We start from the raw sequence: 54,290 nt of genomic DNA on the forward strand, positions 1-54,290 counted from the left end.
TTCTCCTTGGCCATTCTCTACCTCCGACTTTGAGGTAAAAAAATATTATATATCACAAAAAATTTTTTTGTCAAAATCTTCTTTATGAAGCTCCTTAAATACCTGCGTCTGAAAGATACAAGGGGAGTTGGAGAAACTACTATCAAGAAAATTATAAACGCTTTCGGTTCGATAGAAAATATTGAGGAGAGTCAGCTTGAAAAGCTCTTAGGAAGAGTGAAAGCGGAAAGGATTCTCCTTTCCCTATCATCAGAAAGGAGGTATGAGGAAAACCTTCTTAAGAGCTTGGAAAAGGGATTGAGATTTATAACTATTGAGGATAAAGATTATCCTGAACTTCTCAGGGAGATTAAGGACCCTCCTCCAGTTATCTTCTACACGGGGGCGAAACCTTTTATCGGCGTTGGAATCGTGGGAACGCGAAAGCCCTCGGAAATCTCCCTTAGGTTTGTTGAGAAAGTTGTAAAAGAGGAAGGAAAACCAGTTATTTCGGGCGGAGCGAGGGGAATAGATATGAAGGCTCACGAGAGTGCCTTGAACCTGGGAATTCCTACTACGGTCGTTCTGGGATACGGCATGCTCAAAAGGGAAAGGAGAATAGAAAAGCTCCTTGATAGGGGAAGGGTTTCTCTTGTGTCAGAGTTTCTACCCTGGGAAGAGGGAAGTAAATACACATTCCCTAAGAGGAACAGGATTATTGCTGGACTTTCGGAGAGGTTATACGTTGCGGAAGCAGGAAGGAGAAGCGGTGCACTCATAACGGCGGAATACGCATATAAATACGGAAGGGAAATCCTTGTATTTGTGGGTGATGAGCGTTCGGAAAGGTGGGAGGGGTGTCTTGAGCTTGTAAGAGAAGGGAAAGCTCATATATACGATGATGTGAGGAAAGAAAAAATACTTGATTTTCTAAAGGTTCCCAGAACTTTCGATGAGATAAAGGAGTTCCTGGAAAGAGATGTTAAATCCGTGAGCTCCCTAATAGCGAAGCTTATAATTAACGGGAAGGTTGTTCAGGAAGGAGCTTATTACAGAGCTATTTAGATTTCCTTGTGAAGCCTGTTTATGTATATACGCTCAAGTATCTTTCTCGCTATAGGTGCTGCTGTCCTTCCTCCGCTTTCTCCGTGTTCAACGAATACACCTATTATGAATTTGGGGTCCCTGTAAGGGGCAAAGCCAACAAACCAGGCGTGATTTCTATACTTCCAAGGGAGCTTCTTTTTTCTTTTTTTGTAATACTCCTTTATCTTTCTCTTATTTTTGAAAAAGACTTCCGCTGTCCCCGTCTTTCCCGCTATATCAACGATTCTTGACATGGCCTCCTTTGCGGTTCCCCTCCTTACCGCTTCCCTCAGCCCTCTCTTTATAATCGCGAAGTGCTCAAGCTTCCCGTAAATGGCCTTAAGGACCTTCCTCTCGTTCCTCCAGATGACGTTACCTTTATCGTCAAGGATTTCTTTAAGAAGGGTTGGTTTGTATATAACTCCGTTGTTGGCTATTCCCATCATCATTAAGGTTTGTTCCATCAGATTGCTGAGTAAGAATCCCTGTCCTATGCTCATATTAACGGTGTCCCCGTCATACCATGGCTCTTTAAAGCGTCTCAGTTTCCACGAGGGCGTAGGTATAAAGCCCCTTCTTACGGGAAGCTCAAAGGGAATGGACATACCATAGGTAAACTGCTTTGCGTAATACCTTATTTTTGTGGGTCCGAGTTCGTAACCTACGGTGTAGTAATAAACATCGCAGGAATCCCTGAGGCTCTTTATAAGGTTTACCTTTCCGTGCCCCCACCTTCTCCAGCAGTAAAACCTCCTGTCCCCCAGCTTAAAGGAACCACCACAATAAACTATATCCCAAGGTGATTTTGTTTTAGTCTCAAGAACCGCGTAAGCTATGGGAACCTTAAAAACGGACGCCGGAGGATACAAGCCCCTTACAGCCCTGTTGAAGAAAGGTTTTAAGGGGTTTTTGCTGAGCTTTTCCCAGTCCTTATAAACGCTGTTCGGGTCAAATCCCGGAAAGCTCGCAAGGGCGAGAACCTCCCCCGTTGAGGCCTTAAGGAGTATAACGGCTCCCGCGGGATTCCCGCTTTCCCTGAAAACATCCTCAACAATCTTTTGAAACCTAGCGTCTATGGTGAGCTTTATTGACCTTCCCTTTTTCGGCTCTCTCCTTTCAAGGACCCTAACTATTCTCCCCACCGCGTTAACCATAACCTTCTCTTCTCCGAGTTTTCCCGTTAGAACCTCATCAAGGGAACGCTCAATTCCCATTTTTCCGACAAAGCTGAGGGGCCCTATCTTTTCCTTTAGGCGTTTAAAATCTCTTTCTGAGGGTTTCCCGACGTATCCAACCACGTGGGAGGCGAGCTCTCCCTTTGGGTAAACTCTTTTAGGCATAACCTCAATAAACACACCGGGAAGTTTATACCTGTTCCTGTAGAAGGTGTTTATCTCTTCGGGAGCAAGTTCTTCCTTTACAACAATGGGTTCAAAAGAGGTCCTTACAACCTTTTCTTTTTTTAGGCTTACACCAAAAAGCCTTTCAATCTCCTTAAGAACCTTCTCAAGCTCTCTTTTTCTCAGCCTGTTCGCATCAAGAACTAAAACATAATTGGGAACGTCGTAAGCGAGAAGCTCTCCGTTTCTGTCGTATATATCACCACGAGGAGGATAAAGATACCTTTTTCTTACGTAATTTCTCTCCGAAAGCTCCCTGTACTTTTCACCTTCAAGAACCTGAAGTCTGAACAGATTAAAAACGACTCCGATAAAACTTCCCAAAGCCGATAAGAGCATTATAATGAAGCTACGTCTCTTCATCTATCCACTTAGAAAAAAGTTTATACAAAATCATTAAAAATATAATTTCCATAAAAAAGGAAAAAATTATGGATTTTAAAGAGTAATCTATTAAAAATTTCTTCCCTACAATACTTATTATCACGATTTTTCTTAAGATTAATACAAAAGGTGGAAGAATTAAGAAATCAAAAAGCCTGTTTTTAACGAATATGAATTCCGTTATAAGGAGATATATGTATAGGAAAACAATGTTTATAAGCGTCATTAGTCCCAAACTATCCGTTATAGTATCAAAAAATAGACCTGTTATGAATGCAAGTATTAGGCTTTTTTCTTTTAAAATACGGGAAGATAGAAGTATGAATACAAACGATAGTGATGGAGTTAAGAAGAGGTTACCGAATATCGGTGTAAACAAAGAAGCCTGAAAGACCGCTATCGCGAGGGACAGAAGAAGGAAAAGAAACACCATCCTTTAAATTGTATATTAAGTTATATGAGGTTCTTGTCTTACATACTGATAAGCCTTGGATTCCTACTTCCTGAACCTTATCAAAGTGATGCGGATAAGTTAGTTAGAATTTACAAGCAAATTGTTGAGATAGAAAAAAAATTGGAAGAAAAGAAGGAAGTGGATTTTAAGCTCGTTGATGAGTTGAACAGGTTAGGCTATCCCATTTACGTTATCTATAAGAAGTACGAGTATTACAGAGAAAAGGACGAGAGAAGTTTGAAGCTTTACGCCAAAGCGAAAAAGGTTTACGAGGAGTATATGCTAATCAAGAGAAAACTCTTCCCGAAATTCATCAAGATGGATGCAAAGAGAAATGGGATTCCCCTGTGTGATATTGAACTGAAGGGAGAGGAAAAAAGAAAACTCGTTATCAGGATTAAACACCCGGATAGCGACGAAGAGATAAGAAAACTGCTCAACTCTACTCAGCTTATGTATGCGGACAGAATAGGATTTGATGTAATAGACTTTCGCCCCTGTAAGGAGTAAATTAATCAGTAAGGTGGAGGGGATGGAAAAATTACAGCTATTTCCGTTCTTGGGGAACATAAATCAAACAATAAACTCTAAAGGAGTAAAGGGGGATTTCTTCTCTGTTCTCCTTTCCCTTATTGAAAGTTTCAACCAGAAGGGGGAAATAAAAGAGGAGCCAAAGGAAATTTTGAACTTTTTTGATTTAGGGAAAAAGTTTAAACAAATTTCGGGAGAAAAGGAGGAAGTAGAGAAAAATCTGAATGTAAATCCCAAAATGCCTGTTGTTTCTCCCTTAATATTTCCTGTAGATAACATTATAAAAGAGAAAAACACTAAAATTGATAATGAAAGGATTCACACAGAAAAAGAAATAAATATGGAAGGGAGCTTTAAACAAAAAAAGGCAAATGCTGTTGTTATTGTTGAGAAAATTTTTGTTACAAAGGCTGTAAAGGCAGAGGAACACAACAAGCGGGAAGAAATTTCTAAGTTTTCGTCTAATAGAATACCAAACAAAATTACTTACGGGAAGTTAGAATTCCTTGAAATTTATAATTTTAAGGAAGAAAAACCTATACCCAAGGAAAGCGTTTTAAAGAGGTATGAAATTGTAAAAGATGAAAAAAATCCCATTCAACAATTTCAAAAGAATGATACAGATACTCTTATAAATATAAAGAACTTAATTAAAATTAAAAAGAATTATAAACCTGAAGAAACTTTTGTAGATTTTCCCATAAAAGAGCTAAAAAATTCTAAAAAGGAAGAAAAGAGCGATTACGACCTTAAGAAAAAACCACCGGTAATTGTAGAAATAAAAGAGCTTCCGAGGGAAAATATTGAGACAAAAAGAGTTGAAATAAAGAAAATTGTAAAGGATTTCACGGTAATTGAAGAAAAAAATGTAAAGAAGGTTAAGGTTGAGATAAAAGATATGGGAATAGAGATGAGATTTTTAAAGGAAAACGCCACACTCTTTTTAAGATTTAAGGACTTTAATAATTCCTTTATAACGAATTACGACGCTGTCAGAATTTCCCAGATATTCCAGAGTGCCGGTTTCAGGCTTGAGAGCTTAAACGTTAACGGAAGTGAGATTTACAGGGATAGAGAAAAGGAAAGGGAAAGGAGTAATATAGGTGTAAATGAGACCGACGAGAATACTGATAATACTACTTCTTCTAATTTCAGCATTCTCCTTTAACAAAAACGAAGAAGCTTCTAAGACTTACTACGAAAACGGAATAAGGGCTTTAAGCGTAAACGACTACGTTGATGCCCTTTTATACTTCTCAAGGGCTTACACACTTTCCCCAAAGAGCGAATACGGAGAGCTTTCATACCTTTACTATGGCCTTTCCTATGCCCTTTATTCCTACAATCTCGGGAATAAGGAGGGGATTTTTTCAGCCATAGGATTCTTGAACTTATACACATTCCATTATAAGTCCCCCAGGTATCTCACTCTTCAAAGGGAGTTCGTAGGCGATTCCTATTTTCTTCTCGGCTGGTATGACAGGGCTATGGATATATATGCGTCCCTTTACGGGGATACGAGGGATGAGAGGTTCATAATAAAGTTTGCCCTTGCTTCCGCACTCTTTGGAGACTATACGGGGTACACATACGTTAAAAGACTCGGTAAAATACCGCGGGAATATGCCTATCTTTATTACCTCGCCCTCGGCGTATACGAAGTCGGGCTAGGTAAGTATGAGAGCGGGATTGAGAACTTAAGAAAAGCCCTTGAACTCAATAGCTTTCTCAAGTATGATGTCCACTTTAATTACTACACAGCGTTTTCCCATTACAGACTCGGAAATTTACGAAAAGCCCTCTTTTACTTCACAAGGGCTAAGGAGCTCGACAAATTCGGATTTTACAGGATTATGCTCAATTACTACCTGACTGAACTGAATCTTAAGCTTAACAACTTCTCCGAGGCTTACTCTATATACGAAGAGATAAAAAAGGAACTTTTTTATAACTCCGTATACAGGATTCTTTACTTAAAGTACTGGAAGAATAAGGAATTTTTGAAAAGGTTTAGAGAATTTAGGTTTTATTATGACGTAGTCCTCCAGATAGGTTGGTTATCAACGGGAAAACCTTACGAAAACTTTGTACTTTTTGCCCTCTACAATAAAGCAATTGAGGAAAAGAAAATAGGAAATGAGGAGAAAGAATTTCTAAGGATTGTAAAGTTCCGAAGAAATCCTTTTGTCCTTTTAGGAGAAATTTTTGGATACGATGAAGAAATTGAGATTTTAAATAAAAAGATTTTAAAATTAAAACCTTACGTATACGGGGATTTAATAACGGAGCTATACAGATTGAATCGAAAAAACTTCTTAAGTGTGTTTAATAAACCTTCATCCATTGAGGTATTGGCGAGAGCTCTTTTATACAGGGGTGACAACGAGTTTTTAAAAGTTGTCGAGCTTCTTCCGAGAACACCAAAAAGAAAGTTTCTGAGAGGATTATTCTGGTTCTCTAAAGGGAGAAAGGAAGTAGCTGAACGTCTCTTGAAGGAATCCGTTGAAAAGCTTGAAGGTGTTGATAAACTTGAGGCTTTACTTATACTATCCTACCTTGAAGAAAATAATTACATAGATGAAGTAGTAAAGCTTGCAAGGGAATACGAAAGATTAAAGGGATACTTTCCCCATATATACAAGCTTGCGGGAGATATATACTACGGGAAAGGAATGTACAGAAAGGCTATAGAAATGTACAGGGCATTTCTGAAGGAGTATAAAAGGAAAAATGACGTTTACGGGGCTGTCCTCATTAAGCTCGGCTACAGCGCGGAAAAGCTCCACAGAAAAGATATACTTTCAGAGGTTTTAAAGGAAGCGGAAGACTTTAAAAAACCTTGGAGGGAGGTTATATTAAGTTTGTGGGGTGGGTAAATGGATATATTTAAAGGGGCTGATGAGTTAAAGCCTTTCCTTAACTACACTTGGAAAAGGCATAAGGTAATCCTCGGAAATATAGCCAATGCGGACACGCCAAATTACAGAAGAAGGGACCTTATTTTTAAGGTTGAGAGGCCTGCTTTACCTATGAAGATAACGCGGGAGAAACATATAACGAACTACAGGAGGTTTGAAACAAAACTTATTGAAATAAGGAGCGGTCTTACGGGAAACGACAGGAATAACGTTAGCATTGAGAGGGAGCTCTCTGAACTCGTGAAAAACAGGCTCGCTTACGAGACATACCTTAAGTTCGCAACGGGAAGCCTTAATGGTCTCAACAGAGTTATAAAAGGGAGGGCTGAATGATGGACATATTTAAGGCTTTTGATATCAGTGCCTCGGGCATGTATGCCCAGAGGATAAGGATGAACACCATAGCCTCTAACCTCGCAAACTATGAATCCTTCAAAAGGGACGGGACACCCTTCCAGAGGCTCGTTCCGGTCTTTGAAGCGGTTGAGGGAAGCTCGACAGAAGTTTACGTAAGGGTTAAGGAGATAAGGGAACTTCTGGGGTTTAAGCTCATTTATGACCCCGACAATCCAAATGCGGATGAGAGGGGATACGTGAGGCTTCCCGATATAGAACCCGTTAAAGAAATGGTTGATATGATTACCGCTGTAAGGAGCTACGAGGCAAACCTTAAAGCTTTTACAATCACAAGGGAAATCTTTGAGAGGACTTTTGAGTCATGGAAGTAAGTAAGCTTGGCTTAATACCAAAGATTTTTAAGGAAGCTCAAACTGAAAGGAGCGATGTAATCCAGGATTTTAAGAACTTCGTTGAGTGGGTAAACGAGAAACAGATTAGGTATCAAAAGTTAAAGAAGCGCGCCCTTGAAGGAAAAGACATTCCCCTGCACGAGATAGTGATTGAGGCGGAAAAGGCAAAGGTTGCCCTGAACTTACTCATAGAGGTGAGGAACAAGCTCCTTGAAGCCTACAGGGACCTAATAAACATGCAGGTCTAGAATGGAAAAGTTAAGGGAGTATCTGAACCTTCTAAAGGAGAAGTTTGATGCCCTTTCACCCGTTCAGAAAGCTCTGGCGGTTGGTATTCCATTGCTGATTGTATCGCTTGGAGCCCTTGCTCTTATTTATCTTTCTCAGGAAAACTACACGGTTTTATACACGGGGCTTTCTTCGGAGGATTTGAACAGCATTATAACGGAACTTGATAAACAAGGAATAAAGTATAAAGTTTCCCCCGACGGCAGAACGATTTACGTTCCCGAAAGCATAGCGAGAGAGCTCAGGCTGAAGCTTGCAGCGAAGGGCATTCCGAAAAGGGGAATAGTGGGATACGAGGTTTTTGATAAAAGCGGTATAACCCTCTCCCGATTTCAACAGCTAGTTAACTTCAAAAGGGCGATAGAGGGGGAGCTTGCAAAAACGATAATGAGCCTTGAGTGTATTGATTACGCAAGGGTTCACATAGTCCTTCCCGAAAGGAGTCTTTTTATAAGGGAAGAGGGAGAGGCTAAGGCTTCGGTGTTTGTTGAGCTGAGGCCGGGGTGCGAGCTATCCCCTGAACAGGTAAAGGCAATAAGAAACCTCGTTGCTGGAAGTGTTGAGAACCTAAAGCCCTCACAGGTTGTCGTTATAGACGATAAGGGGAGAGACTTGACCGCTTTCCTTGAGGAGGAAAACGGGAGGATACAAACCCTTCAGTTGAAGATAAAGAGGGAGTTTGAGAAAAACCTTGAGAGGAAGATACAGAGAACCCTGGAAAGCGTTCTCGGATACGGAAAGGCTAAAGTAAATGTATCCGCGGAGCTTGATTTTTCCTCTATGAAGAAGAGGGAGGAGCTCTACGACCCCGACCTCGTTGCGGTTGTTAGTGAGCAAAAGAAAAAGGAACGTTCCGTGAGAAGACAGCCCGAGGGCATACCGGGAACCCAGGCAAACGTTCCACCCGCAAGGGGTGCGGGAACTCAGGAGGAAGTTTTAACCGAGAGGAAGGAAAGCATAACCAATTACGAGGTAAGCAAGAGGGAGATATACTATGAGGACAACACAATAAAGGTCAAAAGGATAAGCGTGGGCGTTATAGTGGATAAAGACCTTGAGGTTAACGTTGAAGAGCTAAAGAAGCTGATAATGGCATCTGCCGGACTTGACCCAAAACGTGGAGACGTAATTTCGGTAGTTTCCCTTCCCTTTGCAAAAGCTCCCATTCCGGTGGAGAAAAGGCCCGAAGTTCCACTTTACGTTTATCTCCTCGTCGGCGGTGTAGCTTTAGTAACCCTCCTCTTGATAGCTTACGGATTGTTCAGACTTCTCAGGAGAAGGGCTCCCGCACCAGTTCCAACGCCGGCATCCGGAATACCCACGGTTGAAGAAGTGAGAAAGAAGAGCCCCTACGAGGAGCTACTGGAGGTTGCAAAGAGCGAACCCGAAAGGGTCGCCCTCGTTATAAGAAAATGGCTAAAGGAAAAATAGCTTACGTTCCCATCTCCCAGGAGCTTAAATACCTCTTCTGTTCCTCGGTAAGCTTGTCTATTTTTATATTGAGTGCGTTCAGTTTTAACCTCGCAACCTCTTCGTCTATCTCTCTAGGAACTCTGTAGACCTTCTTCTCAAGCCTGTTTCCGTTCTTTACTATGTATTCCGCACTGAGAGCCTGGTTTGAGAAGGACATATCCATAACCGAGGCGGGGTGTCCTTCCGCAGCAGCAAGGTTTACGAGCCTTCCCTCCGCAAGGAGGTAAATCCTCCTTCCGTCCTTCAGCTTATACTCGGTTACGTTTTTCCTTATCTCCCTTTTCTCAACCGCCATTTCCTCAAGGGAGGGAATGTCTATCTCAACGTTAAAGTGTCCGCTGTTTGCAACTATAGCCCCGTCCTTCATAACCTCAAAGTGCTCCTTCCTTATGACGTGTATATTTCCTGTAACGGTTACGAAGAAGTCGCCGAGCTTTGCAGCTTCCGACATGGGCATAACGAGAAATCCGTCCATGCGTGCCTCAAGGGCTTTTATGGGGTCAACCTCGGTTACTATGACTATTGCACCCATTCCCCTTGCCCTCTGGGCTACACCCTTACCACACCATCCGTATCCAGCAACGACGAAGTAAGAGCCGGCTATGAGCCTGTTGGTTGCCCTCAGTATTCCGTCTATCGTGGATTGTCCCGTTCCGTATCTGTTGTCAAACATGTGTTTTGTGTATGCGTCGTTAACCGCTATTACGGGGAATTTTAGAACCCCCTGCTGGGCCATAGCCCTCAGCCTTATAACGCCCGTTGTCGTTTCCTCCATACCCCCTATTACCTTTTCCGCAAGCGCGGGATACTCCTTGTGGAGGGTTGAAATGAGGTCCGCTCCGTCGTCTATAACGATATCGGGTTCCTTCTCTATAACAGCCTTCAGGTGTTTGTAATAGGTCTCCCTGTCTTCTCCTCTTATGGCGAACACGGGAATATCAAAGTATTTAACGAGGGCTGCCGCAACGTCGTCCTGAGTTGAGAGAGGGTTGGATGCGGTTAGGTAAACCTCAGCTCCCCCTTCCTTCAGGGTTCTTACGAGATTTGCTGTCTCGGTCGTTACGTGCAAACAGGCCGAGATTTTTTTCCCCTCAAGGGGTTTTTCCCTTGAAAATCTCTGCCTTATCTGCTTCAAGACGGGCATATCCATTTCCGCCCACTCAATACGCTTTAAGCCTTCCTCCGCAAGGGATAAATCCTTAACATCAAATTCCATTTTCCACCTCCTTCCTCAGCTCCTCGTTCATTCTATCAACTTTTTCCTTCAAGGCTTTCTCGTAATCTTCAAGCTTTCTGGCGTATTCTGAATACTTTATTGAGAGTATTCTCACAGCAAGAAGGGCCGCGTTTCTTGCATTTCCTATGGCGACCGTTGCAACGGGTATGCCCGCAGGCATCTGAACGATGGAGTAAAGGGAGTCAACACCTCCCAGGTGTTTCGTGGGTATCGGAACGCCTATCACGGGCAAGGTAGTCATGGATGCAGTCATTCCGGGAAGGTGTGCAGCTCCCCCAGCTCCAGCTATAATCACCTCTATTCCCCTTTTTCTCGCGTTCCTTGCATACTCGTACATCCTCTCGGGCGTTCTGTGGGCGGAAACCACCTTAACCTCGTGGGGAACTCCGAAATCTTTCAGAACCTCGTGAGCCCCTTTCATATACTCCCAGTCGGAGATGCTTCCCATTATTATGCCTACGAGCGGGTGCATATAAAAAGTTTAAAATAAGAGCATGATTGCGGTATCGGGAGGAGGAACGGGAGGACACTTCTTCCCAGCCCTTGCCTTCATAGAGTATGCAAAAAAGAAGGAAAATATCCTTTTTATAGGAGCTAAAAGGGGAATTGAGTACCGATTAAGGGAGATTATAGGTGTTCCCTCCCTCTTTTTTGAGATTTACCCCTTCAGGGGTGTGCGTCTAAAAGAAAGGCTGAGGGCTTTATACGGCGTTCTGAAAGCTCAAAGGGAACTTTACAAAAAGCTGAAAGGGGATTTCTCCTCACTCGTTTTCGGAGGATACGCGTCCCTTCCTCTTGGAATTCATACTATTTTAAGAAGGAAGAAACTCTTCATCCACGAGCAGAACTCCGTTCCGAGCAGGACAAACAAGCTCCTCTCAAGAAAAGCGGAGGGGATATTTATAACCTTTGAGCATACGCGAAAATACTTTAAGGACGCCTTAAAAACGGGAATTCCTCTCAGAGAAAAGGTAAAGAAAAGGTATAAAGATGCGAAAAGGAAGCTTGGCTTAAATCCTGAGAAGAAAACGCTCCTTATATTCGGCGGTTCTCAGGGGGCTTTATTTCTGAACGAATTGACGGAAAGGCTTATAGACCTCCTTCCGGAGGAAGTTCAGGTAATTTTAATTTCGGGAGAAAAGCATTACGAAAGGTTTAAGGACCTGAAGGGTGTAAAGGTTCTTCCCTTCTCCCTTGATATGGCTCTCATATACTCTGCAAGCGACCTTGCCATAACCCGTGCGGGAGCGGGAACGATAACGGAGCTCTCCTACCACGGCATTCCTTCCCTTTTCATTCCCTATCCCTATGCGGCGGACGACCACCAGTTCTTTAACGCAAAGGAGATAGAGGAAATCGGAGGGGGACTCGTTATAAGACAGGAGGAGGCAAACGAGAAGGTTGTTTTAAAGCTCCTTGAGAGAATACTCTCGGATTACGAGAGGTTTAAAAAGGGGATAAAGGGTTTTTACAAAGAGGGAGCGGAGAAGAAGATACTTGACGTGTTAACCGGGTAGGGGTATTGCGGGTTTCACCCTTAGTATGTACTTCGTTCCATCCTTGTCAATTATCTCAAGGGATGTCATCTTTCCGTCTTCTTCTATTACGTAAATCTCCTGAGGGTGATGGATTAAGTGGTCGTGGGTTTCCCTGAACTGAATCTCAAATACGTCGTCCTTAGGGTCGTAGGCAAGTCCCATGAGTGGAGAATACTCAACCTCCATCTGGTCTCCTATCTCTTTGTTAACAACCTCAAGCTGTGCCTCAACAGCGGGAAGGTTCTTTGAAACGTTGTCAAAGTATCTTTCCCATTCTTCTTTTGGTAGCTTTATAGAGCCCATCTTTCCCACCTCCTTAATGGTTTCTCAATATTAATTATACATTTTTTTAGTGAAATGTCATCAATCTTACTTTCTCGGTTTCCCCTATAATTATGCTTAATGAAGTTCGGAGTTTGCGTGTTTCCCGGTTCTAACTGCGATTACGATACCTATTACGTCATAAGGGACGTTCTTGAGCAAGAGGTTGAGTTCGTTTACTGGGAAGAAAAGGACCTCTCGCGGTTTGACTGCGTTATCCTTCCCGGAGGCTTTTCCTTTGGTGATTACCTGAGGCCCGGGGCTCTGGCTTCAAAAACACCACTTGCGGAAGCGGTTTACGAGTTTGCCCAGAAGGGGAAGTTCGTTCTCGGTATATGCAACGGCTTTCAGATTCTTACGGAGCTTCATCTTCTTCCGGGTGCCCTCCTTCCCAACCTGAACATGCGTTTCGTATGCAAGTGGGTTTACCTTAGGGTTGAGAACAACAATACACCTTTTACGAAAGCCCTTGACAAGGGTGACGTTCTAAAGATTCCCATAGCTCACCACGACGGGAGGTATTACGTTCCCGAAAAAGAGCTTAAAGAAATGGAGGAAAGGGGACAGATTCTGCTTAGGTATTCGGACGAGAAGGGAAACGTAACCCCCGATGCAAACCCGAACGGCTCTGTATCAAACATAGCAGGAGTTATGAACAGGGAAGGTAACGTTTTCGGGCTCATGCCACACCCCGAGAGGGCTTCCGAGGATATACTCGGTTCCCACGACGGCCTTATGCTTTGGTATTCCCTAATAAGGTCCTGATTGTGCTATCCTAAATTAAGGTGATAGACTCTAAGACCGTAAAGGAAGCGTTAAAGAAGAAAAGGGTAAGAAGCGAAGAGGCTTTCGGGCTTGAGTATCTGAGGTTTAACGACGACCACAAAGATATTCCGAGGGGAACGGTTATATTCAAGGACTTTATCGTGTGGGGATACCCCCATATCGGAAGAATATTCATGCTTGAGACGGGACTGAAGGAGCAGTTTGAATACCCCTTCTGGGTTGAGGAGAAAGTTGACGGTTATAACACGAGGATTTTTAAATACGGGGATAAATATTACGCTCTTTCACGGGGCGGTTTTATATGTCCCTTTACAACGGACAGGCTTCCGGACCTCATAGACCTCCGTATCCTTGACGAGAACCCCGACCTCGTTATATGTGCGGAAGTTGCAGGCCCCGAAAATCCCTATATAGAGGAGAGTCCGCCTTTCGTTAAGGAAGATGTCCAGCTTTTCGTGTTTGACTTTATGAAAAAAAACGAATTAAAGTTTCTTTCTCACGAGGAGAAGATGGAGCTCATAGAGCGATACAACCTCCCTCACGTTCAGGTTCTCGGAAGGTTTACTTCCTCCGAGGAGGATATAAGGAAGATTAAAGAAATTCTGAGGAGGTTTAACGAGGAAGGAAGGGAAGGCGTTGTTTTCAAGGAAGACAGCGAGCGGAACAAGAGGGCGAAGTATATAACGAGTTACGCAAACCTTATGGATATAAAGTTCAACGCAAAGAATATGCTCCAGCTCCCCCCAGAGTATTACACCAACAGGATACTGAGGCTTGTTTTATTCATGCTTGAGGAGGGGCTTGAGAGAACGGAGCACCTTTACGAAGAGCTCGGAAGGGCGTTTATAGACGGCCTCTTTGAAGCTATAGACCAGTTCCAGAGGGAGCACAAAGTTTATAAGACCTTTAGTTGCAGGTTCAGGAAGAAGGAGAACGCGCTTGCACTTCTTGAGCTTCTTTCAAAAACCTCAAAGCACATACAGGTTAAGGAGAAAAGGCTTGAGAAGGAAGGGGATTACTGGAGGCTTGAGTTTGACAAGGTTTACCTGAACATGACGGGCCTCCTCGGGCATCTCTTGAGCGGTGGAATAGTTTACGACTGAAGGTTATACTAAATTTTTCCCATGGTTGAGTTAAGATACTTCTCAATCCTGAGGGAGAAGCTCGGAAAGAGCTCGGAAGAGCTTGAGTTTGAGGGAAGCGTAAAGGAGCTTAAAGAACTTCTGAAGGAAAGGTATCCGGAGATTAAAAACATACTTGAGAGCGTAAGGTTTGCGGTAAACGAGGAATACGTTAGCGACGACTTTAAGATAAAAAGAGGTGATAGAGTGGCCTTAATTCCTCCCGTAAGCGGTGGATAATTATTATGGAGGTGAAGGGATGGAAGAGATATTCGTTGATAACTACCTCGTTAAGGGAGACAGATACTATACAAAGGAGCACGAGTGGGTGAGAATAAAGAACGGATTGGCGGAGGTGGGCATAACCGATTACGCTCAGAAACAGCTGGGGGATATAGTTTACGTTGACCTTCCCGAGAAGGGAACGGAGGTTGACGCGGGAGACACGCTTGCGAACATAGAGTCCGTTAAGAACGTTGCGCCCGTTTACGCACCCGTAACGGGAACGGTTGTTGAGGTTAACGATGACCTAAAAGACGAGCCGAGCATAATAAACGACGACCCCTACGAGGCGGGATGGATAGCTGTTGTTGAGATGAAGGACCCGAGCGAGGTTGAGGATTTAATGACAGCGGAAGACTATGCGGAATACCTGAAAGAGATAGTGGAGGAGGAGAAGGAGGAAGAAGCTGAAATAAGGGAGGAGGAAGAGGAAAACCCAGAGGAAATCATTGAAAGCCTTGAGAACGTGGAAGAAGAGAATCTGGGATACGAGGAGGAGAGGTGAGCTACATCCCCCACTCCGAGGAGGAAGTAAAGAGAATCCTTGAGAAACTAAAGTTAAGGAGCTTAAGGGAGCTCTTTTCCCACATTCCCGAGGAGCTTTTCTCCGAAGGATTTAACCTTCCCGAACCGCACTCGGAGGAAGAACTGAGAAGATTATTTGACGAGGCTTGTGAGGATACGGAGGTTCCCCTTTACTTTATCGGAGCAGGATCCTACGACAGGATTATACCCTCGGTTATATGGCAAATCCTGAACAGGGGAGAGTTTTTAACCCCATACACCCCTTACCAGGCGGAAGCCTCACAGGGAACGCTCCAGGCGATATTTGAGTATCAATCCCTTATATGCGAGCTTACGGGAATGGATGTTGCAAACGCGTCCATGTACGACGGTGCTTCCGCAACCGCGGAAGCGGTTCTGATGGCGAGGGCTATAAGGGGAAAAGGAAACACGGTTGTCCTTTCAAAAACAATAAATCCTTTATACAGGCAAGTGGTAAAGACCTATCTGAGGGGATACAGGGACAAGATAATTGAAGTGGGCTTTACGGAAGAGGGGACAACGGACCTAAACGAGCTTGAGAGAGTGCTAAAAGAGAACGAGGTTCACGCACTCGTGGTTCAGTATCCCAATTTCTTCGGTTATATAGAACCTTTAAAGGAGATAGGTGAACTTTCAAAAAAATTTGGCTCTCCCCTTGTTGTAATTGCGGACCCGATAGCCCTTGCTTTGCTTAAGCCTCCCTCATCCTTCGGGGCGGATATCGTCGTCGGGGAAGGACAACAGCTCGGAGTTCCCCTATCCTTCGGAGGACCCTACGTCGGATTTTTCGCGACAAGGAGGGAATACGTCAGAAAGATGCCCGGAAGGCTCGTTGGTATGGGCGAGGACCTTAAGGGAAAAAGGGCTTTCACCCTCGTCCTCCAGACAAGGGAACAGCACATAAGAAGGGAGAGGGCAACCTCAAACATATGCACAAACCAGAACCTAATGGCCCTTGCCAACCTCCTTTATATGGTTCTTCTCGGAAAAGAAGGCATAAAAGAAGTTGCAATTCAGAGCCTTTCAAAGGCTTACTTCTTCAAGAAGAAACTCCTTGAGAAGGGCTTTGAGGAGGTCTTTAAGGGGAAACATCTATGGGAGTTTCCCGTGAGACACGAAAACCTCCCCGTGATTTACAGAAAGCTCCTTAAGGAAAAAGTTGTCTTCGGTTTTCCTGTGGAAAGATTTTACAAAGAACTTGAAAAGACAACGCTGATAGCGGTAACCGAAAAGAGAACGAAGGAAGAAATGGAGAAGGTTTTAGCACTTCTTTAGTATCTCCTCCAGCTTTCTCTTCATCCTTTCGTAGTGGGAGCCCTTCCAGAAAACCGCTCCGCACCCGGGACATAAGGTAAAATCCTCTCCCTCTTCGTAAACCCTTTTCGGAATCTTTTCCCTTACTTCTTCTCTACTTACGCTTACAAGGGGCGATGAGCAGTATGCACAAAGGTTCAGGGAAAGCTCATGCCTTAGCTTGAAGTGTTTTACAACGCTACAAAGCTGGAGCTCAAAGTCGTGTCGGGGAACAAGGAATGCGTTTATACCGAGCTTCTTCAGTCTCTCATACCACCTCCTTGAAGTCGTTATGAATACTCCATCCGGCTTAATCTTTGAGAGATTTATCTCACCTTTGATTGTATAGGCGGGGTAGCCCAGAAACCTGAGCCACCGGGCAAGCTTCTCAAGGTTTTCCTCAAGGTAAAACTTCATTCAACGCTTACTTTCCTCCTCGCTTTTAGGTCCTCAAGGAGCTTGTAATCCTTCTTTATATCCCTTCCCGCACGCGTGAGGTATCCGCCTACCATAAGAGCATTCGTCATTAACGTCGCCATTCCGTGAAAGTCCCTTAAGTTCTGCTCCCTTCCTCCGCAAAGCCTGAGCTCCGCTTTCGGATTTGTAAACCTGAACATGGCTATAATCTTGAGGGCTTCCATCACCTCAACACCGGGAGCGTTCTGGAGAGGCGTTCCCTCTATGGGCATGAGGAAGTTCAGGGGAATTGAGTCTACTTCAAGCTCCCTGTAGGTAAGGGCAAGGTCAACCCTATCCTCGTTTGTCTCTCCCATACCGAATATTCCACCGCTACAGGTTGATAGACCGACCTTCTTTATCCTCTTTATGGTCTCGTATCTATCCTCCCAGGAGTGGGTTGTGACAATCTTTTTAAAGAAGTTCCTTGAGCTTTCAAGGTTGTGGTTAATTCTTTTTACACCGGCTTCTTTCAGCTTTCTCAGGCTCTCCTCGTCAAGGGTTCCAGCGGAGACGCACACGTTTATGGGAAGCTCCTCCTTCTTTATCTCCCTTACCGCTTCCGTAATCCTTTCTACCTCTTGGGGAGTTGCCTGCTTACCGCTCAGGACTATACAATACCTGTTTGCCCCGAACTCAACACCCCTTATGGCACCCTCAACCATCTCATCAACGGGAACGAGGTTATAAACGTTTATGGGTGTCCTGTAATACTTTGACTGGGCACAGAACTTGCAATCCTCGGAACAGGCTCCGCTCTTTGCGTTTATGATGGAACAGAATTCTACCTCGTTTTCGGGAAAGAAGTGCTTTTTAATCTTCTGGGCAAGATGAACGAGGAAAGGAACGTAAAGGTCATCAACGTTAAGTATATAAAGGGCTTCTTCCCTGTTTAAAGGCTCGTAATTTATAGCCTTCTCGTAAAGCTCGTAAAGCTTCTTCTCTACTGCGTCCATACTTACCTCCTTAAATAAGTTTTTAAAGCCTCGTTCGCAAGCCTATCCGCTTCCTTATTTTCCTCCCTCTTTACCCATTCGTAGCTTACCTTCTTAAAGCTCTTCTCAAGCTCCTTTGCCTTTCTGTATAGCTTCATTAACTTCTCGTCGTTAACTTTGAAGCTTCCCCTCATCTGGTTTATTACGAGCTTGCTGTCTCCCCTGACCGTTAGCTCCCTTACCTTTTTCCTTTTTGCGAGAAGCATTCCCGCTATCAGGGCGAGGTATTCCGCCTGGTTATTTGTCTTTTCCCCTACGGGCATCTTAAAAGTATACTTCCTGTTTCCCACGACGAGTACAGCCCCGATTCCCGACCTTCCCGGATTTCCCTTAGAAGCTCCGTCAAAGTAAAGCGTCCCCTTCATCTTAAAGTTCCAGGTCTAATTCGTTATAAACCTTCCACACGTTTTGTCTGTGGAATACGTCATACATCTTCACTTTCTCATAGGGATTTCCCTTAAAGGATTCTATAACCTCATCTATGAAGTATCCCTCGTCCTTCAGTTTCTTCACCTTATCCCTTACGAACTTTATGTAGTTGTAGGTCCAGTCAACCGCTGAAAGGTCAAGGGGGTAGTTATGTCCACCGAGGATTAACCTCGGTTTCATCTCCTTTATCCTTTCAAGAGCTTCCAGCCATCCCTTTGAGCTTGCGTTTCTGTCCCCCATGAAGGGAATCCTGTCCTTGTAAACGAGGTCTCCCGCAAACAGGATATTCTTGTTTCTCCAGAGTATTACGAGGTCCGTATTTGTGTGTGCGGGACTCATAGCGTATACGACGAACTCTTCCCCTCCTACCTTAAGAACTTTTTTATCCTTAACCGTTATGTCGGGAGGGACGAGCTTAACGTCTTTCAGAACTTCCTTAAAAATCTTCTTCTGGGCCTCAAGAACCTGGTGGGCTTCCCCGGAATCGTAAACCTCCTTAAGCTTAATGTGTCCCACAATCTTAGCCCCTTCTTCCTTAAATGCCTTTGCTCCATACCAGTGGTCAAGGTGGTAATGGGTAACGATTAGGTAAAGAATAGGCTTCTTTGAGACCTTTTTAAGCTCTCCTATAAACTCTCTTGCAAGGGAAGGATTCGTTAAAGAATCAACGACAACCCATCCTTTTTCAGTGAGAACGCCAAAAGCGTTGGATATGAAGCCTCTATTTTCCTTTGAGGGAAGGCCGTCATGTCCCCTTACCATATAGAGGTTTTCTTCAACCTTTATGAGGTTCATGGAGAAGGCGAAAATGAAGGTAAAGAAAATAAGGATTAAAACCTTTCTCATGCTTTCACCCCCTCCAAGTAATTTATTTATATTTTTAAGATTTTCATTGAGTTTAATAAATCAAGGAAGACCTTCGCGTAATAGACGTTTGATATAAAGCTCGCTATCGTTCCTATTGCAAGGGTTGTCGCAAACCCCTTAACGGGACCGCTCCCGAACTGAAAGAGTATAACAGAAGCGACGAGAAGGGTGACGTGGGTATCCCAGACAGCACTAAGCGTTCTCTTAAAACCGAGGTCTATTGCCTTTGATAGTGTGTTTCCGAGTCTCAGCTCCTCCTTTACCCTTTCAAAGATAAGGACGTTTGAATCTACCGCTATTCCCATGTTGAGAATAATTCCCGCAATTCCGGGAAGCGTTAATGTAGCTCCGAGAACGCCCATTCCCGCAAGGAGGAAGAGAACGTTAAGGAGTATGGAAAGGTTTGCGGTTACACCCGCTGTCTTATACCTGGCTACAAGTATGAGGGAGAGGAGTATTATCCCGAGTATCCCGGCTTTTATACCCTGTTCTATGGCGTCTTTACCGAGGGAAGGGCCCACAACCTTTTCCTGTAAAAACTTTAGAGGTGCGGGAAGACTTCCCGTTCTAAGAATTAAGGCAAGGTCCCTCGCTTCCTGAGCGGTGAAGTTACCCGTTATCTGTCCCCTGTCGGATATCCTGCTCCTTATTACAGGTGCGGAAACCACCTTGTTGTCAAGAACTATTGCGAGCCTCTTCCCTATATTCTTCTCGGTGAACTCCCCGAACTTCTCAGCAGCTTCGCTCTTCAGCTCAAAGTTAACGGCGGGCTGGCCAAGCTCATCAACCCCGACGTAAGCGGTTTTTAGGTCCTTCCCGGTTATCACGGGAACCTTCTCAAGTAAGAACCACTCATCCCCTTCCCTTGAGGGGAGTATCTCCGTATCCCTCGTTAACTTCTTCTCAAGATCCTTCCTTGACGGTGAGGAATCTATTACGAGCCTCAGTTCAAGGGAAGCGGTGCTCCCTATTATCTTTTTAGCCCTTTCAACGTCAAGAAAACCGGGAAGGTCAACGATTATCCTGTATTTCCCTGCCCTGCTCACTATGGGCTGAGTAACCCCGAGCTTATCGATACGGTCCCTTATTATCTCTATACTCTGACTCACTATGCTTTCTTTTAATCGGGATATATACTTTTCCGTGAACTTTACGTAGAGCTTTTCTCCTTTTTCTTCAAAAATAACGTTCGGATTTAGCTCCGAGATTTTCTTCTTTATTTTTTCAACCTCGTTTTTATCAAGAAGTTCAACGATAACAACGTTATTCTCAACGTAAACGTCAAGAACGTTAAACTCCTTAAGGGATTCCCTTATCCTCCTCGCAAGGCTTTCATACTCCCTCCTTAAGGCAACGTCAAAGTCGGGCTCAAGGACGAACTCTATTCCCCCTTTAAGGTCAAGACCGAGGTTTATCGGATACTTATAAACCGCATAAAGGGAGAGTAAAGTAAGGATAACCAGACCGAGCAGGTGAAGGTATAGGTTCTTTTTCATAAGGAACATTTTAACCTTTTTTCTCAATCCCAAGAGACCTGTAGAGGAGCTCCCTAATTTCTCTTATTTCACTCTTTACTTCCCTTAGCTCCTCTTTGATTTCCCTATGACTTAAATCATAAAATATTTTTCCAATCGGAAGATTATTAGACTGACATGTCAGTCCAGACGAGGGAGAAGCTCCTCAGGGCTGCGAAAAAGGTTTTTGCGGAAAGGGGATTTCACAATGCCCAGATATCCCACATAATAGACGAGGCGGGAGTGGCACGGGGAACTTTTTACCTCTACTTTAAAGGCAAAGAGGAGATATTTAAGGAGATACTAAACGAGGTTATAACGGAGCTTAAAAAGAGGATAAAGGTTATAGACCTGAGTAGGGACCCCGTTGAACAGCTCAAGGAGAACATAATAAACGTGATTGATTATGCCCTTCAGGAGAGGGAGCTTGCCCGAATTGTTCTGAACAAGAACTGCGACCCGGAACTCTTTTCCGTTGTTGACGAGTTCTTTGAAGAGGTGAGGAAAACGGTAAAGAGCTCCCTTGATAAGGGAGTTTCCCTCGGAATAATAAGAGAAGTGAATACAGAGATTCTCTCCTACGCTCTCGTCGGGACCTTGAAGGAGGTTATCAGGGGACTTATCGGAGGGAGGGAGATACCTCCTGAGGTCGTTGCGGAAGAAATAATAAGCATAGGTCTTAAGGGAGTTCTTATAAAAGAGGGAGGTAGAAGTCATGGAAGTGGTTCAGCATTACAGGGCCTACAGGCCGAGGCCCATAAAGAGGGAAGAGAGGGATAAGGTTACAATTGTTTTCGGTGGACTCACTTGGAAGCACGAGAGGCTAATTCAGGGAGCTCTTGAGAACGCGGGATACAGGGCAAAACCCCTTCCCCAGATAAAGCGAATAGACCTTGATATAGGAAAGGAGTATATAGATACGGGGGCATGCTGTCCCACAACGTTCACCGCGGGAAATCTTGCAAGGTTCTTAATAGAGACCGAGAAAAAGGAGGGAAGGGATAAACTTAAAGAGAGGTACGCCTTTGTAACGATAGGGGCGTGCGGGCCCTGCAGGTTCGGGCAGTATCACGAATCCTACGAGAGAGTTCTTGAAGGTCTTAACTTAAGGGAGTTCCGTATATTCCTCCTTGACCTCCTTCAGCTTGAACAGAACGAAGGAGGAATAGAGATAACCGTTCCCCTCACCCTTAACCTCGTTCACGCGATGTTCATAGGAGACCTACTCACGGATATGGAGTATGCGACAAGACCCTACGAAAAGGTTCCAGGAGAAACGGACAGGGCTATGAAAGAAAGCGTAGAGATACTTTACGAGGCTCTTAAGAAGAGACCGAACAAGGGAAAGAAGTGGGGCTCCTTCCTCTGGCATATAACGACGGATTACTACGTGAAGGCTTTAAGGGAAGTGAGGAAACTCTGGGAAGAGATTGAGGTTGACAGGTTAAGGGTAAAACCGAAGGTTAAGATAACGGGTGAGTTCTGGCTTCAGACCCATGAAGGGGACGGGAACTACAACATAAAGAGATGGCTTGAAAAGGAAGGTGCTGAGGTGATACCTCCTCCCGTAGCGGTATGGATGGATTACCTCCTTCACATGTTCCTCTGGAGACTTGAGGAAAGTAAGGAGTTCACGGATAAGTATTACCTCAAGAAGCTTGCGGTAAAAACGATAATAAAGCTCTATCACTTCGTTTACAACAGGCTGAGGAGAGCACTTAACAATATTCCGAATGAGCTTCCCCCTCAAGGAAAGCTGAGGGAACTTGCAAAGCCCTACTTCCATTATCTCCTTGCGGGAGGAGAGGGCTTTATGCTTATAGGAAAAGCCCTTTACGCACACCTAAACAGGCACGCTCACATGATTTGCGAGCTATCGCCCTACGGATGCATGCCGAACACTATGTCAATAGGGGCTATGCAGGCTGTTTTAGGAAAGCATCCCGACCTCCTTTACGCACCCATAGAGGTTAAAGGAGATTCAGAAGTTCACGCACTCTCCCGCTGTCAGATGATACTCACGGAAGCGAAGAAAAGGGCTGTAAAGGAGTTTGAGGAGGTTATGGAGAGAACGAAACTAACCGAGGAAGATATAAGGAATTACGAAGAGGAGAATCCCGAGATAAAGAAGGCTACATACAAGGTTCCCCATTACGGATACGCGGGAACCGCTGCAAACTACGTTATGCATATCGCAAAGCTGATGGGGAGGGCGTAAATATGCTTATCTTAGGTCTTGACGTGGGTTCTACAACCTGTAAATACATTCTCCTAAATGAAGAAGGAAGGATAATAGACAAAGCTTACGAGAGGCATAACACGAGGCAGGCGGAGAAGGTTCATGAGTTTTTGGAGAGACTTGAAAAGGAACACGGATTTAAGGCGGGTAGGGACCGCGTTTACATAACGGGCTCCGGAGGGGGAACGATAGGGGAGTTCATAGGTGCGAGGTTCGTTCAGGAGGTGGTTGCGGTAGCTACCGCGGTTGAGAAGCTCCACCCGGAAGTCCGCTTTGTATCCGAGATAGGCGGGGAGGATATGAAAACCATTTTCTTCAACGGGGAAGGGGATAAAAAGACGAGACAGGTCTTTATGCAGAGTGCCTGTGCGGGAGGAACGGGAAGCTTTATAGAGAAGGCTGCAAGAAAGCTCGGCATTCCCCCGGAGGAGCTCTCCCGTATGGGATACGCGGGATATCAGATACATAAGGTAAGTTCAAAGTGCGGAATTTTTGCGGAGGCGGACGTAAATACACTCGTAAAGGCGGGCGTTCCGAAGGAGGAGATAATAGCGAGCCTTTTCGAGGCTGTCGTTTACCAGAACCTTGCGGTTCTCACGAAGGGAAACACTCCGAGGCCTTACGTCCTCCTTCTCGGAGGTCCCAACCTCTTTTTCAGGGGACTTCAGGAAGCCTGGAGACATCACCTTAAGAAGCTGTGGGAAGAAAGGAATGTTCCCCTTCCCGAGGGAAAAGAGCCCGAGGAACTGATAATAGTTCCGGAAAACGCCCTTTACTACGCAGCCCTCGGGTGTGCCTTTACAGCACTTGCGGAGCCAAAGGAGAACGGATTATACAAGGGGAAGGATAAACTTAGGTGGTGGATAGAAGAGGGTCAGCACGAGCAGAAAAAGAAGGAAGGGAGAAAAGGACTCTGGAAAACAAAAGAAGAGCTTGAATCCTTCAGGAAAATTTACGAGCCTCAGGTCTTCGCATACAGGAACAGGAAACCCTATGAGGGTGAGATAAAAGAAGTAGTAATTGGTTGCGATTTCGGCTCAACGACCGCGAAAGCGGTTTGTATAAACAGGAATAAGGAGATACTCTTTTCCGTTTACACGTTGAGTAAGGGAAATCCCATAGAAGATGCTAAGTATTTATTCAGAAAGATAAAGGAAAGAATAGGTGATGCAAAGGTTCTCGGGCTCGGCGTTACTGGATACGGGAAGGACCTGCTCAAGGATATTCTCGGTGCGGATGTTGCAATCGTTGAGACGGTAGCCCACGCAACCGCGGGGCTTCACTTCTTCCCCGATGCGGACTGCATATGCGACGTTGGGGGAGTGGACGTAAAGATAATACTCATAAGAAACAGGGCGGTTGTTGATTTCAGACTAAATTCCCAGTGCTCTTCGGGAAACGGTGCATTCCTGCAGGGGGTTGCGGAGAGGTTCGGCATTCCCCTTGAAGAGATAGCGGAAAGAGCTTTTAAAGCCCAAGCTATGCCCGAACTCACGATGGGGTGCGGTGTCTTCCTCCAGAGCGATATAGTGAACCAGCAGAGGAAAGGGTGGAACGCGGACGAGATACTCGCGGCTCTCTGCTGGGTTCTTCCCCAGAACGTCTGGATATACGCGGGAAATATAACAAACTTCCAGAACGTGGGGAGGAAGATTATACTTCAAGGGGGAACGCACAGAAACCTTGCGGTTGTAAAGGCACAGGTTGACTTTTTGAGGTCAAAAATTCCAAACGCGGAAGTAGTCGTTCACCCCTACTCGGGGGAAGCGGGGGCGATTGGTGCGGCGTTAATAGCCCTTGAAAACTACGAAAGGACGGGGGAAACCTCCTTCAGGGGATTTGAAACCATAGAAAATCTTGAGTATAAGACGACAACGTCTGAGGATACGGTATGCAAGTGGTGTCCCGTTGAGTGTAAGAGAACGTTCATAGACGTCAAACTCCCCGGAGGAAAGGGAAGGCCTTGGTCAAAGGTTCCACTGCCCGAGGGATGGGTGAGAATTATCGTGAACAACGCATGCCCCAAGGGTCTTGTGGAGGATAAGAACGAACTAAAGGTCGTAAAAGAAGAGATGGAGAAGATGAAAGAGAAGTTCCCGAGCGTTGCCCAGTTCGTCCAGAGAGAGGCCTTCAATACGAGGGTGGAGGTGTAGTATGCTCCTTTTAAAGGTTTTTAAAAAAAGAACCGCCTCCGGCGGTGATAGGAGGAAACAAAGGGAAAATATAAGGGTAGGGATACCGAAGTTCTTAAATATATGGTCAACCCACAGGTTCTGGATAGGGTTCCTCAAATCCCTTGGAATAAAGCCCAAGAACATTATATTCAGCTCCGATACCTCCGAGGAGCAATACAGGGAGTTCGGAAAGGGAAGGATAGGTATGGACTCCTGCTATCCCGTTAAAGCCCTCGCGGGACACATAGGTGAACTACTCACGAAGAAGATAGATATACTCCTCGTCCCGATGATTTACTCCCTTCCCTCCTTCCTGAGGGGACACGTCGTTGACTCCCTTTCCTGCACGAGGGTTGCAATGGCACCCGAAAATATAAAGGCGGGATTTATAAAGGAGGAAAATGTATTTGAAAAACTCGGTGTTAGATACGTCTCCCCCTTTGTGAGCTTTGCGGAGCCCCATCTTCTTCCGAAACAGCTTTACGAAGCCTTCAAAGATGTTTTGAATGTTAGCTACGAAGAGGTTGAGAGAGCAGTAAAGGAAGGTCTTGAGGAGCTTGAGAGGTTTAACAAAAAGATGAGGAAGAAATCAAGGGAAATCCTTGAGTGGTGCGCAAAGGAAAACCACCCCTGCATACTCATACTCGCAAGACCATACCACATGGACCCGGGAATAGGGCACGAGATAGACGTTGAGTTCCAGAACTGCGGTTATCCCGTAGTGTGGGGTCAGTATCTACCTATAGACGAGGATATACTTGAGTGGCTTTTCGGGAGGGAAGTTGAGGAGGGGGTTATAAAGTCCCCCTTTGATATATCCGATGTTTGGGTTTCCTCTTACAGCGCGAATACGAACGAGATAATATGGGGTGCTAAGTTTGCCGCGAGATTTCCCTGGATAACGGCGGTCGTCAGGCTATCAAGTTATGAGTGCGGTATGGACCAGCCCACATACACACCCGTTCAGAAAATAGTTGAGGCCTCGGGAACCCTTTACTTCAAGTTTGGTGACCTTGACGAAACAAAGCCCTCGGGAAGCGTAAAGATAAGGGTTGAGACCATAGACTACTACGTAAAGAAATACTCAAAGGAAATAATAGAGAGAAAACTAAGAATGCTTGACCCCTCAAGAATGCCCGAAAGCTTCAGGAAAATACTTTATAATCAATTGACATGAGGTTAAGGAAACTTCCCATAAGAAGAAAGATGCCAATGGACCTTCCCTACATAGAAAAGCTCTTCAGGGAAGAGGTGGGGCTTGACATTAAGGAACACAAGGACAAAGGAGAAGTTATATCCGAAACGGTTGTTGAAATATACGAGGAGCTTCTCAGAAAGGGAATAGAAAATGCCAACTACAACGGAAGGGATTACGTCTCCTACAACGACCTTCCCATAACTGAGGACCTTGAGAGAAACATAAACAGGTTTATACAGGACAGGGGAGAAGAGGTTTTGAAGGCTTTCATAGATTACCTCGCTGAGCTTGAGGAGGAGCTTCTTAAGGTTCAGGAGGCACTCCCTCCCCTTGATGAGGAACTTCACAAGAAGAAGGGGGATATTCTCGGAGGAATAATGTTAACCTTTGCGGAAGTTGCAAAGATGATTAACGGGGAAAGGAAGCTTTACGCGGAAACAATACCTGTAACGAGGGAGGTTTTGAGGAGCATGATTTAAAAGCTCATTCTCCTCAGCTCCTCTATCCATTGCTGAAACTCTTGGGCCATTGAGGGGTGGTTATACTTCATAGCCTGTTTTATACCTTCTTCAAGAACTTCTATCGCTTTATGGAACTCTCCCAGCTCTTCGTAACACTTTGCTAGCGTTCTGTAAGCAGCTCCCTCATCTTCCTGAAGTTCCAAATACCTTGTTAAATGCTTTATAGCGTTCTCGTAATCTTTAGCCTTGTAATACTCAAGACCTAAGGAGTAATGAACCATAGGATTATCGGGACTCTTCTCAAGAAGCTGTTTAAAGTACTCTATTCTGTTCATTTGCAACCTCCTCAAGAATCTCCGAAAGGCTCACGGGTCTGTATCCGTTCCACTCAACGTTTACGTTATAACAATTTATCCCCACTTCCCTACAACCGCACTTTATACCCTCTTCATTCCAGTGAACGTGTCCGTGAATTAATAGCTCACACCCTTCCTTGAAGTATATCTCCCTCACAAGCTCCTGCCTTTCGGGATAGCGTTTGGTAAGCGGGTCAAGGGCAGGATAGTGGGAGAGGAGAATCCTTATTCCTTCGTGTTCAATAATTGTGTAAAACTCGTGAACCTCGTCAAAAAACTCCCTCAGCTTTTCCTTATTCCTATCGTGATTTCCCATCACCAAAATCTTCTTTACGGGGAGCTCCTTCCAGATTTTTAGGTATCCCTTCTCATCGTTGAAGTGCCAGGTGAAGTCCCCCAGGTGAAATAAGGTATCTTCCTCCCTTAAGGTCTGGTAAAGGTTATTCAGTATTAGGGCCTCAAATCCAACGAACCTAACCTTTGGGTTCAGGTTCACTATGTTTTCGTGGTAGAAGTGTGTGTCAGAAATGAAGTGCACCATAGGTTAATAATTTAGAAAGGGCCTCCCGGGCGGGAGGCCAAAAAAACATAGGGGGAGGGAGGGGGAGGGAGGGAGTTTGTGAACTTCTCCGCAACCCCTCGCTTTTTATTGCTAACTACATTATAGGAATATTTTTCATTTATGTCAAGTGAAATTATTTCGTATCTCCAAACTTAAGAAGCGTTCTCAGGATGTTCCATATGCCGCTTTCCCTAACGCCTGTTGAATCAACAGCTTTCAGGTCCTCAAGGGAGTTTCCTCCATTTGAAATACCGAAGGGTTTATCAAATACGTCCCTTCCAAATATGAAAGCCTGGGCCTTAACTATTCGGTAATACTGCTTATTTATTCCCAGTGCCCTTGCTTCACTCGGCAGGAACAGCTCAGGCTTTATATATCCATCTTCGTCAAGGTAATTGATGAGTTCGGGATTTGTAATTATGTTCTCTTCGGGAGAAAGGACAGGGGATATCTTACTTGTATCCTTGCTAATCCTAGAAAGTATTTCCTCATTGCTTCTGAAGTGGTCTCCTCCCGCGGTAAGGGCAAAGTAAAGCTGGTATTCTCCTTTTGCAAGTTTTACAAGCTCCTTCAGGGTTGGCCCCACGTTCGCGTTTTCAAGATACTTGTAATTCCAGTCCTTTATATTTTTCACGGTGAGGTTGTAATCCTGCTCCATCCATCCTTTCTTGCCGGGGACTTTCCTCCAGAACGTAAAGGTTCCGTCAACCGTTCCGCCTATACCTCCGTGGCAAGCTATACAGAACTTACTCTCCTGAGCTGTCTGGGGGCGCAGTTTCCCGTTTTCATCCTCTATAAATGCTCTCATTTCCCAGTATCCCGAGTCGTTAAAGAACCTTCCCTTATCCCAGAAGAAGCTTTCCTCTTCTTCCTCTTCCTCTCCGCCTCCTTCCCTCGTATCCGCATAAGCGAGTTTTTTCATATACCTCATCTCCTTTATTCTCAGGGATTTGAAGGATATGCTGTTTTCGGGGTCAAGGTAGTAAAGGGGGTGAGCAAATTCCGTTCCCGGAGGATACTGATAGGTTATAACAGGAACATCTTTCGCATCACCCTCGTAATATGCTGGAAGCTCAAAATTTCCTATTTCCGTTCCCGAACATGTCTCTCCCACCTGAACGCCCTTTACCGCACACTCAAGTATTGCGAGATTTTTCTTATAGGTTTCCTTGTCAAACTTTCCGTTTTTGGTTCTGAACTTCTCAGGAAGCCTTATAAAGGTTGAGTCTATCCTGCCGTTCGTCGGGAAAAATCCCGGGAAAGGTTTCCACTTGAATACCCTCCATCCCGTATAGTTTCCATTTTCGTCCAGAACAAAACCCTCATTATCAAGATTAACAAGCTTGTAAGAACCGTTTTCGTAAGCGTAAATCGGAGGTATATCGGGGAAGTATTCAAGTTCTCCTTTTCTGTTATTGTAAGCCTCTGTCCAGTTGTTCATTCTTATCCAGCTCCATATTTCCTCATCTGAAGGCTCCGGAATATGACCTATTGTGAGTTCCGGTTTAATAGCGTTAAGCCACGGATTTCCCATTTCCTTAATCTCTTCCGGGAAATCATAGACAAGCTGTAAATCGTAGTCCTCAACCTCGTTAGCGTAAGGAGTATTCGCGGTTGTGTGACAAACGTAACAGGGATTTGCTATCGCCCTTCCTTGCCTTGCTATGCCTGTATCCGTATAACACTCAAGGGGAATATTCGGTTCAGGATTATGATTCTGAACTTTAGTTTCAATTATTTCTTCTTTCGGAATATCTCCTCCGCAAGAGAAAAGAATTAAAGGAATTGTAGCAACAAACACTTTCTTTTTTAACATGTATCCACCTCCTTTTAAATTTAAATCTTTTAAATTTAAATAAGTATTGAAACTTAATTTCATATAGCGGTTAAATGATTTTAATCATAAAATTTAAATTTAAAATGCTGTTTTAAGGGGCTTTTCACTTGTAAATTTATTAAACAGCCTTTATATTTTAATTCACAAAACCTTTTTGGAGGAAGAGGTAATGTACTACGTTGCTCAGGTCATTCGTGATGAGTGTTCAAAATACAACTGTAAGCAGTGCACCCTCTTCTGTCCCGAGCCCAATACGTTGATGTATACAGATGAAGGGCATCACGCTTACGTTAATACATTGAGATGTAAAGGATGTGCTCTTTGTGTTTACGTCTGCTCTGACCTCTTGAAGCGTGATTCCATTGAGATGGTCTATGCGGAAAACAGGGACGTTGCGGGAGTAAGGTAAGGAGGTAAGGTATGGCAAAGTTAGGTCCTTCGGGATACTCCCCGTATCCCGTTGCTGTCACGGAAGGCGTTTTAACACCTCCTCCTGGAAAGGCTTTAATGTTCAACGAGATAGTTGACGAAGAAATAGCAATGAGGGAAGCCGCAAAGGCAATGCTGACGAGGGACAACCCGACGATATTCCCCGGACCCCAAGTTCTATACGCCTGGAACGAGGAGGCAAAGAAGAAGGCAAAACTCGTGAGGAAAATGGCTGAGGTTCTCGGAGCAAAAATCATTCCCATGTACGACTACAGACCCAAGTATCCGAAGATTGACCCCGAAAAGGAGATAAATCCGAACCATCCCAACCTTACCATATGGCACAACAAGATAAAGGCGTGCATATTCATAGGCGTTCACTGCCACTATGCCAACGTTGCACTCAAGATAATAAGGGCGGAAACGGACTGCTTCACGATAGCGATGTGCAGTATGGCGGGACACGAGGACGCGATGATAACGCTCAGGGACCAGCACTCGGAAGACCTTGAGAAGTTTATAAGGATTGCGGAAGAGGTTAAGAGAGAGCTCGGTAAATGAGGTTTAGCTCATATTTCCATCGGAGGGTAGGGATTTAAATTTAAGGAAAAGTTTTTAAAAGGAGGTGTATTATGGCACAACAAGTAAAGACCGAGAAGGTCAGATACAATAGAATGGGCCAACGCATAGTATCCCCCGATTACCTTCTCTTTGAAGCTCCCAGAACGAAACACTTCATCACGGGTTCCGAAGCGGTAAAGGAAGCGGCAAAGAGGGCAAGCGTTGACGCGTCAATCTCTTACCCCATAACACCCCAATCTGAAGCGGCACACATGCTCGGAGAGCTCTGGAGGGAAGGGTATATAGGCGTTTACTTCAGGGGTGAGTCCGAATTCGGTGTTATGTCCGAAGTAGCCGGATGTGCAATGGCGGGAGCGAGGACGATAACGACAACCTCCGGACCCGGAACGCTCAGGGCTATGGAACTCTTCCCGATGTGGGCAGGTTCAAGACTTCCCATACAGCTCGTCCTCATGGCAAGGGGAATAAACTCTCCTCTATCCATACAGCCCGATAACCTTGAGATGTACTTCCTCCTTGATACGGGATGTATGGTATGGCACGCGGAAACCGCCCAAGAGCTCTTTGATATGATAATTGCGGGATTTGTTGTAGCGGAACAACCCGACGTTCACGTTCCCGTTATAACAGCTATAGACGGATTCTTCATATCTCACACGAGGGAAGCGGTTTACCTACCTCCCGAGGATATAGCACTGCCTCCTTATGACCCCTATAAGGCACCCATGCCCCCCATAGATATGGAAATGCCTCCCGGAAGGTTCATGAGAGACCCCTTCGTAATGAAGTCAAACTACATCTCTTACGCAACTCACGCAAGCTGGCAGTTTGAAGTTAGGGCTGCAATAGAGAGGTCAAGGCCTTACGCAAAACACTACCTCAGGGGACTTGTTGAACACTTCGGAGACCCCGAAGGAGAGGTTCTCTTCATAGCGAGCGGAACCGCTGCAGCACAGGCTAAGGAAGCTACCCAGATACTCATACACGAGGAAGGCATAAAGGCAAGGGTTCTCAGGATAAAGACGATAAGACCCTTCCCCACCGAAGAGGTAAGGGAAGCGGTAAAGGGTGCGAAGTACATATTCATTCCCGAGTTCAACGTTGTCGGATGGCTTGAAAGGGAAGTCAAGAGGGCCCTTTACGGACACACGGATATTCCCATATTCGGAACACCCAGAGTTGGTGGTGGTATGACCATGCCTCCTGAGTTCATAGTTCAAGAAGTTCTTAGACTTATTGGTAAGGAGGTGAAACATGTCGGTTAAGATATTCAAGATTAACGAAGATTTAAAAGAGTTCATGCCCCAAGAAATTATTGACCTTGAAGAGAAGGCAACCTGGGGCAATCCCAAGAGGGGGGTTATGGACCTTCCCTACTCAAAGGAGCTCATAGAGGAACACTCCCTCTGTGCGGGATGCCCCGAGTCTGCAGCATTCAGATACATCCTCGCTTCTCTTCCTAACCCCGAGGATACGGTAATAGTTAACTCAACGGGATGCACATCCCTCGTATTCCCCCACATAGCACTCCATACTGTTCACCCCCTATTCGGAAACCAGAACTCTGTGGCTTCGGGAATTAAGAGGGTTCTTGAGTGGAGATTCCCCGACAAGGTTAAGGACGTTGTGGTTATAGCAGGGGACGGTGCTACCATAGACATAGGACTTGACTGCACCCTTCAGTCCTTCTTCAGACAGGAGAAGATAACGACGATATGCTTTGATAACGAGGTTTACGCGAACACGGGAGGACAGGACAGCGGTGCAACTCCCAGGGGAATGGAGTTCAAAATGGCTCCCGGTGGAAAGCAGTGGGACAAGGTTCCCATGTGGCAACTTGCAATAGACTCCGGATGCCACTACGTAGCAAGGCTAACGGTTTCCTCACCCAAGAAGGTTGAGCAGGTCGTTAAGAAGGCTATATACGTTGCGAGGGAAGTAGGACCAACATACATACACCTCTACACTCCCTGCATACTTGAGATAGGACTTAACTCCGACCAAGGTCTCTGGGAAATGAGGCAGAGGGATAAGGAAAGGTTCAAGTTCTTTGAATATATGACCGATGAGGCTAAGGAAGTTATAGAAAGGAAGAAGAAGGAGGGTCTGTTATGAGCCAACCCGTAAGGAGAAGAATTAACGTAAGAATGCCCGCAATAGGTGGGCAGGGTGCTGTTTCCGCCGCCCACATTATGGCTACCGCCGCGGACCACGCCGGTTATTACGCGGTCTCAAACCCCTTCTACGGTGCGGAAAAGAGAATGGCACCTTCGGAAAGTTACGTAAGAATAGGGATAGAGCCCATATACGACAGGGGAGAGGTTGTTTACCCCGACGTCATAATGGTTTTCCACTCCCAGGTTATAACGATGGGTAAATCCTACACGATGCCCTTCTACTCCGGTATAAAGAAGAACGGACTTATCATAATAAACGCGGAAGAAGACCTCCTTTCCGAAGAGGATAAGGCCTTCCTTGAGGAGAGGAATGTAAAGATATTTAACTTCTCCGCAACGAAGTTCGCGGTTGAAATTGCCGGAACGGAACTCGCAACAAACATGGCTATGATTGGTGCCTTCTTCGGAATTACCCAAATCGTCGGAATGGAATCCATAGAAGAGGGTATAAAGGCAAGATTCCTTAAGAAGTTCGTAGCTTCCGGTGGTACCGCATCTCTTGACTCCGCAATAGAAAGGAAGTTTAAGAAGAAGCTTGAGCTCATAGAGAAAAACATTGCTACCGCAAGGGCTGCTTACGAGTTTGCAAACCAGTGGGCTAAGGAACAGGGTATAGAGCCCTGGCTTCCCAAACCCGAGGTTGCCCTCCAGCAGGCTTAAATCCTCTTCTTTTCTTTTTTTACTCTTCTATTTCCAAGTAATAGAAAAGTTTGGGGGATTCTCCTTCTATTACCTTTCCCTTGTCCGGAATTATGTTTAAGGGAACCGCTCTGAGCCCTACAGAATCCGCAGCCTTTAAATGGTAATTAAGCTTTTCACATCTATTCGGGTTTATCTCTTTGTCGTCAAGCTTTCCGAGAAGGACCTCATCAAGGGCTTTTTGTGGATTTTCTGAACAAACTATGTAGTAGGCTTTCTTTAAGTTCTCCTCTCCCCAGCCCTTGAAGGGTATTACGAATACGTAAATCTTTAGCTTATCAAGGTGATTTCTCAACTTTTTCCACTCTTTTCTGCAGTGGGGACAATCGGGGTTAACGAATACTATCAACTCTTTACTTCCCTTCCCTACAACTACAGCCTTATCAAGGGGAAGTTCCTTTACCTGCTCTTTTATAAGCTCCTCGTAAAGGGATGCGAAGGTGAATATAAACAGAACCGTTAGGAGACCAAGGAGCCTGAGCATATCTCTTTTATTTTATCCTTAACCTCCTCTATTATCCAGTCGGGGGTTGAGGCACCTGCGGATATACCTACCCTTTTTACGCCCTTGAACCAATCGGGGGAAAGCTCATCAGCGGTTTCTATGTGGTAGGTTCTCGGGTTTATCTCCCTTGATATCTGGTATAGCCTCCTCGTGTTTCCGCTGTTTTTCCCGCCTATTATTATCATGACGTCCACTTGGGGGGCGAGCTTCTTGACGCTTTCCTGTCTCAGCGATGTTGCGTTGCAAATCGTGTTTATAACCTTTACCTCTTTAACCCAGAGTGCTATCTCGCCTACAACCTCTTTAAAGAACTCCTCGTTCTGGGTCGTTTGGGCTACTATCCCAACCTTCTCGTATTTTAAGGCTTCCCCTATATCCTCCATCGTTTCAACCACCATTCCCTTTCCGTTACATGCCCTCAGGTATCCGAGAGTTCCTATAACTTCGGGATGGTTTTTCTCGCCTACGAGAACGATAAAATAACCTTCCTTAGTGAGCTGGCAAACAGCTTCATGAACCGCTTTAACGTAGGGGCAGGTTGCATCTATCACCCTGAGGCCTTTTCTCTTTAATTCTTCTTCTTTTTCGGGGGGTATGCCGTGGGAACGGATTATGACGGTATCCCCTTCCATGAATTCCTGACCATCGCTCGGAAATACACCGAGGCTTTTTAATCTATTAACTTCCTGAGGATTGTGTATAATCGGACCAAGGGTGTAAACCTTCCCCCTCGCTTCCTTTAAGCTCTCCTCCGCAAGCTTTACGGCTCTCTTTACACCGAAGCAGAATCCCGCGTGTTCCGCTACGAGTATCTCAACCATGCTAAAAGCATATAAATATACACTGGGGATGTCAATGAGATAAGTCGTAACTAAATTTTTAAAGAGAGGGGGGTGTTTTTATGATAAAAGAGACGATAATTGAAAGAATAGTAAACAAGCTAAACGATGGATACCAGGAAAAAATAGGCGTTGAGCTTCCCGACGGAAAAAGAATACCCGAGGGAGAGGTTAAACACCTCGTTCGTTTTAAAAGCTGGGATGCCTTGAGTTATACGCTCAGGGACCCCGAGATGGGTTTCGGAGAAAGCTATATGAACGGGGATATAGACGTTGAGGGAAGCCTTGAAGAGGTTATAAAGAGGGGGATGAAGGTATTCAGGGATACGGAAAAGGAAAAGCTTTTCAGTATTCTCAGGCACATTCCTCTTTTCAGAACGTTCAGGGATGAGAAGAACGTAAAGCACCACTACGACCTCGGGAACGATTTTTATAAGCTATGGCTTGATGAGAGTATGACTTACTCCTGTGCCTTTTTTGAAAATCCCGAGATGAGCATTGAAGAGGCCCAGAGCTTAAAGAGAAGGATAATTTTTGAGAAGCTCCGTTTAAAGGAGGGGGACAGGCTTCTTGATATAGGTTGCGGGTGGGGTTCTATAATCCTTGAAGCGGGGGAGGTTTACGGCGCTAATGCGGTCGGGATAACCCTATCGGACAATCAGTATGAATACGTGAAGGAGAAAATAAGGGAAAGGGGACTTGAGGGAAAGGTCGAGGTTTATAAGCTCCATTACAAGGATTTGCCCAAGCTCGGAAAGAAGTTTAACAAGGTCGTTTCTGTGGGCATGTTTGAGCATGTTGGAAGGGAAAACTACAGACTCTTTTTTGAGACGGTTTACAAAGTGATGGAGGATAAGGGTCTTTTCCTGCTCCACACAATTGGCAAGTTCCATCCGGACACTCAGAGCAGGTGGATAAGGAAGTATATATTCCCGGGAGGGTATCTGCCCTCCATATCGGAGATTGAGGAAAGCTTAAGGGAACTTGAGTTTTACCTCATTGATTTTGACAACTGGAGAATGCATTACTACTGGACCTTACAAAAGTGGAAGGAGAGATTCCTGAAAAACGTTGATAAAGTCAGGGAGATGTTCGGTGAACGCTTCGTGAGAATGTGGGAACTTTATTTAACATCTGCCGCAGTATCCTTCCTTATAGGTTCAAATTACGTTTTCCAGATACTCCTTTCAAAAGGCGTTAAGAACGATTATCCCGTGATAGAGAGGAAGTTTATAGAAAGTCCTTTAAAAGAGCTTGTTTTTTAAGGGGGAGTAGCTCTTTCTGTGTATCTCCGTTGTTTTTCCCTTTTCAATTAACTCCATATGTTTCTTCGTTGGGTATCCTTTGTTTGAAATAAAGTCAAACTCGGGGTATATCCTGTGATAAATCTCCATAATCTTATCCCTTATGACCTTAGCAACTATTGAGGCACAGGCACAGGAGAGGCTTTTCTCATCTCCTTTTACTAAGGGTATGCAGTTCACACCTTCAAGCTTTACGTAGTCTGTAATGACTATGTCGTAATGGTGTTTTAGGTCCTCAAGGGCTCTCTTCATCGCGAGTTTCGTCGCCCTTAGTATGTTTATCCTGTCTATCACAACGCTGTCAATTACCGCGGTCCCTACCGCAAGGGCTCTTTTCTTAATCTCTTCATAGGCCTCTTCCCTCTCTTCCTTTGTGAGTTTTTTTGAATCCCCCTTTATAAAGGGCTCGGTAAACGGGGGAAGTATTACGGCGGCGGCAACAACGGGGCCAGCAAGGGGTCCCCTTCCCGCTTCATCAACTCCCGCAACGGTGAGTCCCTTTTCCCAGAGCTTTAGCTCGTAATCAAGCATTTTCCTGCTGTTCTTGTTTCTTCTTTTCCTCTTCCCTCTGCTTTCTTGCCTCTTCCTTTCTCTTCTGCATTGCCTCGTATTCCCAGGACTTAATCTCTTTAATCTTCCTTTCCGCGGTCTTACCTTTGAGCTCTCTAAGGAAGTATAGCTTAGCCCTTCTCACCTTACCTATCTTTACGACCTCTATTTTCTCTATGTTGGGGCTGTAGTAAGGGAAAGTTCTCTCTATCCCCACTCCGAAGGACTCCCTTCTAACTGTAAAGGTCTTCCCTGCACCGCTTCCTCTGATACGAATAACTACACCCTCAAAGGGTTGAATCCTTTCCCTGTCCCCTTCCTTTATCCTGTAGTAAACCCTTACGGTGTAACCAACTCTGAAGTCGGGATACTCCTTCTTGGGAAGGTATTTCTTCTCAATCTTGCGGAGTAGCTCGCTGCTCATCTTTCTCCTCCTGAGGGTTTAGACCTAAAATTATAACAAATTATATAAATAGAGGTAAATCCTTTAATCTTTCATTTCTATAAGGGTAAATAAGCTTTAAAAATAGCAGTGCGGTAATGTAAGCGTCGTCAAGGGCGTTGTGCCTTCCCTTTAGCTCTATTCCGTATTCCCTCGCTATATCGTCAAGGCTCTTCCCTCCGTAATACCCCCTCGTGTAAAGGCTAAGAACGTCAAGCTTGTAGTTAATTAAAGGATAATTAAAGTAAAGCCTTGAGTATTTCTCAACGAGGGCTGCGTCATACTTTACGTAAAAGCCGACGAGAACGCATCCCTTTATATATGTCAAAAAATCCTTAATTACCTCTTTGGGCTCTTTTCCCATCTTCTCTATGTCTTCCCTCGTTATTCCGTGTATTTCTGCGGCTTTTATCTCATTCGTCTTTACGAGCTCGTAAAAAAGGGTGGATATGTCAAGCGAGAGGTTTATTACTTTCAGTGCACCTATTGAGAGGAGCTCAGCTTTTTTTACGTTGAGGTCCGTCGCTTCGCAGTCAAAAACGACGAAAGTTGTTTCGTAAACTTTTTTATTAAGGTCAACGTTCTCGTAAAAATCCTTAAAATAGGGGGAATTTTTAGCACGCTTTAGGAGGAGCTTTTTCTTTAAAAAGTTAAGGAGTCTCATGAGGGAAGATAGGGGAGGTATCTGTTCTCAATGAAGGACTGGAACTCCTCAACTATCTTGAAGGCGTCCTTAAGGAGGTCCCTTTCAAGTTTTGTGAGTATATCGGGGTTAACGTAGTTGTCCGGCTCTTCTCCGAGCTTTAGTTTCTCCGTCTGGGATTTTAGCCTTACGTATTGGAGGTATTTAAAGGCTTCCGAGAGGTCTTCCGAGAGGTTTTCGGGGATTACATTCATCTCTTTAAGTTTATCTATTCGCTCAAGGGTGTTCGTTTCCTTTATGCCGTTTCTAACCGCGAGAACTCTTACTCCGTGGGTTATGGGGAATATACCTCCTTTCTTCAGGTCTATTCCCTTCTTTTCGGTTTTCAGTCTTCCGAAGAGTCCCAGGGGGGGTTTGAACCTTACCGCATCCTTTAGCATGTAGGCTATTGTAAGCTCGTTCTCCCTCGCGAGTTTAAAAACCGTTTCCCTCAATTCCTCCTCAAGGGTTTTATCCCCGAAGGCATTCCTGAAGTCAAGGAATATGCCGAGCTTTAAGGTGTTCTGGGGCTCGGGTCTTGAAAACCAGCTTTCAAGGGTTTTTATCCAGTCCGTTTTTCCCTTATTCCACTCGGGATTTCTCACCATAACGTTTGAGGGACAGGGGGGAAAGCCTATCTTGAGTAAAATCTCGGATACCTTCTCACCGAAGGTTTTGAAGTATTCTTTGAGGTCAACGTCAAGGGAGGGATATGTATCGTCATAAATGAGTGCGTTGTCCTGGTCCGTTCTGAGGGTCTGTTCCTTTCTCCCTTCGCTTCCGAGGACGAGAATGCTAAAGGGAACTATAGGTTCAAGTCCCACCTCCCTTATCGCAAACCTCACCGCCTTTGATATGAACTTATCGTTAAGCTCAGCTATGAGCTTGCTTATTATCTCGGGTCTAACGCCTTCCGAGAAGAGGTTTAGAACGGTATCGTCTATGAGTGAGTAGAGATAGGATAAATCCCTTATATCCCTTGATTTTTCTATTTCCTTTACGAGAACGAGGGTGTTCTGGCTCTCAAAGGCTATTATATCCCTGTCCTCAACAACGCCGAGTATTTTCCCGTTATCCTTTACGACAACACGCCTTATGTTGTGTTTAGCCATCAGGAGTATAACGTCAAAGAGGAAGTCCTCGGGGGAGACGGATATTAAAGGGGTGCTCATTATCTCCTTTGCCTTAACTTCTGAGGGGTTTTTCTCTTCCGCTACGACCTTTTTCAGGATATCCCTTTCCGTAATTATCCCTTCCCTCTCTCCCTCCACTATCACACAGCTTGCGTTCTCTTGAACCATTTTCTTTGAGAGGTTTAAGGCTGTTTCCTCCTCCTTTGCGAAGGGAACGAGTCTTATTTTTAAATCCTTTACCTGAAGGGTTAAGAACTTCTCAAAACTGCTTTCCTTCTTTACCGCTTCCTTTGCGTGGGAGAGCTTTTTTGCGAGGGAGGAGGTGAAGAAGTTTCTGAAATCGGGATACTTATCAACAAGCTTCAAAAATATCTCTTTCGGGATTAGGTAAAGTATAACGTCGGTTTCCGCAACCGCCGTTGATGTGGGCGGGTTTCCCGTAAGGAGGGATACATAACCGAAGGTGTCCCCTTCCTGAAGGAAATCTATTTCCCTTCCGTCCTTTTTGAGTGATACGTTTCCCTTCCTTATGAGGTAGAGATACTCAAGGGGCTTTGAACCTTCGGTGAATATAACGCTTCCCCTCGGATAATACTTTATCTTTATGCTCCTTGAAAGGGTTTCAAGGGAGGGGGGAGGAAGGGAGGAAAAGGGGTAGTGGGTTCTTAAGAAGTCCTCTACGTCCGTTATCATACCTCGTGAATCTTCTTGGGATACCTGATGTCCTCAACGAGCTTCTGGACTCTTTCGGAGGGAGGAGGCGTCATCATCGTAACTATGTAGGAAACTATGAGGTTTGCTATAAGGCCGAAAACTCCGGAAGCGGTGTGCTGTATTCCCGCTATTGAGAAGCCCTGTGTCTTGTTGAGGTATATGTAGATAATCGTAACGAGGAGTCCGACGACCATTCCCGCTATTGCTCCCTGTCTGTTTAGTCTCTTCCAGAATATACCGAGAACGAGTGCCGGGAAGAAGGATGCTGTAGCGAGTGAGAATGCCCAAGCAACTATCTGAACGATGAAACCTATCTTCATAGCTGCGACGAAACCGCCTATTACTCCCGCAACCGCAACCGCAGCCTTTCCGAGCATAACCACCTTCTTTTCGGGAGCGTTGGGGTTAATCATCTTAGCGTAAAGGTCGTTTGATATTGCGGCTGCTATAACGAGGAGTAGTCCGTCAGCGGTTGAGAGTGCAGCAGCCAAACCGCCTGCCATTACGAAGTATCCGACGAGTAAGCTTAAGCCCGCTATCTCGGGCGTTGCGAGAACGATTATATCCCTGTGTATGTTTAGCTCAGCCCACTGGATTATGCCGTCCCCGTTCTTGTCTATTACGTTAAAGAGTCCGACCTCCGCCCACTTCTGAGCCCATGCGGGGAGCTGGTCTATGGGTTTTCCTACAACGTCCTTAAGAATGACATACCTTGAGAAGGCGGCGTAAGCAGGGGCGGTGAGGTAGAGGATTGCTATGAAGAAGAGTGCCCATCCCGCGCTCAATCTCGCGTCCCTGACGGAGGGTGTTGTGAAGAATCTCATGAGGACGTGGGGAAGTGCTGCGGTTCCTGCCATGAGGACGAACATGAGAGCGAGGAACTGAACCATCGTGAATTTGGCGTAGGGTTCCACGTAGTGGGGCGTTATGCCGTGCTGGGTCTCAAGGTCCGTAATCCACTGGAGAACATTTCCGTATAGGAACTGGGGTAGGGGCACTCCGAACCACTGCATTGCAAGGAGTGAAACGGGGAGGAGGTATGCGGTTATGAGAACTATATACTGGGCGACCTGGGTCCACGTTATTGACTTCATTCCCCCTATTACAGTGGTCGCTATTATAACGACCATACCTATCGCTATACCTATTTCAAAAGGAACGCCGAAGAGTCTTCCCATTATGATACCAACACCTGCCACCTGTCCTACCATGTAGGTGAAGCTTATGATTATCGCTATTATTAAAGCTACGAGTCTTGCGAAGTTGCTCTCATACCTTTCCGCTATGAAGTCGGGAACGGTGAACTTACCGAACTTCCTGAGGTAAGGAGCTATAAGGAGTGCGAGTAAGACATATCCTCCGGTCCATCCCATTATGTAGGCGAGTCCGTCGTATCCGAGAGCGTATAGGGCTCCGGCCATTGAGATGAAGGACGCGGCACTCATCCAGTCCGCCGCTACCGCCATACCGTTCCAGAAAGCGGGTATTCTTCTTCCCGCAACGTAGAACTCCGCAGCTTCGGTAGCCCTGTTGTAAACAGCTATAGCCATGAAAACTATGACTATTCCGAAAACTATTACGTAACCGAGCCACTCCATGGCTTACTCCTCCACTCCGTATTTCTTGTCAAGGTTATTCATAATCCATGCGTAAACGAAAATCTCTACAACGAAGGTGATTACGGAAAGCTGGGCACTTATCCAGTAATGGGCGGGGAATCCGAAAATCGTTGCCTTTGCGCTGAAAAGTGCCTTGGCTATTAAAGCCCCTCCGTAGGAGACGAGAGCCCATATTATTAAGAGAACCGTTATAACGGTTATATTGGCCCTGTGGTAGGCTTCCAGCTTTTCTCTGTCCATAATCCACCTCCTTATAACGATGTTTCAATAAATGATAGATTTTTCCCGTTAAGAATTCAAGAAATTCCCTTTTTTAAAACGTTGTTTTATTTGGGGTAATCCCTTAAAATACGTGTATTTCAGGGGGTATGTTCTTAACAATCAATTTAAGCTATGCTTATATTCTAAAATTTTGAGATTTTGCCTTAAATTCTTAAAACAACTTTTTAATTTTATTGTAATTCCCTTCTGTAGATTTTTATTGAAAAGTTGTTAAAATTTAATTTCAAAAAGGAGGTGTTAAAATGGCGGAAGAGAAGTCCGAAGTCCTTTTAAAAGTCAAGGAGAAGTATTATCCCCCCAAGGAAATCGTAGAAAGGGCCTGGATTAAGGATTACGAGAAGGTTTACGAGGAGAGCATCAAGGACAGGGAAGGCTTCTGGGCAAAGGTTGCTGAAGAGCTTCACTGGTTCAAGAAGTGGGACAAGGTTCTTGAGTGGAACTTCCCCTATGCAAAGTGGTTCGTGGGTGCCAAGACGAACATAACCTACAACTGCCTTGACAGGCACGTAAAGAACGGAAAGAGGAATAAGGTAGCTTACATATACGTTGACGAGAACGACAACGAGAGAAAGATTACATACGGGGAACTTCTTGAGCTCGTAAACAGGATAGCAAATGGATTAAAGTCCCTCGGTGTTAAGAAGGGAGACAGGGTTTCCATATACATGCCCACGACCATAGAGGCTATAGCTACTATGCTCGCATGTGCGAGAATAGGTGCCATACACAGCGTTGTTTTTGCAGGATTCTCCGAGGGTGCCCTCAGAACGAGAATAGAGGACGCAAAGGCAAAGGTTGTCGTAACCGCAAGCTACACTCAAAGAAGGGGTAAGAAGATAGACCTCCTCTCGGTTGTTGAAAGAGCTATAGACGGGCTTGACTTCGTTGAGAAGGTAGTCGTCTGGGACAGGGACGGGGATGCCCTTGAGGAGAAGGGAGAACTCTTCGTTGACTTCAACGAAATGGTTAAGAATGCTTCCCCCGAGTGCGAGCCCGAGGTTATGGATGCGGAGGACCCCTTATTCATTCTCTACACCTCAGGAACGACGGGCAAACCGAAAGGTGTTCTTCACACCACAGGCGGTTATATGGTTCAGACCTACTACACATCAAAGATAGTTTTTGACCTTCACGAGGACGATATATACTGGTGCACCGCAGATATAGGCTGGATTACGGGACACTCATACATAGTTTACGGAATCCTCGCTAACGGTGTTACGTCGGTCATAACGGAGGGAGCTCCCGATTATCCCGACCCCGGAAGGTGGTGGAGATACATAGAGAAATACAGGGTTAACGTTTTCTACACCGCTCCCACAGCCATAAGGATGTTCATGAGATACGGGGAAGAGTGGCCGATGAAGTATGACCTCTCCTCACTCAGGATTCTCGGTTCGGTCGGAGAGCCCATAAATCCCGAGGCATGGCTCTGGTATTACAAATACATAGGAAGGGAGAAGTGCGTAATCGTTGATACCTGGTGGCAGACCGAGACGGGAGCCCATATGATAACGACTATTCCTTCTTACCCGGCAAAGCCCGGAAAGGCCGGAAAGCCCTTCTTTACGATAGAACCAGAGGTTGTTGATAAGGACGGAAATAAGGTTCCCCCGAATACGGTAGGATTCCTCGTTATAAAATCTCCCTGGCCTTCTATGCTGAGAACTTGCTGGGGAGAACCTGAAAGATACGAGAAATACTGGAACACGATTAAGGGGGTTTACTTTGCGGGAGATCTCGCTTCTTACGACGAGGAAGGATACATAATGATTCTCGGAAGGGCGGACGACGTCATAAACGTTGCAGGACACAGGATAGGAACGATGGAAGTTGAGAGCGCGCTCGTTAGCCACCCCGCGGTAGCGGAAGCGGCGGTTATAGGAAAGCCCCACGAGGTTAAAGGGGAAAGCATAAAGGCTTTCGTTGTTCTGAAGAAAGGTGTTGAGCCTTCCGAAAAGCTCGTTGAAGAGCTGAAGCTCCACGTAAGAAACGAGCTCGGTCCGATAGCGGTTCCCGACGAGATTGAGTTCAGGGAAAAGCTTCCCAAGACGAGAAGCGGAAAGATAATGAGGAGAATACTAAAGGCGGAAGAACTCGGTCTTGACGTCGGAGACGTTTCAACCCTTGAGGAGTAATCTCCTCCCTTTCTCCTTTCTTTATTTTTTTACAACCACACAATACCAGTTCTCTTCCTCAAGAACCTCGTAAAAGCCCATACCTAAAAGCTTTTCAAACTCCTTTAAGTCCTCTTCCCTATACAATCCCGAGAATATCCCAACCTTTCTGAACTTAGGTTTTATATCCTTTAGAACCCCCCTGAAAATCTTTATCTCAAGGTTTGCAACAACGAGGTCAAAGTTTTCCTTTATGTCCCTCGGTTCAGCCTTAAAGCAATTTATCTCAACTCCGTTAAGCTTTGCGTTTTCTTCGCACTCCCTTATCGCATCATCGCTAACGTCTATTCCGAGGACATAGGAAGCTCCGAGCATCTTTGAGATGATTGCGAGTATTCCGCTTCCTGTTCCAACATCAAGAACGCTCATCCCCTCGTTTAAATGTTTTTTAAGAGCTTTTATACAGAGTCTCGTTGTAGGGTGAAGTCCGGTCCCGAAGGCCATGCCGGGCTTTATGTAAACGGCTCTCTTCCACGGGGGTAGTATTACGAAATCGTTAACCTCAATGGGTTTAAACCTTTCCCTCCAACGCTCCCAGTCCTCCTTAATTTCCTGAACCTCCAGGGGTTTTAAATCCTCAATCTCCCGGTAAAGGGCGAAGATAACCTGTCCTTTTTCTCTTTTGATTACTTCAACGGGAAGGGATTTCTCGTAAACAAGGTTATAAAAATCCTCCTCCGGTAGAGCGTAGATAAATTTTTTAATCCTCATCAAGGACTTCCTTTCCCTCCGCGGTGTAGTAGGGTCTTTCGTAAGAGGAGTAGTAATAGGGAGTGTAGGCGACGAACTCACCGGCACAGGTATCAACGCCTTTGAATGAGGGCTTTATCCCGTAGGACTTCCTCAGCTCCCTTATCTCCTCTTCTTTTTTTCCTTTTATCCTTGCTATCTCGTTATCCGAGTATCCCAGCTCTTTTGCCCTTCTCAGAAGCTCGGGTGTGAGCTCTTCACTCTCAATTATTTTCTCAAACCTCACTATCTCTTCTATGTTGTATAAGAACCACCTGTCTATCTTCGTGAACTCGTAAATCTCGTCTATCGTGTATCCCCTCCTTATCGCCTCCGCAATATACCATAGCCTGTCGGGATTGGGGTTTATGAGGTTTCTCTCAAGGTCTATCTTATCAACGGAAAGTCTCGGGAAGGAAAGACCGTATCTGTCTATCTCAAGGCTTCTTATGGCTTTCAGGAGTGCCTCCTTAAAGGTTCTTCCTATGGCCATAACCTCCCCGACGGATTTCATCATCGTTGTTAGGGTTCTGTCCGCTTCGGGGAACTTCGCAAAGTCAAACCTCGGAATCTTTACAACGACGTAGTCTATTGAGGGCTCAAAGGAAGCTGGTGTGAACTTCGTTATATCGTTCTTAAGCTCGTCAAGGGTGTAGCCTACCGCGAGCTTTGCGGCTACCTTCGCTATGGGAAATCCCGTTGCCTTTGATGCTAAGGCGGAGGAGCGGGATACTCTCGGATTCATCTCTATAACGTAAAACTCACCGCTTTCGGGAGAAAGTGCGAACTGTATATTTGAGCCTCCCGTATCAACTCCCACCTCCCTTATAACAGCTATCGCAGCGTCCCTAAGCATCTGATACTCTTTATCGGTTAACGTCTGGGTAGGGGCTACCGTTATTGAATCGCCCGTATGAACGCCCATCGGGTCAAGGTTCTCTATGGCACAAACGATTATTACGTTGTCCGCTTTATCCCTAACAACTTCAAACTCTATCTCCTTCCATCCTATCAGGGATTTATCAAGAAGAACCTCGTGAATGGGAGAGGTCTCAAGGGCTACCTTCAGCTTCTCTTTAAACTCCTCAACGTTGTAGGCTATTGAACTCCCCGTTCCCCCGAGGGTAAATGCGGGCCTGAGAATAACGGGAAATCCAATTTTTTCTATGGCTTTTAGGCCTTCCTCCATTGAACGGACAATAGCGCTTTCGGGAACCTTAAGGCCTATGTTTTCCATGGCCTTTTTAAAAAGCTCCCTGTCTTCTCCCTTCTTTATGGCCTCGTAGTTTGCGCCTATCAGCTCAACTCCGTATCTCTCAAGGACACCGCTCTCGTAAAGCTCAACCGCAAGGTTTAAGCCCGTCTGTCCTCCGAGGGTCGGAAGGAGTGCATCGGGTCTCTCAACCTTTATTATCTCCTCAAGTATTTCCGCGGTGAGGGGCTCTATGTAGGTTCTGTCCGCAAGTTCCGGGTCCGTCATTATCGTCGCGGGATTGGAGTTAACGAGAACTACCTCATATCCTTCCTGTTTTAAAGCTTTACAGGCCTGAGTTCCCGAGTAGTCAAATTCCGCAGCCTGCCCTATTACAATTGGTCCCGAGCCAATTATCAGTATCTTCTTTATGTCGGTTCTTTTAGGCATTTAAAGTATATAGTATATAAAGGGGTGAGAAGAGATGGAAGTGAAGAGCTATAGGGATGATATAAAGGCTTACAAGGGAAAAAGTATATCCCTTATGGTTTACGAAGGGGATACGAGACCCGTCGGAAGGCTCTCGAAGGGTCTTGTGAACAGAGTGAAGAAGGTTCTTGAGGTTGAGGACTTCAAGGGAAAGGAAGGGGAGATTTTAAAGGTTCCAACCGTTGGTTTATCGGTTAACGCGGTTTATCTCGTCGGTATCGGAAAGAAGGAAAAGGTGAGCGAAGATACATACAGAAGGGCTTCCGCTAACCTTATAAAGAGGCTCAAAAAGGATAAAGTGGAATCAACGCTCGTTCTTACACCGAGAAGGGGAGACCTTCCCGAAGAGATAACGAAAGCCCTCACCGAGGGTGCAATACTCGGAAGCTACAGCTTTGATAAGTACAAGAGCAAGAAGGAAGACCGCTTTGAGGTGAAGGAAGTTCTCATATACAGGGGAGAGGATAAGGGGATAGAGAAGGGAAGGATATTTGCGGAAGCCCAGAACTATACGAGGAATCTTGTAAACGAACCCGGAAACGTGATAAATCCCGTAACTCTTTCGGAAGAGGCGAAAAGGCTCGCGGAGGAATACGGGCTTGAGTGCAGGATTTACGACGAGAAGGAAATCCAGGAAATGGGTATGATGGCTCTATACTCCGTCGGAAAGGGCTCAGCAACACCTCCGAGGTTCATACACCTCACCTACAGGCCTCAAGGAAAGGCGAAGGAGAGAATAGCCATTGTTGGTAAGGGGCTTACCTTTGACAGCGGAGGGCTTAACATAAAGCCCGGGGATTACATGAGGAATATGAAGATGGACAAAAGCGGAGCCTGTGCGGTTCTCGGGATAATGAAAGCGGTAGCACAGCTAAAACCACAGGTTGAGGTTCACGGAATTATTGCGGCTGCGGAAAACATGCCCGACGGAAACGCATACAGACCCGACGACGTGATAAGGGCAAAAAACGGGAAGTATATAGAGATAGATAACACGGACGCGGAGGGAAGGGTTACGATGGCGGATTCCCTATCTTACGCGAGCGAGCTAAAGCCCGACAAGATTATAGACATGGCTACGCTCACGGGTGCCTGTATGGTTGCCCTCGGTGAGTATACCGCAGGACTCTTTACGAACGCTCCCGACTTTGCGGAGGAGATAAAGGAGATAGCCAAGAGAACGGGTGAGAGGGTGTGGGAGCTTCCGATGGACGACGAGAGATTAAGGAAGAAGATTAAGAACACCGTTGCGGACGTTCTGAACACGGGCGGAAGATACGGGGGAGCTATAACCGCTGCGATGTTCCTTGAGGAGTTCGTAGGGGAAGGTATAAAGTGGGTTCACCTTGATATAGCGGGTCCCGCATGGTCTAAGGAGGATTACGCCTATTACACGAAGGGCGGAACGGGATTCGGTGTGAGAACCTGTCTTGAGTACATTATGAAGGTAGGTGGCTGATGTACAGGGTTCTAAAAAAGGAAAGGCTTACACCTTCCGCGGTTCTCATTGAGGTTGAGGACGAGAGGGCTAAACTCGTAAAGCCTGGTCAGTACGCCCTCGTTCAGTTCAAGGAGGACTCCGAGCCCATTCCCCTTTCTTTTCTTCACGTTAAGGAAAACTCCTACACCTTCCTCGTTGAGGCTGTAGGAAGGGCTACCCTTGAGATAACAGAGCTCCTTGAAGAGGGATTTAATTTCATAGAGGCCCCTTGTGGTTCTCCCTTCCCCGTTAAGGAATACGGAAGGGTTTTACTGGTTTCAAAGAACTGGGGCATTGCTCCCCTAATAAACGTGGGAAAGGCCCTTAAAGAGAAGAATAACGAGGTTTACTTCATACATGTGGGCGAGAACGAGGAAAAGGTTTTTCTTACGGAAGAGGCTTCGGAAATCTCGGAGGAGTTTCTTCTCTTTACGGAAGATGGTTCCCTTGGAGAGGAAGGAAATACGGAATGGGCACTCAGGTTTTTCCTTGAGAACTTTCCTAAACCCGACCTCGTCGTGAGTGCGGGAAGCAATATAGATTCCCAGATGGTCTGCGAAGTTGCAAAGGAAAAGGGGCTGAACCACATCGCTATGGTTAACGCCCATATACTTGATGCAAATGGGCTTTGTCTCGCCTGCAGGGTTCTCGTTGAGGGAGAGGAAAAACTCGCATGCCTTGACGGGCCCTGGTTTGATGGGAAGAAGGTTAACTGGGATTACGCAATTCAGAAGGAGTTTTTCTACAGGGATGAGGAAAAGAAAGCTCTTGAGGCCTTTATGAAGGAGCTCAGGAGAATAAAGGCTAAAAGGGGAAGCTGAGCATGTTTAAGGTTGGCATACTGGGAGGTGGCCAGCTCGGCTGGATGACAATCCTTGAGGGGAGAAAACTCGGGTATACCTTTTACGTCCTTGAGGATAAGGAGGACGCTCCCGCCTGCAGGATTGCTGACGGGTGCTTCAGGTCAAGCGAGCTTGAGGAGTTCTATAAAAGGTGCGACGTGATAACCTACGAGTTTGAACACATTAGGGACGAGATAATAGAAAGGGTCGGGGATAAACTCCTAAATTCGGAAGCCCTTTTTATAAAGAAAAGCAGGAAAAGGGAAAAGAAATTTTTGAAGGAGAAGGGTTTCCCAGTCCCGAGGTTTGAGGTCGTAAAGAGAGACGAGCTATACGAAGCTATTGAGGAGATAGGTTTACCCGCGGTTGTGAAAGCGGAAAAGTTGGGATACGACGGGAAGGGGCAGTACAGAATAGAGAAAAAGGAGGATATAAACGAGGTTATAAAGAATCACGGAAGGGATGAGTGGTTCGTCGTTGAGGAGTTTATAGAGTTTGATGCGGAGATTTCCTGCATAGGTGTAAGGAACAGGGAGGGTGATGTTCTCTTTTACCCCCAACCTTTCAATAAGCACGAAAGTGGAATCCTCCTTTACAACTACGTTCCCTTTGTATACGTAAGAGAAGCGGAAGAGATAACGAAAAGGCTTATGGAAGAATTAAACTACGTCGGTGTTTTTACCGTTGAGTTCTTTCTTTTAAAAAACGGAGTTCTCATAAACGAGTTTGCACCGAGGGTTCACAATACGGGACACTGGACTCTTGACGGGGCTTATACCTCTCAGTTTGAGAATCTCTTAAGGGCATTGACTGATTTACCTTTAGGTTCAACCGAGATGAAAACACCTTCGGGAATGGTTAATATCCTCGGAAAGGATATATCCGAGATACCCTTAAAGGAAATACTGTCGATAGAGGGAACGAAGTTATACTGGTACGGAAAGAAGGCAAGACCGAGGAGAAAGGTCGGACACATAAACGTTGTTGGTAAAGAAGAAGAAGAAGTTAAGGAGAAGATAAAAACGATTGTTGAGCTTCTCAGAGGCTCAGGAGTAAAGCTCCCAGCACCATAATAAGGCTTGCCCTGAGGGCGTTCTGAGTTCTCTCACCGAAGAAGAACTTTCCGTAAATTACATCAAGGATTATTGAGAGCCTCTCAACCGCGGAAACGTAAGAGGCGTAAGTAAACAGGTATGCGTAGGTATAGGTAACCATACCGAGGGAGAAAAGGACTCCGAGAAGGGGAAACTCATACCTTTTCAAAGTCTTTAAGGGGGGAAATTTCTTCACAAAGGGAAGGAGTGCAAAACTCATAACGAGGCAGTAATACCAGGAAAAGAAAAGGGGATTGCTGTTTACAACTGCTATCTTTCCTATAACGACGTTTATACCGAAAAGGAAAGAGGAGGCAAGGGCGTAAAGGACTCCCCTGTTTATCCTTAAAAAGGATTTCAGGTCTCCTTGTGCAAGTTTAAGGCTTCCGTAAAATATAAGGGCTATACCGAGCCATCCCTTCAGGTCAAGCTCCTCACCGAGTATAACCCAGCCTCCCACCGCGGAGAAAACGGGCATAGTAGTGAAGAAGGGCATAGCAACCGATAGGGGAGAATACTTTATAGCCCTTATGAAGAATATTGATGCGAATATCTCAAGGGGAAGCCAAAGGAAGGTTGTGAGAAGAACGGTTTTATTAAACTCCCAGTTGAGAACGCCGAGGGGAAAAAGGAGTAGAGCCCCGAGGGGAAACCTCACCCAGAGGATAAAGTTCTCGTCGTATCCCTCATCAAGGAGCCTTTTATTAAATATATCGTTCGTAGCCCAGAAGAATGCGGAAAGGAGGGCAAAGGATACACCAAGAAGGTGGTTATACATTTAGGAAAGGGGTATCTTCTCGTAGTGTTTAAACTTCTGTTCCCAGAGGTAGGAAACCCTTAGTATAGTCGTCTCGTCCCAGGGTCTTCCTATGAGCTGTCCCCCTACGGGGAGGTTGTTCTTCCACGCTATTGGCATAGATAGGGCCGGAAGGCCTGCGAGGTTTACGGGCACGGTGAGTATATCGGATAGATACATCTCTATTGGGTTTTTGGTTCTTTCCCCGAACTTGAAGGGAAGCGTCGGTGTAGTCGGTGAGGCTATTACATCAACTTTCTCAAAGGCCTTCATGAAGTCCTCGTATATAAGCCTTCTGACTTTCTGGGCTTTCAGGTAATATGCATCATAATAACCTGCGGAAAGGGCAAAAGTCCCGAGCATTATCCTTCTCTTCACTTCGGGCCCGAATCCCTCATCCCTCGTTTTTGAGTACATCTCAATTATGTCCCCGTATTCCTTAGCCCTGTGGCCGTATCTTACTCCATCATACCTCGCGAGGTTTGAGGAGGCCTCGGAGGGTGCAACTATGTAGTAGGCGGGTATAGCATACTTTACGTGGGGCAGGGAGACCTCAAGGATTTCAAAACCTTCCTTTTCAAGCTCCTTTATAAAGTCTTCAAAGGCTTCCTTTACCTCCCTTTGAAGTTCAAACTCAAAGAACTCCTTTGGTATTCCTACCTTGAGTTTTTTTACTTCCTTCTTTACCTCCTCGCTCCACCTGGGGACGGGTTTCCTTGCGGAGGTGCTGTCCATCTCATCCCATCCGCTTATCACCTCAAGGGTGATAGCAACGTCTTCAGTTCTCCTGCCGAAAACGCCTATCTGGTCAAGGGAGCTTGCAAAGGCAACGAGCCCGTATCTTGATACTCTTCCGTAGGTGGGTTTAATACCTATAACACCGCAGAAACTTGCGGGCTGTCTTATTGAGCCCCCCGTATCCGAACCGAGGGAAACGGGTGCGGATAGAACGGAAACCGCAACCGCGGAACCCCCCGAAGAACCACCGGGAACTCTCTCCGTATCCCACGGGTTTCTCGTGGGGAAGAAGGCAGAATACTCGGTTGAGGAGCCCATGGCAAACTCGTCAAGGTTAGTCTTTCCCACTATGAGGGCTCCAGCCTCCTTTAATCTCTTTATAACGGTTGCATCGTAAGGGGCTACAAAGTTCTCAAGAATCTTTGAAGCACAGGTGGTTCTTTCTCCCTCAACGAGAATGTTGTCCTTTACCGCAACCGGAATTCCGTAAAGGGGTTTTTCCTTACCTTTGAGGCTTACCGCCTCTCTTAAGGCTTTTTCGTAAAGGGGTGTTATGTATGCCCTTACCTTATCCTCGGTCTGATTGAATCTATCGTAAAAGCTCTCAATAACCTCTTTAGGGGATACCTCTCCCTTTTTCAGGAGCTCCCTCAGTTCAGTCAGGGATTTCTTCCAGAGCATAGGGAGTATTCTATCATGCCTCCCCTATGTCTTCCCTTTCCACCTGTATGTTCTCGGGATTATACATATCAATGCCGTAAGAGGGCATGTACGTTCCGCTTTCCTTCTCTACTTCTTCAGCGCACTTCGCGCAGTATCTGGTCCAGGGTATCGCACAGAGTCTGGGTTCGGGTATCTCCTCCCCGCACCTCTCGCATATCCCGTAAACGCCCTTTTCTATCTTCTCAAGGGCGTAGTCTATCTCTTTGAGGGTTGCCATCTCAACCTGTGAGAGGTTATCAAGAAGCTCTTCCGTGTAGGTTATCTGGCCTATGTCTTCCCAGTCTCTTGGCTCCCTTGACTCCTCCCCGAGCCTCTGCTGGGTTTCCTCCTTCTCAAGGTATCTCTCAAGTATCTTTGCCTTTTCCTCTAAGAGTCTCTTTTTGCATTTCTCAAGGAGTTCCTTCTCCATAGCCTCCTCCTATTAATAAGAGAAAAAATATAGCCTGAACCTTTTTTCATTTCAAAACTTTTTTCGTTTTTATGTAAAAGATGTAAAGGTCAAGCTCGCCGAGGGTAAGGCCGAGCTCCCTTGCAAAGCCCTCAAGGGCTTTCTCAGCCTCAAGGTAAACCTTCCGTGTAATGGTTTTTACCTGTCTCAGGAATCCCTTCTCCATAAGGAACCTTGATATATGCCTGTCTATTATGGCAACGTCCTTGAAGCCTATATTCCTGAGGAAGTGGGAGGCCTCCTTGTAGCCGAAACCTTTTATCTTGTATCTTGATTTTGGGTCCGCGAGAAGCTCCCTTATTACCTTCGGGTTTTTCTCTCTCCTTATCAGGGATAAAACCTCTCCGAACTTCTCCCTCGCCTCAACTATTCTCCGGGCCCTCTGCTGGGCATACCTGTGCCCGAAGGAGGAAAGAATTTGAGTAAGCTCCTCCTCCGATTTATTCATAAATCCCTCGTCTCCAAGGCTCGCCTGTATCTTTATACCGAGGGTTGCTGAGGAATTTGCGGTAAGTATGCAGAAGCAGAGCTCCGAGAATATCCCTGCATCGTAGTCTATGTCCAGAAAGGGACGGAAATCAAAGTGGGTTTTTCCTTCTCTCCCAAGCCTCTCAAACTCATTCATTCTCTGCTTTACGTATCTCTCCACTTGGGGGATTACTTTCTTTATCTCCTCAATCGCATTCATAAAGGAAATCTTAAGGCTCTCTCTTTCCAGCGTAAAGCTCGGTGAAGTATTTAATTATCGGTAGCTTTAGCCTCTGAATTGCCTCCTCAAGGGCTTTCCTCCTTGGGAGCTCTCCAAGGGCACCGGAGGGAAGGGAGTAGGGGACGCTCGTTGAGAAACTTTCGCTCCCTATCCTTATGCTTAGGCTAAAAAGGTATGTTGATACCCTTTGCTTCGGAGAAATTGCAACACTCCTTTCGGAAAAGGAAGCGCTCACAGACAGGTTAAGGGATTTTTCGGAGCAACTAAGCTCAAATCCCGACTCAAGGGCAAATCTCTCAACGTATTGGGCTATTCTTTTGTTTACATAAGAGTCCTCTGTGTCAATATTAAAATCAAGACAGAGCTCCTTTGCAAAAAGAAAGGAGAGCAGGAAGAAAACTAAGAGCATCCGAACTTCTCCCTCAGTTTTTTTATAACGAAGGGGTGGGTAAGTTCCTCAAGTTTCCCGCAGTAAGAGGCTATATCCCTTACAATCGTTGAGCTTATGTGTATATACTCCTGAGAGGGCATCATGAATATGGTTTCAACACCCGCAAGCCTGTAATTGGTAAGGGCTATCTGGAGTTCATACTCAAAGTCGGTAAAGAGTCTCACTCCCCTCACGATTACGTTTACCCCTTCTCTTTTGAGGAAATCAACAAGGAGACAGTCAAAGCTCTTAACTTTTACGTTTGGAATATCCTCAACCATCTTTTGGAACATCTCAACCCTTTCCTCTATGTCAAAGAGGAGATACTTCCTCGGCTTCTTAGCTATTGCGACTATAACCTCGTCAAAAATCTTTACACTCCTCTTTACTATGTCGAGATGCCCGAAGTGGGGAGGGTCAAAGGTTCCGGGATAAACTACTCTTTTACCCATATTGATAATACTGTATCACCGTATCTCCTCTCTTCGGGTGCGTTAAAGCTCTTTCTCTTGTCGTGCTCAAGTATGAAAACGCCACCCTCCTCAAGCCTTGAGAGGGCAAGCCTTATCAGCTCATCATACTTGTCGTAAGCGTAGGGAGGGTCCGCAAATATCACGTGAAATTTTTCCTTCGTCCTTCTCAGGAAACTGAGGGCATCTCCGACGACAACTTTACCTTTTTTCGTTTTCTTTTTTATCTCTTCCGCAAGCTTTCTGTTCTTCTCAACGAAGACAACATCTGCCCCTCTCCTTTCCGCTTCCAGACCTATCTGTCCCGTTCCCGCAAATAGGTCAAGAAACCTGAGCCCCGATATATCCCCCAGTATATTAAATATCGCATTCTTAACAATGGACTGGGTAGGTCTCAAGTAAATTAATCTTTTTTTTTCACAGTTCTTGTATTATACTGTTATTTTGCCTAAGGAGGCAATTATGCGACATGTAGCTTTTGCAAAGCTCTTTAAAAACTTCTCAAGGGAGGATATGAAATGGCAAAGACCCTCGGACTGCATA

At 45.5% G+C, this 54,290-nt stretch carries 59 protein-coding genes (1 of these 59 running past the window's edge); 30 read left to right on the plus strand and 29 right to left on the minus strand.

Annotated features, from left to right (window positions below; genetic code table 11):
- The first annotated feature begins 84 nt into the window (after window positions 1-84).
- Complete coding sequence (dprA, locus tag ACYQZ0_RS07145; protein WP_459775907.1) at window positions 85-1,044, plus strand: DNA-processing protein DprA; 960 nt, start codon at window positions 85-87, stop codon at window positions 1,042-1,044.
- On the opposite strand, the gene mrdA is transcribed toward dprA, so the two are convergent.
- Window positions 1,041-2,828, minus strand: a complete 1,788-nt coding sequence (gene mrdA / locus ACYQZ0_RS07150) for a penicillin-binding protein 2 (RefSeq protein WP_459775908.1) — start codon at window positions 2,826-2,828, stop codon at window positions 1,041-1,043. The two genes, dprA and mrdA, sit on opposite strands and share 4 nt — an antisense overlap.
- A gap of 478 nt (window positions 2,829-3,306) precedes the next feature.
- Here mrdA and ACYQZ0_RS07155 point away from each other — a divergent pair, with 478 nt between their 5' ends.
- The 7 genes from ACYQZ0_RS07155 to fliF are packed head-to-tail and all read left to right on the plus strand — an operon-like array spanning window position 3,307 to window position 9,220.
- Complete coding sequence (locus ACYQZ0_RS07155) at window positions 3,307-3,813, plus strand: hypothetical protein (protein WP_459775909.1); 507 nt, start codon at window positions 3,307-3,309, stop codon at window positions 3,811-3,813.
- Between the two features lie 22 nt (window positions 3,814-3,835).
- Window positions 3,836-5,002: a hypothetical protein gene (locus tag ACYQZ0_RS07160; protein ID WP_459775910.1), complete on the plus strand. Its 1,167-nt coding sequence runs from the start codon at window positions 3,836-3,838 to the stop codon at window positions 5,000-5,002.
- Window positions 4,944-6,710 carry a tetratricopeptide repeat protein gene (locus tag ACYQZ0_RS07165; RefSeq protein WP_459775911.1) on the plus strand — a complete coding sequence of 589 codons (1,767 nt, stop codon included), beginning with the start codon at window positions 4,944-4,946 and terminating at the stop codon, window positions 6,708-6,710. Before ACYQZ0_RS07160 ends, ACYQZ0_RS07165 begins: the two co-directional genes overlap by 59 nt.
- Window positions 6,711-7,085 carry a flagellar basal body rod protein FlgB gene (gene flgB / locus ACYQZ0_RS07170; RefSeq protein WP_459775912.1) on the plus strand — a complete coding sequence of 125 codons (375 nt, stop codon included), beginning with the start codon at window positions 6,711-6,713 and terminating at the stop codon, window positions 7,083-7,085.
- Window positions 7,082-7,480: a flagellar basal body rod protein FlgC gene (gene flgC, locus ACYQZ0_RS07175; RefSeq protein ID WP_459775913.1), complete on the plus strand. Its 399-nt coding sequence runs from the start codon at window positions 7,082-7,084 to the stop codon at window positions 7,478-7,480. Before flgB ends, flgC begins: the two co-directional genes overlap by 4 nt.
- On the plus strand, window positions 7,471-7,749 hold the full coding sequence (gene fliE / locus ACYQZ0_RS07180; RefSeq protein WP_459775914.1) for a flagellar hook-basal body complex protein FliE: 279 nt from the start codon (window positions 7,471-7,473) through the stop codon (window positions 7,747-7,749). The genes flgC and fliE overlap by 10 nt, the downstream gene beginning before the upstream one ends.
- Before the next feature lies 1 nt (window position 7,750).
- A complete protein-coding gene (gene fliF, locus ACYQZ0_RS07185; RefSeq protein WP_459775915.1) occupies window positions 7,751-9,220 on the plus strand; it encodes a flagellar basal-body MS-ring/collar protein FliF in 1,470 nt (489 codons plus the stop codon).
- Between the two features lies 1 nt (window position 9,221).
- On the opposite strand, the gene ahcY is transcribed toward fliF, so the two are convergent.
- Together ahcY and purE are read right to left on the minus strand one after the other, a co-directional pair.
- Window positions 9,222-10,478 (minus strand): adenosylhomocysteinase, encoded by a 1,257-nt coding sequence (gene ahcY / locus ACYQZ0_RS07190; RefSeq protein WP_459775916.1) that lies wholly within the window; start codon window positions 10,476-10,478, stop codon window positions 9,222-9,224.
- Window positions 10,468-10,971, minus strand: a complete 504-nt coding sequence (gene purE / locus ACYQZ0_RS07195; protein ID WP_459775917.1) for a 5-(carboxyamino)imidazole ribonucleotide mutase — start codon at window positions 10,969-10,971, stop codon at window positions 10,468-10,470. Before purE ends, ahcY begins: the two co-directional genes overlap by 11 nt.
- Window positions 10,972-10,993: 22 nt before the next feature.
- On the opposite strand from purE, the gene murG reads away from it, so the two are divergent.
- Window positions 10,994-12,016 carry an undecaprenyldiphospho-muramoylpentapeptide beta-N-acetylglucosaminyltransferase gene (gene murG, locus ACYQZ0_RS07200; RefSeq protein ID WP_459775918.1) on the plus strand — a complete coding sequence of 341 codons (1,023 nt, stop codon included), beginning with the start codon at window positions 10,994-10,996 and terminating at the stop codon, window positions 12,014-12,016.
- Here murG and ACYQZ0_RS07205 read toward each other — a convergent pair.
- Entirely contained in the window at window positions 12,005-12,340 is a 336-nt protein-coding gene (locus tag ACYQZ0_RS07205; protein ID WP_459775919.1) for a DUF5335 family protein, read from the minus strand. The two genes, murG and ACYQZ0_RS07205, sit on opposite strands and share 12 nt — an antisense overlap.
- A 99-nt stretch (window positions 12,341-12,439) precedes the next feature.
- Here ACYQZ0_RS07205 and purQ point away from each other — a divergent pair, with 99 nt between their 5' ends.
- The 5 genes from purQ to gcvPA are packed head-to-tail and all read left to right on the plus strand — an operon-like array spanning window position 12,440 to window position 16,368.
- Complete coding sequence (gene purQ / locus ACYQZ0_RS07210; RefSeq protein WP_459775920.1) at window positions 12,440-13,123, plus strand: phosphoribosylformylglycinamidine synthase I; 684 nt, start codon at window positions 12,440-12,442, stop codon at window positions 13,121-13,123.
- Between the two features lie 20 nt (window positions 13,124-13,143).
- Window positions 13,144-14,247 carry an RNA ligase gene (locus tag ACYQZ0_RS07215; RefSeq protein ID WP_459775921.1) on the plus strand — a complete coding sequence of 368 codons (1,104 nt, stop codon included), beginning with the start codon at window positions 13,144-13,146 and terminating at the stop codon, window positions 14,245-14,247.
- Between the two features lie 21 nt (window positions 14,248-14,268).
- Complete coding sequence (gene moaD, locus ACYQZ0_RS07220) at window positions 14,269-14,505, plus strand: molybdopterin converting factor subunit 1 (protein WP_459775922.1); 237 nt, start codon at window positions 14,269-14,271, stop codon at window positions 14,503-14,505.
- A 19-nt stretch (window positions 14,506-14,524) separates the two neighbouring features.
- Window positions 14,525-15,052, plus strand: coding sequence for a glycine cleavage system protein GcvH (gene gcvH / locus ACYQZ0_RS07225; protein ID WP_459775923.1), 528 nt, complete (start codon window positions 14,525-14,527; stop codon window positions 15,050-15,052).
- Window positions 15,049-16,368, plus strand: coding sequence for an aminomethyl-transferring glycine dehydrogenase subunit GcvPA (gcvPA, locus tag ACYQZ0_RS07230; protein WP_459775924.1), 1,320 nt, complete (start codon window positions 15,049-15,051; stop codon window positions 16,366-16,368). The genes gcvH and gcvPA overlap by 4 nt, the downstream gene beginning before the upstream one ends.
- On the opposite strand, the gene ACYQZ0_RS07235 is transcribed toward gcvPA, so the two are convergent.
- The 5 genes from ACYQZ0_RS07235 to secD are packed head-to-tail and all read right to left on the minus strand — an operon-like array spanning window position 16,354 to window position 20,629.
- Window positions 16,354-16,803, minus strand: a complete 450-nt coding sequence (locus ACYQZ0_RS07235) for a Mut7-C RNAse domain-containing protein (protein ID WP_459775925.1) — start codon at window positions 16,801-16,803, stop codon at window positions 16,354-16,356. The two genes, gcvPA and ACYQZ0_RS07235, sit on opposite strands and share 15 nt — an antisense overlap.
- The gene (bioB, locus tag ACYQZ0_RS07240) at window positions 16,800-17,798 is read right to left on the minus strand and encodes a biotin synthase BioB (RefSeq protein WP_459775926.1); all 999 of its coding nucleotides are present in this window, start codon (window positions 17,796-17,798) and stop codon (window positions 16,800-16,802) included. Before bioB ends, ACYQZ0_RS07235 begins: the two co-directional genes overlap by 4 nt.
- Before the next feature lie 2 nt (window positions 17,799-17,800).
- Window positions 17,801-18,202, minus strand: coding sequence for a ribonuclease HI family protein (locus tag ACYQZ0_RS07245; RefSeq protein ID WP_459775927.1), 402 nt, complete (start codon window positions 18,200-18,202; stop codon window positions 17,801-17,803).
- Between the two features lies 1 nt (window position 18,203).
- On the minus strand, window positions 18,204-19,112 hold the full coding sequence (locus ACYQZ0_RS07250; RefSeq protein WP_459775928.1) for an MBL fold metallo-hydrolase: 909 nt from the start codon (window positions 19,110-19,112) through the stop codon (window positions 18,204-18,206).
- A gap of 26 nt (window positions 19,113-19,138) precedes the next feature.
- Window positions 19,139-20,629: a protein translocase subunit SecD gene (gene secD, locus ACYQZ0_RS07255; protein WP_459775929.1), complete on the minus strand. Its 1,491-nt coding sequence runs from the start codon at window positions 20,627-20,629 to the stop codon at window positions 19,139-19,141.
- A 156-nt stretch (window positions 20,630-20,785) separates the two neighbouring features.
- On the opposite strand from secD, the gene ACYQZ0_RS07260 reads away from it, so the two are divergent.
- Genes ACYQZ0_RS07260 through ACYQZ0_RS07280 form a run of 5 tightly spaced genes read left to right on the plus strand, consistent with a single transcriptional unit; the run spans window position 20,786 to window position 26,737 of the window.
- Entirely contained in the window at window positions 20,786-21,427 is a 642-nt protein-coding gene (locus ACYQZ0_RS07260; protein ID WP_459775930.1) for a TetR/AcrR family transcriptional regulator, read from the plus strand.
- Window positions 21,363-22,865, plus strand: coding sequence for a hypothetical protein (locus ACYQZ0_RS07265; protein ID WP_459775931.1), 1,503 nt, complete (start codon window positions 21,363-21,365; stop codon window positions 22,863-22,865). The genes ACYQZ0_RS07260 and ACYQZ0_RS07265 overlap by 65 nt, the downstream gene beginning before the upstream one ends.
- 2 nt (window positions 22,866-22,867) lie before the next feature.
- Window positions 22,868-25,039 (plus strand): BadF/BadG/BcrA/BcrD ATPase family protein, encoded by a 2,172-nt coding sequence (locus ACYQZ0_RS07270; RefSeq protein ID WP_459775932.1) that lies wholly within the window; start codon window positions 22,868-22,870, stop codon window positions 25,037-25,039.
- A gap of 1 nt (window position 25,040) precedes the next feature.
- Window positions 25,041-26,237 carry an acyl-CoA dehydratase activase-related protein gene (locus ACYQZ0_RS07275; protein ID WP_459775933.1) on the plus strand — a complete coding sequence of 399 codons (1,197 nt, stop codon included), beginning with the start codon at window positions 25,041-25,043 and terminating at the stop codon, window positions 26,235-26,237.
- A complete protein-coding gene (locus tag ACYQZ0_RS07280; RefSeq protein ID WP_459775934.1) occupies window positions 26,234-26,737 on the plus strand; it encodes a DUF1931 family protein in 504 nt (167 codons plus the stop codon). The genes ACYQZ0_RS07275 and ACYQZ0_RS07280 overlap by 4 nt, the downstream gene beginning before the upstream one ends.
- On the opposite strand, the gene ACYQZ0_RS07285 is transcribed toward ACYQZ0_RS07280, so the two are convergent.
- The 3 genes from ACYQZ0_RS07285 to ACYQZ0_RS07295 form a co-directional block, all read right to left on the minus strand.
- Window positions 26,734-27,054: a tetratricopeptide repeat protein gene (locus tag ACYQZ0_RS07285; protein WP_459775935.1), complete on the minus strand. Its 321-nt coding sequence runs from the start codon at window positions 27,052-27,054 to the stop codon at window positions 26,734-26,736. The genes ACYQZ0_RS07280 and ACYQZ0_RS07285 overlap by 4 nt on opposite strands.
- Complete coding sequence (locus tag ACYQZ0_RS07290; RefSeq protein WP_459775936.1) at window positions 27,032-27,616, minus strand: metallophosphoesterase; 585 nt, start codon at window positions 27,614-27,616, stop codon at window positions 27,032-27,034. Before ACYQZ0_RS07290 ends, ACYQZ0_RS07285 begins: the two co-directional genes overlap by 23 nt.
- 154 nt (window positions 27,617-27,770) lie before the next feature.
- Window positions 27,771-29,453: a hypothetical protein gene (locus ACYQZ0_RS07295; RefSeq protein WP_459775937.1), complete on the minus strand. Its 1,683-nt coding sequence runs from the start codon at window positions 29,451-29,453 to the stop codon at window positions 27,771-27,773.
- 190 nt (window positions 29,454-29,643) lie between these two features.
- On the opposite strand from ACYQZ0_RS07295, the gene ACYQZ0_RS07300 reads away from it, so the two are divergent.
- The 5 genes from ACYQZ0_RS07300 (at window position 29,644) to ACYQZ0_RS07320 (ending at window position 33,322) form a co-directional block, all read left to right on the plus strand.
- The gene (locus ACYQZ0_RS07300; protein WP_459775938.1) at window positions 29,644-29,883 is read left to right on the plus strand and encodes a 4Fe-4S dicluster domain-containing protein; all 240 of its coding nucleotides are present in this window, start codon (window positions 29,644-29,646) and stop codon (window positions 29,881-29,883) included.
- 11 nt (window positions 29,884-29,894) lie between these two features.
- A complete protein-coding gene (locus tag ACYQZ0_RS07305; protein WP_459775939.1) occupies window positions 29,895-30,464 on the plus strand; it encodes a carbon monoxide dehydrogenase beta subunit family protein in 570 nt (189 codons plus the stop codon).
- Window positions 30,465-30,535: 71 nt separating this feature from the next.
- A complete protein-coding gene (locus tag ACYQZ0_RS07310) occupies window positions 30,536-31,750 on the plus strand; it encodes a transketolase C-terminal domain-containing protein (RefSeq protein WP_459775940.1) in 1,215 nt (404 codons plus the stop codon).
- Entirely contained in the window at window positions 31,740-32,600 is an 861-nt protein-coding gene (locus ACYQZ0_RS07315) for a thiamine pyrophosphate-dependent enzyme (RefSeq protein ID WP_459775941.1), read from the plus strand. The genes ACYQZ0_RS07310 and ACYQZ0_RS07315 overlap by 11 nt, the downstream gene beginning before the upstream one ends.
- The gene (locus tag ACYQZ0_RS07320) at window positions 32,597-33,322 is read left to right on the plus strand and encodes a 2-oxoacid:ferredoxin oxidoreductase family protein (protein ID WP_459775942.1); all 726 of its coding nucleotides are present in this window, start codon (window positions 32,597-32,599) and stop codon (window positions 33,320-33,322) included. The genes ACYQZ0_RS07315 and ACYQZ0_RS07320 overlap by 4 nt, the downstream gene beginning before the upstream one ends.
- Before the next feature lie 19 nt (window positions 33,323-33,341).
- On the opposite strand, the gene ACYQZ0_RS07325 is transcribed toward ACYQZ0_RS07320, so the two are convergent.
- Both ACYQZ0_RS07325 and ispH read right to left on the minus strand, forming a co-directional pair.
- Window positions 33,342-33,845: a thioredoxin fold domain-containing protein gene (locus ACYQZ0_RS07325; RefSeq protein WP_459775943.1), complete on the minus strand. Its 504-nt coding sequence runs from the start codon at window positions 33,843-33,845 to the stop codon at window positions 33,342-33,344.
- On the minus strand, window positions 33,821-34,687 hold the full coding sequence (ispH, locus tag ACYQZ0_RS07330) for a 4-hydroxy-3-methylbut-2-enyl diphosphate reductase (RefSeq protein ID WP_459775944.1): 867 nt from the start codon (window positions 34,685-34,687) through the stop codon (window positions 33,821-33,823). Before ispH ends, ACYQZ0_RS07325 begins: the two co-directional genes overlap by 25 nt.
- An 80-nt stretch (window positions 34,688-34,767) precedes the next feature.
- Between ispH and ACYQZ0_RS07335 the strand changes: the two genes are divergently transcribed.
- Window positions 34,768-35,970, plus strand: a complete 1,203-nt coding sequence (locus tag ACYQZ0_RS07335; RefSeq protein WP_459775945.1) for a class I SAM-dependent methyltransferase — start codon at window positions 34,768-34,770, stop codon at window positions 35,968-35,970.
- Here ACYQZ0_RS07335 and ACYQZ0_RS07340 read toward each other — a convergent pair.
- From ACYQZ0_RS07340 to ACYQZ0_RS07365, 6 genes are read right to left on the minus strand one after another with little or no spacing between them, the layout of a single operon-like run.
- On the minus strand, window positions 35,950-36,540 hold the full coding sequence (locus tag ACYQZ0_RS07340) for a ribonuclease HII (protein ID WP_459775946.1): 591 nt from the start codon (window positions 36,538-36,540) through the stop codon (window positions 35,950-35,952). The two genes, ACYQZ0_RS07335 and ACYQZ0_RS07340, sit on opposite strands and share 21 nt — an antisense overlap.
- Window positions 36,533-36,982 (minus strand): 50S ribosomal protein L19, encoded by a 450-nt coding sequence (rplS, locus tag ACYQZ0_RS07345; RefSeq protein WP_459775947.1) that lies wholly within the window; start codon window positions 36,980-36,982, stop codon window positions 36,533-36,535. The genes ACYQZ0_RS07340 and rplS overlap by 8 nt, the downstream gene beginning before the upstream one ends.
- A gap of 40 nt (window positions 36,983-37,022) precedes the next feature.
- Entirely contained in the window at window positions 37,023-37,664 is a 642-nt protein-coding gene (locus ACYQZ0_RS07350) for a 3'-5' exonuclease (RefSeq protein ID WP_459775948.1), read from the minus strand.
- Window positions 37,661-39,508 (minus strand): putative nucleotidyltransferase substrate binding domain-containing protein, encoded by a 1,848-nt coding sequence (locus ACYQZ0_RS07355; protein WP_459775949.1) that lies wholly within the window; start codon window positions 39,506-39,508, stop codon window positions 37,661-37,663. The genes ACYQZ0_RS07350 and ACYQZ0_RS07355 overlap by 4 nt, the downstream gene beginning before the upstream one ends.
- Window positions 39,505-41,127, minus strand: coding sequence for a sodium:solute symporter family protein (locus ACYQZ0_RS07360; protein ID WP_459775950.1), 1,623 nt, complete (start codon window positions 41,125-41,127; stop codon window positions 39,505-39,507). The genes ACYQZ0_RS07355 and ACYQZ0_RS07360 overlap by 4 nt, the downstream gene beginning before the upstream one ends.
- A 3-nt stretch (window positions 41,128-41,130) precedes the next feature.
- Window positions 41,131-41,388: a DUF4212 domain-containing protein gene (locus tag ACYQZ0_RS07365; protein WP_459775951.1), complete on the minus strand. Its 258-nt coding sequence runs from the start codon at window positions 41,386-41,388 to the stop codon at window positions 41,131-41,133.
- Window positions 41,389-41,672: 284 nt separating this feature from the next.
- On the opposite strand from ACYQZ0_RS07365, the gene acs reads away from it, so the two are divergent.
- Window positions 41,673-43,568: an acetate--CoA ligase gene (gene acs / locus ACYQZ0_RS07370; protein ID WP_459775952.1), complete on the plus strand. Its 1,896-nt coding sequence runs from the start codon at window positions 41,673-41,675 to the stop codon at window positions 43,566-43,568.
- Between the two features lie 21 nt (window positions 43,569-43,589).
- Here acs and ACYQZ0_RS07375 read toward each other — a convergent pair whose 3' ends face one another.
- Window positions 43,590-44,318, minus strand: coding sequence for a 50S ribosomal protein L11 methyltransferase (locus ACYQZ0_RS07375; RefSeq protein ID WP_459775953.1), 729 nt, complete (start codon window positions 44,316-44,318; stop codon window positions 43,590-43,592).
- Window positions 44,308-45,978 carry a carbamoyl-phosphate synthase large subunit gene (gene carB, locus ACYQZ0_RS07380; RefSeq protein ID WP_459775954.1) on the minus strand — a complete coding sequence of 557 codons (1,671 nt, stop codon included), beginning with the start codon at window positions 45,976-45,978 and terminating at the stop codon, window positions 44,308-44,310. Before carB ends, ACYQZ0_RS07375 begins: the two co-directional genes overlap by 11 nt.
- Window positions 45,979-46,012: 34 nt before the next feature.
- Here carB and ACYQZ0_RS07385 point away from each other — a divergent pair, with 34 nt between their 5' ends.
- From ACYQZ0_RS07385 to purK, 3 genes are read left to right on the plus strand one after another with little or no spacing between them, the layout of a single operon-like run.
- Window positions 46,013-47,476, plus strand: coding sequence for a leucyl aminopeptidase (locus ACYQZ0_RS07385; protein WP_459775955.1), 1,464 nt, complete (start codon window positions 46,013-46,015; stop codon window positions 47,474-47,476).
- A complete protein-coding gene (locus tag ACYQZ0_RS07390) occupies window positions 47,476-48,318 on the plus strand; it encodes an iron-sulfur cluster-binding protein (protein WP_459775956.1) in 843 nt (280 codons plus the stop codon). The genes ACYQZ0_RS07385 and ACYQZ0_RS07390 overlap by 1 nt, the downstream gene beginning before the upstream one ends.
- A 2-nt stretch (window positions 48,319-48,320) precedes the next feature.
- Window positions 48,321-49,412, plus strand: a complete 1,092-nt coding sequence (gene purK / locus ACYQZ0_RS07395) for a 5-(carboxyamino)imidazole ribonucleotide synthase (RefSeq protein WP_459775957.1) — start codon at window positions 48,321-48,323, stop codon at window positions 49,410-49,412.
- On the opposite strand, the gene ACYQZ0_RS07400 is transcribed toward purK, so the two are convergent.
- Genes ACYQZ0_RS07400 through ACYQZ0_RS07430 form a run of 7 tightly spaced genes read right to left on the minus strand, consistent with a single transcriptional unit; the run spans window position 49,378 to window position 54,145 of the window.
- Window positions 49,378-50,211, minus strand: a complete 834-nt coding sequence (locus ACYQZ0_RS07400) for a DMT family transporter (RefSeq protein ID WP_459775958.1) — start codon at window positions 50,209-50,211, stop codon at window positions 49,378-49,380. The two genes, purK and ACYQZ0_RS07400, sit on opposite strands and share 35 nt — an antisense overlap.
- The gene (gatA, locus tag ACYQZ0_RS07405) at window positions 50,212-51,648 is read right to left on the minus strand and encodes an Asp-tRNA(Asn)/Glu-tRNA(Gln) amidotransferase subunit GatA (RefSeq protein ID WP_459775959.1); all 1,437 of its coding nucleotides are present in this window, start codon (window positions 51,646-51,648) and stop codon (window positions 50,212-50,214) included.
- Window positions 51,649-51,661: 13 nt separating this feature from the next.
- Window positions 51,662-52,099: a TraR/DksA family transcriptional regulator gene (locus ACYQZ0_RS07410; protein WP_459775960.1), complete on the minus strand. Its 438-nt coding sequence runs from the start codon at window positions 52,097-52,099 to the stop codon at window positions 51,662-51,664.
- 46 nt (window positions 52,100-52,145) lie between these two features.
- Complete coding sequence (locus ACYQZ0_RS07415; protein WP_459775961.1) at window positions 52,146-52,826, minus strand: N-glycosylase/DNA lyase; 681 nt, start codon at window positions 52,824-52,826, stop codon at window positions 52,146-52,148.
- Between the two features lie 10 nt (window positions 52,827-52,836).
- Entirely contained in the window at window positions 52,837-53,256 is a 420-nt protein-coding gene (locus ACYQZ0_RS07420; protein WP_459775962.1) for a hypothetical protein, read from the minus strand.
- Window positions 53,247-53,729, minus strand: a complete 483-nt coding sequence (gene coaD, locus ACYQZ0_RS07425) for a pantetheine-phosphate adenylyltransferase (protein WP_459775963.1) — start codon at window positions 53,727-53,729, stop codon at window positions 53,247-53,249. The genes ACYQZ0_RS07420 and coaD overlap by 10 nt, the downstream gene beginning before the upstream one ends.
- Window positions 53,714-54,145 (minus strand): RsmD family RNA methyltransferase, encoded by a 432-nt coding sequence (locus ACYQZ0_RS07430; RefSeq protein WP_459775964.1) that lies wholly within the window; start codon window positions 54,143-54,145, stop codon window positions 53,714-53,716. The genes coaD and ACYQZ0_RS07430 overlap by 16 nt, the downstream gene beginning before the upstream one ends.
- 120 nt (window positions 54,146-54,265) lie before the next feature.
- Between ACYQZ0_RS07430 and speD the strand changes: the two genes are divergently transcribed.
- Window positions 54,266-54,290, plus strand: the start of a protein-coding gene (gene speD, locus ACYQZ0_RS07435) for an adenosylmethionine decarboxylase (RefSeq protein WP_459775965.1). It continues 374 nt past the right edge of the window; only the first 25 of its 399 coding nucleotides appear in the window; its start codon is at window positions 54,266-54,268; its stop codon lies off the right edge, out of view.

It is taken from the genome of Aquifex pyrophilus (genome assembly GCF_054656935.1).

What these genes read in the sequence shown, in the direction of transcription:
- dprA (WP_459775907.1), top strand. Translation starts at nt 85, where the DNA reads ATGAAGCTCCTTAAATACCTGCGTCTGAAAGATACAAGGGGAGTTGGA.
- mrdA (WP_459775908.1), bottom strand. Translation starts at nt 2,828, where the DNA reads ATGAAGAGACGTAGCTTCATTATAATGCTCTTATCGGCTTTGGGAAGT.
- ACYQZ0_RS07155 (WP_459775909.1), top strand. Translation starts at nt 3,307, where the DNA reads ATGAGGTTCTTGTCTTACATACTGATAAGCCTTGGATTCCTACTTCCT.
- ACYQZ0_RS07160 (WP_459775910.1), top strand. Translation starts at nt 3,836, where the DNA reads ATGGAAAAATTACAGCTATTTCCGTTCTTGGGGAACATAAATCAAACA.
- ACYQZ0_RS07165 (WP_459775911.1), top strand. Translation starts at nt 4,944, where the DNA reads ATGAGACCGACGAGAATACTGATAATACTACTTCTTCTAATTTCAGCA.
- flgB (WP_459775912.1), top strand. Translation starts at nt 6,711, where the DNA reads ATGGATATATTTAAAGGGGCTGATGAGTTAAAGCCTTTCCTTAACTAC.
- flgC (WP_459775913.1), top strand. Translation starts at nt 7,082, where the DNA reads ATGATGGACATATTTAAGGCTTTTGATATCAGTGCCTCGGGCATGTAT.
- fliE (WP_459775914.1), top strand. Translation starts at nt 7,471, where the DNA reads ATGGAAGTAAGTAAGCTTGGCTTAATACCAAAGATTTTTAAGGAAGCT.
- fliF (WP_459775915.1), top strand. Translation starts at nt 7,751, where the DNA reads ATGGAAAAGTTAAGGGAGTATCTGAACCTTCTAAAGGAGAAGTTTGAT.
- ahcY (WP_459775916.1), bottom strand. Translation starts at nt 10,478, where the DNA reads ATGGAATTTGATGTTAAGGATTTATCCCTTGCGGAGGAAGGCTTAAAG.
- purE (WP_459775917.1), bottom strand. Translation starts at nt 10,971, where the DNA reads ATGCACCCGCTCGTAGGCATAATAATGGGAAGCATCTCCGACTGGGAG.
- murG (WP_459775918.1), top strand. Translation starts at nt 10,994, where the DNA reads ATGATTGCGGTATCGGGAGGAGGAACGGGAGGACACTTCTTCCCAGCC.
- ACYQZ0_RS07205 (WP_459775919.1), bottom strand. Translation starts at nt 12,340, where the DNA reads ATGGGCTCTATAAAGCTACCAAAAGAAGAATGGGAAAGATACTTTGAC.
- purQ (WP_459775920.1), top strand. Translation starts at nt 12,440, where the DNA reads ATGAAGTTCGGAGTTTGCGTGTTTCCCGGTTCTAACTGCGATTACGAT.
- moaD (WP_459775922.1), top strand. Translation starts at nt 14,269, where the DNA reads ATGGTTGAGTTAAGATACTTCTCAATCCTGAGGGAGAAGCTCGGAAAG.
- gcvH (WP_459775923.1), top strand. Translation starts at nt 14,525, where the DNA reads ATGGAAGAGATATTCGTTGATAACTACCTCGTTAAGGGAGACAGATAC.
- ACYQZ0_RS07235 (WP_459775925.1), bottom strand. Translation starts at nt 16,803, where the DNA reads ATGAAGTTTTACCTTGAGGAAAACCTTGAGAAGCTTGCCCGGTGGCTC.
- bioB (WP_459775926.1), bottom strand. Translation starts at nt 17,798, where the DNA reads ATGGACGCAGTAGAGAAGAAGCTTTACGAGCTTTACGAGAAGGCTATA.
- ACYQZ0_RS07245 (WP_459775927.1), bottom strand. Translation starts at nt 18,202, where the DNA reads ATGAAGGGGACGCTTTACTTTGACGGAGCTTCTAAGGGAAATCCGGGA.
- ACYQZ0_RS07250 (WP_459775928.1), bottom strand. Translation starts at nt 19,112, where the DNA reads ATGAGAAAGGTTTTAATCCTTATTTTCTTTACCTTCATTTTCGCCTTC.
- secD (WP_459775929.1), bottom strand. Translation starts at nt 20,629, where the DNA reads ATGAAAAAGAACCTATACCTTCACCTGCTCGGTCTGGTTATCCTTACT.
- ACYQZ0_RS07260 (WP_459775930.1), top strand. Translation starts at nt 20,786, where the DNA reads ATGTCAGTCCAGACGAGGGAGAAGCTCCTCAGGGCTGCGAAAAAGGTT.
- ACYQZ0_RS07265 (WP_459775931.1), top strand. Translation starts at nt 21,363, where the DNA reads ATGGAAGTGGTTCAGCATTACAGGGCCTACAGGCCGAGGCCCATAAAG.
- ACYQZ0_RS07270 (WP_459775932.1), top strand. Translation starts at nt 22,868, where the DNA reads ATGCTTATCTTAGGTCTTGACGTGGGTTCTACAACCTGTAAATACATT.
- ACYQZ0_RS07275 (WP_459775933.1), top strand. Translation starts at nt 25,041, where the DNA reads ATGCTCCTTTTAAAGGTTTTTAAAAAAAGAACCGCCTCCGGCGGTGAT.
- ACYQZ0_RS07280 (WP_459775934.1), top strand. Translation starts at nt 26,234, where the DNA reads ATGAGGTTAAGGAAACTTCCCATAAGAAGAAAGATGCCAATGGACCTT.
- ACYQZ0_RS07285 (WP_459775935.1), bottom strand. Translation starts at nt 27,054, where the DNA reads ATGAACAGAATAGAGTACTTTAAACAGCTTCTTGAGAAGAGTCCCGAT.
- ACYQZ0_RS07290 (WP_459775936.1), bottom strand. Translation starts at nt 27,616, where the DNA reads ATGGTGCACTTCATTTCTGACACACACTTCTACCACGAAAACATAGTG.
- ACYQZ0_RS07295 (WP_459775937.1), bottom strand. Translation starts at nt 29,453, where the DNA reads ATGTTAAAAAAGAAAGTGTTTGTTGCTACAATTCCTTTAATTCTTTTC.
- ACYQZ0_RS07300 (WP_459775938.1), top strand. Translation starts at nt 29,644, where the DNA reads ATGTACTACGTTGCTCAGGTCATTCGTGATGAGTGTTCAAAATACAAC.
- ACYQZ0_RS07305 (WP_459775939.1), top strand. Translation starts at nt 29,895, where the DNA reads ATGGCAAAGTTAGGTCCTTCGGGATACTCCCCGTATCCCGTTGCTGTC.
- ACYQZ0_RS07310 (WP_459775940.1), top strand. Translation starts at nt 30,536, where the DNA reads ATGGCACAACAAGTAAAGACCGAGAAGGTCAGATACAATAGAATGGGC.
- ACYQZ0_RS07315 (WP_459775941.1), top strand. Translation starts at nt 31,740, where the DNA reads ATGTCGGTTAAGATATTCAAGATTAACGAAGATTTAAAAGAGTTCATG.
- ACYQZ0_RS07320 (WP_459775942.1), top strand. Translation starts at nt 32,597, where the DNA reads ATGAGCCAACCCGTAAGGAGAAGAATTAACGTAAGAATGCCCGCAATA.
- ACYQZ0_RS07325 (WP_459775943.1), bottom strand. Translation starts at nt 33,845, where the DNA reads ATGCTCAGGCTCCTTGGTCTCCTAACGGTTCTGTTTATATTCACCTTC.
- ispH (WP_459775944.1), bottom strand. Translation starts at nt 34,687, where the DNA reads ATGGTTGAGATACTCGTAGCGGAACACGCGGGATTCTGCTTCGGTGTA.
- ACYQZ0_RS07335 (WP_459775945.1), top strand. Translation starts at nt 34,768, where the DNA reads ATGATAAAAGAGACGATAATTGAAAGAATAGTAAACAAGCTAAACGAT.
- ACYQZ0_RS07340 (WP_459775946.1), bottom strand. Translation starts at nt 36,540, where the DNA reads ATGCTTGATTACGAGCTAAAGCTCTGGGAAAAGGGACTCACCGTTGCG.
- rplS (WP_459775947.1), bottom strand. Translation starts at nt 36,982, where the DNA reads ATGAGCAGCGAGCTACTCCGCAAGATTGAGAAGAAATACCTTCCCAAG.
- ACYQZ0_RS07350 (WP_459775948.1), bottom strand. Translation starts at nt 37,664, where the DNA reads ATGAGACTCCTTAACTTTTTAAAGAAAAAGCTCCTCCTAAAGCGTGCT.
- ACYQZ0_RS07355 (WP_459775949.1), bottom strand. Translation starts at nt 39,508, where the DNA reads ATGATAACGGACGTAGAGGACTTCTTAAGAACCCACTACCCCTTTTCC.
- ACYQZ0_RS07360 (WP_459775950.1), bottom strand. Translation starts at nt 41,127, where the DNA reads ATGGAGTGGCTCGGTTACGTAATAGTTTTCGGAATAGTCATAGTTTTC.
- ACYQZ0_RS07365 (WP_459775951.1), bottom strand. Translation starts at nt 41,388, where the DNA reads ATGGACAGAGAAAAGCTGGAAGCCTACCACAGGGCCAATATAACCGTT.
- acs (WP_459775952.1), top strand. Translation starts at nt 41,673, where the DNA reads ATGGCGGAAGAGAAGTCCGAAGTCCTTTTAAAAGTCAAGGAGAAGTAT.
- ACYQZ0_RS07375 (WP_459775953.1), bottom strand. Translation starts at nt 44,318, where the DNA reads ATGAGGATTAAAAAATTTATCTACGCTCTACCGGAGGAGGATTTTTAT.
- carB (WP_459775954.1), bottom strand. Translation starts at nt 45,978, where the DNA reads ATGCCTAAAAGAACCGACATAAAGAAGATACTGATAATTGGCTCGGGA.
- ACYQZ0_RS07385 (WP_459775955.1), top strand. Translation starts at nt 46,013, where the DNA reads ATGGAAGTGAAGAGCTATAGGGATGATATAAAGGCTTACAAGGGAAAA.
- ACYQZ0_RS07390 (WP_459775956.1), top strand. Translation starts at nt 47,476, where the DNA reads ATGTACAGGGTTCTAAAAAAGGAAAGGCTTACACCTTCCGCGGTTCTC.
- purK (WP_459775957.1), top strand. Translation starts at nt 48,321, where the DNA reads ATGTTTAAGGTTGGCATACTGGGAGGTGGCCAGCTCGGCTGGATGACA.
- ACYQZ0_RS07400 (WP_459775958.1), bottom strand. Translation starts at nt 50,211, where the DNA reads ATGTATAACCACCTTCTTGGTGTATCCTTTGCCCTCCTTTCCGCATTC.
- gatA (WP_459775959.1), bottom strand. Translation starts at nt 51,648, where the DNA reads ATGCTCTGGAAGAAATCCCTGACTGAACTGAGGGAGCTCCTGAAAAAG.
- ACYQZ0_RS07410 (WP_459775960.1), bottom strand. Translation starts at nt 52,099, where the DNA reads ATGGAGAAGGAACTCCTTGAGAAATGCAAAAAGAGACTCTTAGAGGAA.
- ACYQZ0_RS07415 (WP_459775961.1), bottom strand. Translation starts at nt 52,826, where the DNA reads ATGAATGCGATTGAGGAGATAAAGAAAGTAATCCCCCAAGTGGAGAGA.
- ACYQZ0_RS07420 (WP_459775962.1), bottom strand. Translation starts at nt 53,256, where the DNA reads ATGCTCTTAGTTTTCTTCCTGCTCTCCTTTCTTTTTGCAAAGGAGCTC.
- coaD (WP_459775963.1), bottom strand. Translation starts at nt 53,729, where the DNA reads ATGGGTAAAAGAGTAGTTTATCCCGGAACCTTTGACCCTCCCCACTTC.